At 25.2% G+C, this 57,671-nt stretch carries 47 protein-coding genes (1 of these 47 running past the window's edge); 2 read left to right on the forward strand and 45 right to left on the reverse strand.

Going from position 1 to position 57,671, the window contains the following annotated elements; genetic code table 11:
- Positions 1 to 3 precede the first annotated feature (3 nt).
- From HF862_RS01880 to polA, 45 genes are all read right to left on the reverse strand, one after another.
- Positions 4 to 480 (reverse strand): hypothetical protein, encoded by a 477-nt coding sequence (locus tag HF862_RS01880; protein ID WP_240934756.1) that lies wholly within the window; start codon positions 478 to 480, stop codon positions 4 to 6.
- A complete protein-coding gene (locus HF862_RS01885) occupies positions 480 to 3,644 on the reverse strand; it encodes a P-loop NTPase fold protein (RefSeq protein ID WP_170186239.1) in 3,165 nt (1,054 codons plus the stop codon). Before HF862_RS01885 ends, HF862_RS01880 begins: the two co-directional genes overlap by 1 nt.
- A 25-nt stretch (positions 3,645 to 3,669) precedes the next feature.
- Positions 3,670 to 4,143 (reverse strand): HEPN family nuclease, encoded by a 474-nt coding sequence (locus tag HF862_RS01890; RefSeq protein WP_170186240.1) that lies wholly within the window; start codon positions 4,141 to 4,143, stop codon positions 3,670 to 3,672.
- Between the two features lie 16 nt (positions 4,144 to 4,159).
- Positions 4,160 to 4,849: a DUF4391 domain-containing protein gene (locus HF862_RS01895; protein WP_170186241.1), complete on the reverse strand. Its 690-nt coding sequence runs from the start codon at positions 4,847 to 4,849 to the stop codon at positions 4,160 to 4,162.
- Positions 4,850 to 4,860: 11 nt separating this feature from the next.
- Positions 4,861 to 8,073: a helicase-related protein gene (locus HF862_RS01900; protein ID WP_170186242.1), complete on the reverse strand. Its 3,213-nt coding sequence runs from the start codon at positions 8,071 to 8,073 to the stop codon at positions 4,861 to 4,863.
- Between the two features lie 269 nt (positions 8,074 to 8,342).
- The gene (locus HF862_RS01905; protein ID WP_170186243.1) at positions 8,343 to 9,101 is read right to left on the reverse strand and encodes a transporter substrate-binding domain-containing protein; all 759 of its coding nucleotides are present in this window, start codon (positions 9,099 to 9,101) and stop codon (positions 8,343 to 8,345) included.
- A gap of 99 nt (positions 9,102 to 9,200) precedes the next feature.
- A complete protein-coding gene (locus HF862_RS01910; protein ID WP_170186244.1) occupies positions 9,201 to 10,007 on the reverse strand; it encodes a Cof-type HAD-IIB family hydrolase in 807 nt (268 codons plus the stop codon).
- A gap of 57 nt (positions 10,008 to 10,064) precedes the next feature.
- Positions 10,065 to 10,733 (reverse strand): deoxyribose-phosphate aldolase, encoded by a 669-nt coding sequence (deoC, locus tag HF862_RS01915; RefSeq protein ID WP_170186245.1) that lies wholly within the window; start codon positions 10,731 to 10,733, stop codon positions 10,065 to 10,067.
- 19 nt (positions 10,734 to 10,752) lie between these two features.
- Positions 10,753 to 11,397 (reverse strand): fructose-6-phosphate aldolase, encoded by a 645-nt coding sequence (fsa, locus tag HF862_RS01920; RefSeq protein ID WP_170186246.1) that lies wholly within the window; start codon positions 11,395 to 11,397, stop codon positions 10,753 to 10,755.
- Positions 11,398 to 11,416: 19 nt separating this feature from the next.
- The gene (locus tag HF862_RS01925; protein WP_170186247.1) at positions 11,417 to 12,358 is read right to left on the reverse strand and encodes a transketolase family protein; all 942 of its coding nucleotides are present in this window, start codon (positions 12,356 to 12,358) and stop codon (positions 11,417 to 11,419) included.
- A 14-nt stretch (positions 12,359 to 12,372) separates the two neighbouring features.
- Entirely contained in the window at positions 12,373 to 13,194 is an 822-nt protein-coding gene (locus tag HF862_RS01930) for a transketolase (RefSeq protein ID WP_170186248.1), read from the reverse strand.
- A gap of 65 nt (positions 13,195 to 13,259) precedes the next feature.
- The gene (locus HF862_RS01935; RefSeq protein WP_170186249.1) at positions 13,260 to 14,594 is read right to left on the reverse strand and encodes a PTS ascorbate transporter subunit IIC; all 1,335 of its coding nucleotides are present in this window, start codon (positions 14,592 to 14,594) and stop codon (positions 13,260 to 13,262) included.
- Positions 14,595 to 14,643: 49 nt separating this feature from the next.
- Positions 14,644 to 14,919 (reverse strand): PTS sugar transporter subunit IIB, encoded by a 276-nt coding sequence (locus HF862_RS01940; protein ID WP_170186250.1) that lies wholly within the window; start codon positions 14,917 to 14,919, stop codon positions 14,644 to 14,646.
- A gap of 46 nt (positions 14,920 to 14,965) precedes the next feature.
- Positions 14,966 to 15,397, reverse strand: coding sequence for a PTS sugar transporter subunit IIA (locus HF862_RS01945; protein ID WP_170186251.1), 432 nt, complete (start codon positions 15,395 to 15,397; stop codon positions 14,966 to 14,968).
- Positions 15,398 to 15,557: 160 nt separating this feature from the next.
- Positions 15,558 to 17,612: a transcription antiterminator gene (locus tag HF862_RS01950; protein ID WP_170186252.1), complete on the reverse strand. Its 2,055-nt coding sequence runs from the start codon at positions 17,610 to 17,612 to the stop codon at positions 15,558 to 15,560.
- A 94-nt stretch (positions 17,613 to 17,706) separates the two neighbouring features.
- Complete coding sequence (locus HF862_RS01955; RefSeq protein ID WP_170186253.1) at positions 17,707 to 18,270, reverse strand: metallophosphoesterase; 564 nt, start codon at positions 18,268 to 18,270, stop codon at positions 17,707 to 17,709.
- A gap of 149 nt (positions 18,271 to 18,419) precedes the next feature.
- On the reverse strand, positions 18,420 to 19,199 hold the full coding sequence (locus HF862_RS01960; protein WP_170186254.1) for an HAD family hydrolase: 780 nt from the start codon (positions 19,197 to 19,199) through the stop codon (positions 18,420 to 18,422).
- A 29-nt stretch (positions 19,200 to 19,228) separates the two neighbouring features.
- On the reverse strand, positions 19,229 to 20,587 hold the full coding sequence (locus HF862_RS01965) for an MATE family efflux transporter (RefSeq protein ID WP_170186255.1): 1,359 nt from the start codon (positions 20,585 to 20,587) through the stop codon (positions 19,229 to 19,231).
- Between the two features lie 153 nt (positions 20,588 to 20,740).
- Positions 20,741 to 21,115: a hypothetical protein gene (locus tag HF862_RS01970; RefSeq protein WP_170186256.1), complete on the reverse strand. Its 375-nt coding sequence runs from the start codon at positions 21,113 to 21,115 to the stop codon at positions 20,741 to 20,743.
- Positions 21,116 to 21,207: 92 nt separating this feature from the next.
- Complete coding sequence (locus HF862_RS01975; RefSeq protein WP_170186257.1) at positions 21,208 to 22,539, reverse strand: HAMP domain-containing sensor histidine kinase; 1,332 nt, start codon at positions 22,537 to 22,539, stop codon at positions 21,208 to 21,210.
- Positions 22,540 to 23,217, reverse strand: coding sequence for a response regulator transcription factor (locus HF862_RS01980; RefSeq protein WP_170186258.1), 678 nt, complete (start codon positions 23,215 to 23,217; stop codon positions 22,540 to 22,542).
- A 137-nt stretch (positions 23,218 to 23,354) separates the two neighbouring features.
- Positions 23,355 to 24,344 (reverse strand): class II fructose-bisphosphate aldolase, encoded by a 990-nt coding sequence (locus HF862_RS01985; protein ID WP_170186259.1) that lies wholly within the window; start codon positions 24,342 to 24,344, stop codon positions 23,355 to 23,357.
- A gap of 64 nt (positions 24,345 to 24,408) precedes the next feature.
- Entirely contained in the window at positions 24,409 to 24,705 is a 297-nt protein-coding gene (locus HF862_RS01990) for a hypothetical protein (RefSeq protein ID WP_170186260.1), read from the reverse strand.
- Between the two features lie 166 nt (positions 24,706 to 24,871).
- Entirely contained in the window at positions 24,872 to 26,140 is a 1,269-nt protein-coding gene (gene serS, locus HF862_RS01995; RefSeq protein ID WP_170186261.1) for a serine--tRNA ligase, read from the reverse strand.
- A 39-nt stretch (positions 26,141 to 26,179) separates the two neighbouring features.
- Positions 26,180 to 26,770 (reverse strand): TIGR03936 family radical SAM-associated protein, encoded by a 591-nt coding sequence (locus HF862_RS02000; protein WP_170186262.1) that lies wholly within the window; start codon positions 26,768 to 26,770, stop codon positions 26,180 to 26,182.
- 244 nt (positions 26,771 to 27,014) lie between these two features.
- Complete coding sequence (gene lpxD / locus HF862_RS02005; protein ID WP_170186263.1) at positions 27,015 to 28,028, reverse strand: UDP-3-O-(3-hydroxymyristoyl)glucosamine N-acyltransferase; 1,014 nt, start codon at positions 28,026 to 28,028, stop codon at positions 27,015 to 27,017.
- Between the two features lie 19 nt (positions 28,029 to 28,047).
- Complete coding sequence (locus HF862_RS02010) at positions 28,048 to 28,524, reverse strand: OmpH family outer membrane protein (RefSeq protein ID WP_170186264.1); 477 nt, start codon at positions 28,522 to 28,524, stop codon at positions 28,048 to 28,050.
- Between the two features lie 40 nt (positions 28,525 to 28,564).
- Positions 28,565 to 30,649 carry an outer membrane protein assembly factor gene (locus tag HF862_RS02015; protein ID WP_170186265.1) on the reverse strand — a complete coding sequence of 695 codons (2,085 nt, stop codon included), beginning with the start codon at positions 30,647 to 30,649 and terminating at the stop codon, positions 28,565 to 28,567.
- A 15-nt stretch (positions 30,650 to 30,664) separates the two neighbouring features.
- Positions 30,665 to 35,056, reverse strand: a complete 4,392-nt coding sequence (locus tag HF862_RS02020; protein ID WP_170186266.1) for a hypothetical protein — start codon at positions 35,054 to 35,056, stop codon at positions 30,665 to 30,667.
- Positions 35,057 to 35,079: 23 nt separating this feature from the next.
- Positions 35,080 to 35,781: a 16S rRNA (guanine(527)-N(7))-methyltransferase RsmG gene (rsmG, locus tag HF862_RS02025; RefSeq protein ID WP_170186267.1), complete on the reverse strand. Its 702-nt coding sequence runs from the start codon at positions 35,779 to 35,781 to the stop codon at positions 35,080 to 35,082.
- The gene (mnmG, locus tag HF862_RS02030) at positions 35,781 to 37,670 is read right to left on the reverse strand and encodes a tRNA uridine-5-carboxymethylaminomethyl(34) synthesis enzyme MnmG (protein WP_170186268.1); all 1,890 of its coding nucleotides are present in this window, start codon (positions 37,668 to 37,670) and stop codon (positions 35,781 to 35,783) included. Before mnmG ends, rsmG begins: the two co-directional genes overlap by 1 nt.
- A gap of 24 nt (positions 37,671 to 37,694) precedes the next feature.
- A complete protein-coding gene (locus tag HF862_RS02035) occupies positions 37,695 to 38,372 on the reverse strand; it encodes a TrkA family potassium uptake protein (RefSeq protein WP_170186269.1) in 678 nt (225 codons plus the stop codon).
- Between the two features lie 20 nt (positions 38,373 to 38,392).
- Positions 38,393 to 39,733: a TrkH family potassium uptake protein gene (locus HF862_RS02040; RefSeq protein ID WP_170186270.1), complete on the reverse strand. Its 1,341-nt coding sequence runs from the start codon at positions 39,731 to 39,733 to the stop codon at positions 38,393 to 38,395.
- An 89-nt stretch (positions 39,734 to 39,822) separates the two neighbouring features.
- Entirely contained in the window at positions 39,823 to 40,080 is a 258-nt protein-coding gene (gene rpsO, locus HF862_RS02045) for a 30S ribosomal protein S15 (RefSeq protein WP_170186271.1), read from the reverse strand.
- Positions 40,081 to 40,192: 112 nt separating this feature from the next.
- Positions 40,193 to 42,364 (reverse strand): ATP-dependent zinc metalloprotease FtsH, encoded by a 2,172-nt coding sequence (gene ftsH / locus HF862_RS02050; RefSeq protein WP_170186464.1) that lies wholly within the window; start codon positions 42,362 to 42,364, stop codon positions 40,193 to 40,195.
- Between the two features lie 130 nt (positions 42,365 to 42,494).
- A complete protein-coding gene (gene tilS / locus HF862_RS02055) occupies positions 42,495 to 43,853 on the reverse strand; it encodes a tRNA lysidine(34) synthetase TilS (protein ID WP_170186272.1) in 1,359 nt (452 codons plus the stop codon).
- A 9-nt stretch (positions 43,854 to 43,862) separates the two neighbouring features.
- Positions 43,863 to 45,518, reverse strand: a complete 1,656-nt coding sequence (locus HF862_RS02060; protein WP_206038980.1) for a B12-binding domain-containing radical SAM protein — start codon at positions 45,516 to 45,518, stop codon at positions 43,863 to 43,865.
- Positions 45,518 to 46,492: an endolytic transglycosylase MltG gene (gene mltG / locus HF862_RS02065; RefSeq protein ID WP_370456841.1), complete on the reverse strand. Its 975-nt coding sequence runs from the start codon at positions 46,490 to 46,492 to the stop codon at positions 45,518 to 45,520. The genes HF862_RS02060 and mltG overlap by 1 nt, the downstream gene beginning before the upstream one ends.
- Positions 46,493 to 46,630: 138 nt before the next feature.
- Positions 46,631 to 48,385, reverse strand: a complete 1,755-nt coding sequence (locus HF862_RS02070) for a DEAD/DEAH box helicase (protein WP_170186274.1) — start codon at positions 48,383 to 48,385, stop codon at positions 46,631 to 46,633.
- A 108-nt stretch (positions 48,386 to 48,493) separates the two neighbouring features.
- Entirely contained in the window at positions 48,494 to 50,068 is a 1,575-nt protein-coding gene (locus HF862_RS02075) for a TaqI-like C-terminal specificity domain-containing protein (RefSeq protein ID WP_170186275.1), read from the reverse strand.
- Positions 50,068 to 51,528 (reverse strand): murein biosynthesis integral membrane protein MurJ, encoded by a 1,461-nt coding sequence (murJ, locus tag HF862_RS02080; protein WP_170186276.1) that lies wholly within the window; start codon positions 51,526 to 51,528, stop codon positions 50,068 to 50,070. The genes HF862_RS02075 and murJ overlap by 1 nt, the downstream gene beginning before the upstream one ends.
- Before the next feature lie 15 nt (positions 51,529 to 51,543).
- Positions 51,544 to 52,290: a ScpA family protein gene (locus HF862_RS02085; RefSeq protein ID WP_240934758.1), complete on the reverse strand. Its 747-nt coding sequence runs from the start codon at positions 52,288 to 52,290 to the stop codon at positions 51,544 to 51,546.
- Positions 52,250 to 53,182, reverse strand: a complete 933-nt coding sequence (locus tag HF862_RS02090) for a bifunctional riboflavin kinase/FAD synthetase (protein WP_170186277.1) — start codon at positions 53,180 to 53,182, stop codon at positions 52,250 to 52,252. The genes HF862_RS02085 and HF862_RS02090 overlap by 41 nt, the downstream gene beginning before the upstream one ends.
- Entirely contained in the window at positions 53,166 to 54,089 is a 924-nt protein-coding gene (whiA, locus tag HF862_RS02095; RefSeq protein ID WP_170186278.1) for a DNA-binding protein WhiA, read from the reverse strand. The genes HF862_RS02090 and whiA overlap by 17 nt, the downstream gene beginning before the upstream one ends.
- Before the next feature lie 21 nt (positions 54,090 to 54,110).
- Complete coding sequence (gene polA, locus HF862_RS02100; RefSeq protein WP_170186279.1) at positions 54,111 to 56,816, reverse strand: DNA polymerase I; 2,706 nt, start codon at positions 56,814 to 56,816, stop codon at positions 54,111 to 54,113.
- A gap of 188 nt (positions 56,817 to 57,004) precedes the next feature.
- Between polA and HF862_RS02105 the strand changes: the two genes are divergently transcribed.
- Together HF862_RS02105 and guaA are read left to right on the forward strand one after the other, a co-directional pair.
- Positions 57,005 to 57,406, forward strand: coding sequence for a single-stranded DNA-binding protein (locus tag HF862_RS02105; protein WP_170186280.1), 402 nt, complete (start codon positions 57,005 to 57,007; stop codon positions 57,404 to 57,406).
- A gap of 62 nt (positions 57,407 to 57,468) precedes the next feature.
- Positions 57,469 to 57,671, forward strand: the 5' portion of a protein-coding gene (gene guaA, locus HF862_RS02110) for a glutamine-hydrolyzing GMP synthase (protein ID WP_170186281.1). 1,336 nt of this gene lie beyond the right edge of the window; only the first 203 of its 1,539 coding nucleotides appear in the window; the start codon lies at positions 57,469 to 57,471; the stop codon falls past the right edge of the window.

Genomic DNA, 57,671 nt, shown 5'->3' on the forward strand with positions numbered 1-57,671 from the left:
TATTTAATTTTTCCCCCCCCCCCCCCCCGTACTATTTTTAGACTTTTGTCCTGTTATTGTCAAATAATTATCTAAACTATCTTTAAAATTATCTTTATAAATAAAATCTTTTCCTGTATTATAAGGAGGGTCTATATAAATCATTTTTATCTTTCCATAATATGATTTTTGTAGAAGTTTTAACACCTCTAGGTTATCTCCCTCTATATAAAGATTTTCTGTACTTTCCCACTCTTTTGATTCTTCTTTTGATGGTCTTAATGTTCCAGTACTTGTTTCTTGAGCTATTTTTCTTGCTTGTGTCTTTCCTTTCCAAGTGAAAGAATATCTTTCTTTATCTTCTTCTATTTTCTCTCCTAATAATTGTTTTAAAACCTCAAAATCAATTTTATTTTCTGTAAATATTTCTGGAAAGATTTGTTTTAGTTTTTCTACATTATCTTGGACTATATTCATGCTTGTTCCTTGTAATTTTTCCATTAGTTATCTCCTTCTTCTTTTAATTCAGCTATAAAATTTTGTATTTCTATATTTTGATTATAAGTAGCTTTTATTTTTTCTATAAGTTCTCCATTTGAATTTTTTAATAACTTTAAACCTTTTCTAAACTCACTACATTCTAATATAAATTTTTTAACCTCTTCTGTATTTATATATGGTAGTATTAATAATTTTATTAATTTATTGTAATCATCTTTTCTACTCTGCTTTTTAAAATTCTCTTCATCAAAATAGAAAAATTCTGTTTTTTCAAAAATTTTATAGAAAAATTTAAAAATATCTAAATCGATATTATTTTTTTCTAAAATTTTATCTTTTATATCATTATTAATTGTACTTTCTAAATGTACAATAGGTATTTTTTCTAATAATTTATTTAAAATATTTTTATAATTTTCACTTAAATTAGTTGGATTATCAATAATATGTATTAATATTTTTTTTACTTCCTCTATTACTGAAAAATCTATCTTTAAATTTGGATTATCTATAATTATTTTATAAATATTCGACAAATCATAATTTTTACTTTGATATTCTTGAAATAAAAATTTCATTTTATTTTCTTGATTAAAATATTTAACAAATAATTCTTGTAAGTATTTTACTAATTTTAAATCAAAGCTTTGAGAATCCGATACTAAATTTTTTAATGATGAATTGTTATTTATATCTGTATAGTCTATATCTAAATTTGGATTATAAAATTTATCTAGTACTTCAAAAAAATCTTTCTTTAAATCATTAGGAATAAGAACTTTAATTTTATAATATTCTTTTATTGCATTCTCTATGTCTAAATACATTATATTTTTTTCTTTAAGAAGTATCTCTATAATTCTATTAGAAAAGTTTCTATTACCATGTTTTTTTAATTCCAAAATTAGCTTATCAATTTCAATATAATTAATAAGAATCTTTTCTATTTCTTTAATATCATTATATGGTATAGAATCTAAAATATAACTAAAATTAGAAATATAAGAAGCTTGATTTATATTATAACTTACATAAGTTAAAATTAAACTTATTATGTAATATTTTTCTTTTCCAAAACTATTATAATTAGAGGATAATTTTGAAAGTTGATTACTTAATACATCTCTATTAAAATTTATTCCTAAATTTAATCCTTTTTCTTGATTTTTAATTACTAATTCTGTAAATACTTTATATTCATTTAAAGTAACCTTATTTTCCCTATCTTCTTGTATTCTTAGAGCTAAATTTTTTTTCAATTCTAAAAAATTATATTCAGATAATAAAATTTCTAAATTTATCATATCGTTTGTATTAAAAGAATTTAAATAGCTAAATAAATACTCTTCCATATTGTTTGTATTAAAAGAAATACCATAGTATAGGTAACTATTTTTAAATTCTTCTAACATTTGAAAAAATATTTTAGATTCATATTCTCTCACTTTTATATATTCACTAAAAACATAATTTTTCTCTTTCATATAATTTTCAAGTTCTTTCAATTCATTACATAATGATTTTATATTTTGAGTTTCATCTCCACTATAAAAATCAATAGAAAGTAATTTTTTTAAAATTTTTTCTTCTTTATGATTACATTTTTCTAATAAAATTTTATGATAATCTTGAAAACTAAAAATTTTCTCTTCATTTTCAAAACAATTAAAAAGAGAATTTGAAATAAAACGATTAATATTTTGGTTTTTGATAGCAATTAAAGCTTTTCTATATATTCCTTGAAGTTCTCCTTCTCCATATAAATCAGTAATTACTTTCTGTAAAACTTCATTAAATCCATTTACTTTACTTTGTTCATCTATTTTAGAAAAATCCCCATTTTCTAAATTTTTTATCATTTCTCTTTCTAATAATACTTGAACAGCGTTTTTTTCATCTATTCCAAAATATAGAGCTAGGATTTTTTTATCAGTATCATCTCCTAGTATCCTTCTATATTTAGAAAATTCTTCTCCATAAAAATAATTTGGAAAGTCCGACTGTATTTTTTCTTTAATTAAAACAAAAAAAGAAATATATTTTAATTCGATATTTGTATGAATAGAGTTGAGAACTTTTAATTCATTTATAAAATTTTTTATTCCTCTTGGAGTAATTTTTTCAATATTCTTATTGTACAAAGTTCTAATGATATTTTTCTCTTCTTCATTAATGCTCGGAAAGATTATTTCTAAATTTTCATTAAAATAATTTTTCCAATCAACTAATACAGGAGGAGTAACATTATATACTACTGGAAAAGTTTTTTCTATAATTCCTTCATTAACTTCATTATTATTCCCTTTAAAAGCAGTTAAGATATGTTTTTTAGAAAAAGGAATTATAACAAATATATTATTATAATCATCTTCAGAAAAAAAGGTATGAATAGATGACCACACTTCCTTTACCTTATTTTCTTGTAACCTATCTATATTATCATAAATAACAATAAGTTTTTTCTTATTTTTCCTTAAGGTATCATCTATACCTGTCATCCATTCTTTAAATTGTCTAACTGTTGGTTCTTTTGTAGAGGTAATAGTTTCATAATCAGTATTTAAAGTTTTTCCTTTATATAGATATATTAAATCTTCAAGTTTAATGTTTTTTTTGTCTATCAATTTTTGTTTGAGAAAATAGATAACTATTGAAATTAATCCTATCCAAAAAAAGATATTATTACAAAAAATCTCATAAATTAATTTATTCTTAAATCCAACTATTTGAGAAATATCATATAATTTTATTGTAGCATTTAAGTATAATACAACTGAAATAAAAATGATAATATTACTAAATTTTGGAATTTCTTTTTGCTCAGTTTTTGTTTTTGTTGACAAAAGAGAATCTAATTTTTCTTTCCAATCTTTATGATTAAAATTATTTTTCATTATTTCGGTTAAATTTTCTAAAAAACTTCTTCTTTGTAAGTCTTCTTGATGTCCCCAAGCATCATAAGTATAAAAAATATATTCTTCTTTACTTAATTTATTTTCTAGAAGTTTTACTATATTTGATTTTCCACTCCCCCATTCTCCTTCAAGACCAATTAGTTTTATTTCATCTTTTTTTATAGTTTCAGCAATAACATTAACTATTTTGGTGTGTGCTTGTGATTGAAAAGAATCTATCCCTTCTGGTTTATCTGATAAAAAATTCATTATATAATTTTTCCCTCCCTATTTTTTAATAAATTATTCTCTTGTCTTTAAATAACTTTTCTAATTCTTCTATAAATAAAAATAAAGATTTTGAAGAATTAAATTCTATCTCTGCCTTCCCAGATTTATTTTTAAATTTAATTTTTCCTATTTCATTTAAAGGTGTGGATTCAAATTTAATATTATCTCTACCATAGTTTTCTCCTTCTCTCATATCTCCAAAATGAGCTAAAGAGTTTCTAAATATTGTTAGAAGATGTCTTAATTTTACATTTCTTAATTCGACTTCTTCTCCATTTTTCTTATAGTTTACTCCTTCTATATTTTTACCAAATTTAAAAGCTAAACTTGAATAAAAATTAGATTGAGCTACTATTATAATCCCATATAAACAGTTTATTAAAAAAGTAACATCGTAATCAAATTCTTTATATCTTTCTGCTAATTTAAAAGTTCTCTTAAAAAATTCTTGTTCTACTTTAGTTATTGGATATTCCATATCTTTCTCCTACTATTTAATTTTTATTTAAAATTCTATCTCTTTCTTTTATTTTTTCCAATAATTTTCCTTGTATTTCTGCCACTCTATTTATTTGAGTTTCTTTTTTTCTTTCTTTTTTTAATTCTTCTATTTCTTTATTTAGTTTTTCTATTTTATCTATATCTTCAGATTTTATATTTTTATTACTATCTAAATTTTCATTCAAATTCAGCAATCTTATTTTCTCTATAATATTTTCATAAAATAATTTTAAATTAGTAGAATCTAATTTTTTATAATCAAACTCTTTTAAATGTTCATCTTCCTCATTTATCCATCTACTATTATAGATTTCATCTAAAATAACTTTATTATTTGTTATTCTTTTTCTTACTCCTGATATTAAAAATTCATTTTCAAATTTTAAAACAACTAAAGTTCCTTTAGGTATAAGTTCATGTAAAAGTTTAGAAATTATATTCTCTTTTCCCTTATTTCTTAAAATAATTTCTATAAAATTTATCTCTTTATATTTTTCTTCTCCATTTACATATTCAGCTATATTAGTATTTTTATTTGTTAATAAATAAGAAAGTATTATTTTTTCTACATTTTCTATAAAAATTCTTTTTAATTTTTCATCAGCTTCAGATTCATTATAAATTAACTCTTTAGATATATTTTTTTCAAATTTACATTCATTTAGAAGATTAAAAAATTTCATTTTCCCACCTCTTATTTTATCACTAAAAATGATATCAATTCAAAATCATCCATATTTTGTACTGATTTACTTAAGATAGTTTCATCAAAACTAAATAAACTTTCTATTCCTTTTTCTTCTTCTTTCCCTACAATATTTTCAACAGTTTTTTCTAAGAAATTAGTAAATTTTTTCATATCTTTTGCATTTTTAGTCTCTTTATTAAATTCATTTATTAAATCAGGATATAGTCTTTTCTCCCCGCTACATACTTTCTTATAAATATCTAATATTTTTTTACTTTGAATAAAATTCAACAATACTTCTCCATTATCTTTTACATAAACTAGGAAATACGGATTTAAAGTATTATATTCACTTGGTTTTATATCTTTATTTATTTGTTTTAAGCAAAAGATAACTCCCTTTTCAGCTTCTTCAAAATTACTTTTTGCAATAGCATACATTCCTGTTGGAGCTTTCTCTAGTACTTCTTTATGTTCTTTCATGTAGTTTACTAAATCCATTTTAAAATCATTAAAAGTTAAATCTGTAATTGAAATTCCTCCACTAATATCTTCTAAATCAACTACTTGGTCTTGTAATTGTTTTAATTGTTTTTTTCTATATTCTAAATCATTCATTTCTCCATTATCTACAATTACATTTTCTTCTCCAGTAGCAGACATATCAAGCATTACCATTCTTCCACTTACTCTTGTTTCTAAGTGAATATATTCATCTAATTCCATATTAGGCCAAAAATTTACAAGTTGTATTACATCATTTTTAGAACCTATTCTATCTATTCTTCCAAATCTTTGAATTATTCTAACTGGATTCCAATGAATATCATAGTTTATTAGATAATCGCAATCTTGTAAGTTCTGTCCTTCTGATATACAATCAGTTGCTATTAATAAATCTATTTCTTCTTTTCCCTCTTCTTCTCTTCCTTTAGATTTTGGTGAAAAGTTTACAAGTATTTTATTAAATTCTCCTTTTATACCTTTCAAATTAGTTTTAGGATTATCACTTCCAGTAACTAATGCTGTATAAATTCCTAATTCTTTCAAAACGTATTCTGAAATATTTTCATATAAATATTTTGCTGTATCTGAAAAAGCAGTAAAAACTATTACTTTTTTATTATTTTCATTAATTGGATTTTCAATTTTATCTTTTATTAATTTTTTTAATTCTCTTAATTTTTCATCTCTATCTACATTTATCTTGAAAGCCTCTTTTAAAATTTTTTCAAGGATAGCCCTATCTCCTTCTAATTCGGCTCTCCATTTTATTTGGTCTATATCTTTTAATAAAACTTTTACATTTTTACTTCCAATTAAAATACTATCTAATCTATTATCATCTATATCAATATCATCTATATCAAAATTTTCTACTATATCTTCACAATTATCTAATTTTTTCAAAGCCAAATCTATATTTTTCAAAATTCTTGAAATTGTTATACCAAAAGAATATATTGAGCTTTCCATTCTTTTTAAAATATTTATTCTCATTAAATTAACTAAACTTGTTTCTCTGTCTATTTGCTTAAATATAGATTTTCCTGTATTAGTATCATATTTTTTACTATACTCATTTACTTTACTTGGCAAAATATATTTCATTGGAGAATAAATAGCCAAATTTAGCATTCTTATCATTTTATTTATTTGTGATAGTTCCATAAATTCTTTTTTACTATCTATATCAGCTTTTATATTTATAGGTTTTAGTCTTTCTGGAAATTTTCCTATATTTGTAATATCATAATATTTTTGAATATGTTTTCTACTTCTTGCAATGGTTACCATATCCAAAAGCTTAAAATAATCTGTTTCTAACATTTCTAAAAGATTTTCTAAATTTTTATTTTCATCTGAAAGTTCATTCCATTTATTAAAAGACATTTGAGCTTTTCTCAAAGTTTGTTCTATACTTCTTATTCCAGATTGAGATAAAGCAAAATCATTTCCTTCTGTAGCAAAAGCAATCTGATTTTTTAAATCATTCATTCTATTATTTACTGGAGTAGCTGATAACATCAAAACTTTTGTTTTTACACCTTTTTTTATCACTTGATTCATAAGTCTTGAATATCTAGTTTCTTTATCTTCTTTTTTATTGTTATTATTTCTAAAATTATGAGATTCATCTATTACAATCAAATCATAATTTTCCCAATAAATTTGTTCTAAATTAATTTCTCCACTATATCCTGAATATCTTGATAAATCTGTATGATTTAATACATCATAATTTAATCTATCTTTTTCTAAAATATTATCTCTTCTATTTCCTTTATACATTAACCAGTTTTCTCTTAATTTTTTAGGACATAATACCAAAACTCTATTATTTCTTGATTCATAATATTTTATAACTGCCAAAGCTTCAAAAGTTTTTCCAAGTCCTACAGAATCTGCTAATATACATCCATTATATTTTTCTAATTTATCAATAGCACCTAATACACCATCTCTTTGGAAATTATATAATTTATTCCAAACTATACTTTCTTTAAATCCTGTTTTTGTTTTTATTATGTCTTTTTCTGATAAATCATTTAGATAATTTTTGAAAATATTATAAATGGTTACAAAATACATAAATTCAGGAGTGTTCTCTTTATATACCACTTCCAAACTTTGTAAAAGATATTCCTTTACATCTTTAGCTTTATCTTTATCATTCCAAAACATATTAAATTGATTTAACATCTGTTCTGTATATAAAGTATTTTTTATATATGAATTCATTTCTATTTTAGTTGAAGGGACTAATCCTAATCCTCCAGAAGTAAAATCTGAACTTCCTATAATACAAGAACTTTCTTCATTTTTATTTTCCATTAAATACATTTTTTGTGGTAATGGATATTCTTCATCATAAGCCCTTACTTCTACTTTCTTTCTTACCCACTCAGCACATTCTTTAGCTATCTCTGATTGTTTAAGTTCATTTTTTAGTTTCATTTCATATCTATCACCAGCTAAACCTCTTTCATAACTTCCACTTAATTTAAATTCTCTATTTATATCTTTTTTATTTTTTACAAAAGTTGGTTCTGAAAATAAAAGTCTTAAACTATCTATTTTATTTAATTCTTTTCTTAATTCTTCATAAGCATAGATAGTAAAATATGCTGAAATAATTGAAAGTCTAGTTCCTGATTTTATATTTTCTCTTAATTTATCTACTACTTTTCCTTGAGTTTTATTATCTAATATTTCCATCTTTCCCACCTATTTATAATTCTTTCATTTTTCTCTTATCTCTCTTATTTTACCACATTTCTTTTGTAAATATAAGTAAAAACTCTTTTCTCTTGTTTTTCTTTACAACTTTTATTACTTATAACTTACAATTTTTTATTTTTTTCTATCTTTATCAGTTATAACTTATAAAAAAGTATTTTTTGACATTTTTATCAGTTACAACTTATAAAATTTTTTCCACAAAAAAAGAGTTATTATAAAATTTACAATAACTCTTTAAAAATTTCTTATCTTAAATATTCTTTTTGAAGTCTTTCAATTTCTCCTCTTACTTCTAATTCTTCTAAAACAAAATTAATTGTATTTAATAAGTGTACTTGGTCTTTAGCCACTAAATATCCCATTTGACTTTTTGTAAATGGTTTATCTACACTAGCACCCTCTAATTTTTTATTATTTTTTTCATAAGTGATAGCTTCAGGAGTTTCAGTTACCATTACATCAACTTCTCCTTTTTCTACAGCTACAGGCACATCCAAATTATTTTTATAACGAATAATAGTTGCATTAGTTAAATAACTATCAGCAAACTTTTCATTAGTTCCGCCAATATTTACTCCAACTTTTACACTTGGTTTATTAACTTTTTCAATACTATCATATTTTTTTTCTTGTCCTTTTCTAACAAGGAAACATTTTCCAAACACTAAATACCCTTTTGTCATTTCTCCTTCAACTTGTCTTGCTACAGTTCTTGTTATTCCACCCATTCCTATGTCATATTTTCCTTTTTTCAAATCTTCTAACATAGTTTTCCAAGTTGTTGGAACAAACTCTACCTCTACACCTAATTCTTTTCCAATTAATTTTGCCACTTCTATATCATAACCACTATATTCCCCATCTTTTAAATAGGTAAATGGCTTATAATCTCCTGTTGTTCCCACTCTTAAAACTTTATCTTTCATAATAGTTTTTACATTATCCTTTCCATACCCTAAAGTACAACAAAGTAACATCATTATCATTGCTAAAATCTTTTTCATATAATCTCCTCCCCCTCAAATTTTATATGAAATAATTATAGCAATAGTTAATTAATTTTTGTAGAGAACAATTTTTTTAATTATCTGTTCGGAAATTTTTTACTTTAAAAACATCTCTTCTAAATATTTAGCCTCACCATCTTCATTATTTGTTCCTATTACTTCACAATCAGGTAATAATTCTTTTAATTTTTTATCTCCATTCCCCATTATGATTCCTTTACCAACAAAAGAAAGCATTTCATTGTCATTAAAAGCATCACCAAAAGCCAATATTTCATCAGCTTTGATATTTTCATGCTTCATTATTTCTAAAATTCCCTCTTTTTTATTTGTTGATATATCCATTATCTCCAAACAACTTGGGTGTGATGTAGTAATATTTACTTTTCCCTTAAACCACTCATCTTCTAACATCTCTTTTTCTAATTTTTCAATTTTTTTATAGTCATCACAATAGAAAAATACTTTCTCTATCTTTTTATTTTTAAATTCCTTTAAATCTGATTCTATTGGAGAAAATTTTGATTCTACATGATATTCACCAAAAGCCTCTATCATTTTTTGAGTGTACCATTTATCTTTATAGTAAATATTTCTTGAAATCTCATCATCTATTTTTAATTCTATTAATCTTTTTGTTATCTCACTATTCATATTTGTATTTCCAATTTCATTTCCATTTTTATCATGAATAAGAGAACCATTTCCAGAAATTAAATAAGACCCTACTCCCACTTGTTTAAAGAAAAATTCTGCATCCTTAAAATGTCTCCCTGTGGCTATAGAAAATTTTACTCCTGTCTCTGTTACTTTTCTTATAATATCTATTGTATGTTTAGATATTTTATGCTCTGAATTTAAAAGAGTTCCATCCAAGTCCGATACTATCATTTTGTATTTCATTTGTCCCTCCTTATTTTAGAAAAAGGTGACTTTAAAAGCCACCTTTTTTATTGCTTATTAATACATATTTTTTGACTCTTCACCTTTTATAATCTTAACAATTCTACTTGTTCCTAATCTATTAGCTCCAAGCTCCATGAATTTCTTAGCATCATCAAGAGATGAGATTCCACCAGCAGCCTTTATTTTTACATCTTTTCCTACATATTTTTTCATAAGTGCCACATCTTCAAAAGTAGCTCCCTTTGTAGAAAATCCTGTAGATGTTTTTATATATTCAGCTCCTGCTTCAGTTACTATTTCACACATTTTTATTTTTTCCTCTTCTGTTAAAAGACAAGTTTCAATAATAACTTTTAAAATTTTTCCATTACAAGCTTCATGAATAGCTTTAATTTCATTTAAAACTTTTTCATATCTTTTATTTTTTACATCTCCAATATTGATAACCATATCAATTTCAGAAGCTCCATTTTCTATTGCATCCTTTGTTTCAAATACTTTTACAGCTGTTGTAGAATATCCATTTGGAAAACCAATTACTGTACAAATAGGTAATTTGTCTCCTACATATTCTTTAGCTTCTTTTACATAAGAAGCTGGAATACAAGCTGAAGCAACTTCATATTTTATTCCATCATCTAATATTTGTTTTATCTCTTCCCAAGTAGCTGTTTGAGTCAAAAGTGTATGGTCTACTATTTCTAAAATTTCTTTATTATCCATTTTCTCCCTCACTTACTTTTTATTTTTTTGTAGCTTCCCAATCTTTTAAGAATTTTTCAATTCCAGCATCTGTTAATGGGTGTTTTATCATACCTTGAATTACTTTGAAAGGTAAAGTTCCTATATGAGCTCCAGCTTGAGCAATTTCTTCTACATGATAAGGATTTCTTATACTTGCTCCTATAATTTCAGTAGTAATTCCATGTTTATCAAAAGTTTCTCTTATTTTTTTAATAAGTTCTACTCCACTTACACCTGTATCTTCTAATCTTCCAATAAATGGACTTACAAATGAAGCTCCAGCTCTAGCTGCTAATAAAGCTTGATTTAATGTAAAGATTAAAGTCAAATTTGTTTTTATTCCTAATTCTTTAAATCTCTTACAAGCTTTTAACCCTTCAAAAGTTGTAGGTAATTTTATTACTACATTTTTATGTATTTTTGCTAATTCAATTCCCTCTTCTACCATTTTATCAGCTTCTAAGGATAATACTTCAGCACTAATTGGTCCATCTACTATATTAGTAATTTCTGTAATTATTTTTTTAAAATCTCCATTTTCTTTTGCTACAAGTGATGGATTAGTAGTAACTCCAGCTAAAATCCCATAACTTTCAGCTTCTCTTATTTCATCAATATTTGCTGTATCTATAAATATTTTCATTATACACACCTCTATATCTCTATAATAATTCTTTTGCTTTTTTTACGATTTCCTCAGCTGTTAATTTATATTCTTCTCTTAAATAATCTAAAGTTCCAACTTGTCCAAATCTATCTTCTACACCTACTCTTCTCATTGGAACAGGATTATTTTCTACTAATACTTCAGCCACAGCACTTCCTAATCCACCTATGATATTGTGGTTTTCAGCTGTAACAAATCCTTTTGTTTGTTTTGAATATTTTATAATTAAATCTTTGTCTATTGGCTTTATTGTAAACATATCAATTACAGTAGCTTCAATTCCCTCTTCTAATAACATGTCAGCTGCTTTTAAAGCCTCTACTACCATTATTCCACAAGCTACTATTGTAACATCTTTTCCTTCTCTTAAAACTTTTCCTTTTCCAATTTCAAAAGTTTCATCATCATTATATATTTTGTATGAACCTTTTCTTACAGCACTTAAATAATGAATTCCATAAATATCTTTTATTTGTCTTAAGATATTTTTCATCATAGTAGTATCTGTTATAGACATAACTGTTGCTGTTGGTATTGTTCTCATTAAAGCAATATCTTCAAAAGAAGTATGAGTACCACCATTATGTTGTGTATATATTCCAGGGTCAGAACCTAATATTTTTATATTTGTTTTTGCATAAGCTCCTGATAAGAAAACTTGGTCAAACATTCTTCTTGTAGCAAATGGACTGAATGTATGAATAAAAGGAATATCTCCTACTAAAGAAAGTCCACTAGCCACTCCAACCATATTAGCTTCCATTATTCCACAGTTTATATAGTTTTCTTTATTAGATTTTGCTATTGAATTTGTTGAAATTGCTTCTGCTAAATCTGATTCAAGAACAAATACTCTTTTATCTTCATTTATCATTTCAACTAATGTTGTACTATATGCTTTTCTTAATTCTACGTTCTCTAATTCATATTTTGCCATTTTTTAATTTCCTCCTATTCAGCAGCCTCTAATTTTTCTATTTCTACTTTTAAAATTTCTTTCATTTCATCATTAAATCTAATGTGATGATTTGCTTTTAATTCTTCAAAATATTTAACTCCTTGACCTTTTACTGTATCAAGTACAATACATTTTGGAGCTCCTTCTACTTTTTCATTTACAGCTTTATCGATAGCCTCTACATCTGCTCCATTTACTTTTACAGTATGATATCCAAAACTTTCCATCTTTTTAACATAATCAAATGGATTACAAATTTCTTCTGTTGTTCCATCTAATTGTTTTTTATTATCATCTATAAATAATGTAAAGTTATCTAATTTGTTGTGAGCAGCAAATTGAATAGCCTCCCAACATTGTCCTTCATTTAATTCTCCATCTCCAACTATACAATAAACTTTTCTTTCACTATTTTTTCTTTTTAATCCAATAGCTACTCCTGTAGCCACAGAAATTCCTTGCCCTAAAGAACCTGTTGTCATGTCTATTCCAGGAGTAAGATTTCTATCTGGATGACTTGGTAATATAGTTCCATTGTTATTTAGTGTATTTAATACTTCTAAATCAAAATATCCTTTTAAAGCTAATGTTGAATATAGAGCTGGTCCAGCATGTCCTTTTGATAATACTAAGAAATCTCTATCTTCCATCTTAGGATTTTTTGGGTCTATCTTCATATTTGTATAAAGAACAGATAAAGTTTCTACTATTGACATAGCTCCACCTAAATGTCCAAATCCTCTATGTAACAACATTTTCAATGTTTCTTTTCTTATTTTATTACTAAATTTTTTCATTTCTACATATCTTTCCATATTTTTAGTATGCCCTCCTTAATTATTAAAGGCTATTTTTCAATAGCCTTTAATCAAAATTTTTATTAATTTTCTTTTTTATCTCTTGGGAAAACAAATGCTAAAGCTATAAATACAGCAAATACCACAAGAATTATATATTTATTAAAGTTTCCAGCTAGTACTCCTAAAAGTGCTCCAACAACTCCAAAGTCAGCATCAGAGAATGTTGTATTAGCAAATCCTAACTCTCCTAATATTGGAAGTAATACTACAGGAACAAATGTTATAAATACTCCATGGATAAATGAACCAATAACAGCTCCTCTTTTTCCTCCAGTAGCATTTCCAAATACTCCAGCTGTTGCTCCACAGAAGAAGTGAGGAATAACTCCTGGTATGATTAATACCCAGTTTAAAGCTCCTAAAATAAATAATCCAACAATTCCTCCTAAGAAACTACATAAGAATCCAATTAATACAGCGTTAGGTGCATAAGGGAATACAACTGGACAGTCAATAGCTGGTTTAGCATTTGGAACTATTTTTTGAGAAATTCCTGTAAATGCTGGAACTATTTCAGCAAGAATTAATCTTACACCTTGTAATACTACGAATACTCCAGCAGCGAATGTTATAGCTTGAAGTACAGAATAGATTATAAAGTTTTGTCCATTACTTAAAGTTGTTTCTACATATTCTCTACCAGCAGCAAAAGCTGTGATTAAATATAATATTAACATTGTTAAAGAAATTGAAATTGAACTATCTCTTAAGAATGTTAAGTTTTTAGGAAGATTCATTTCTTCTGTAGATTTTGAACCTTTTCCTACTAATTGACCAATTTTAGCTGATAGAACATATCCGACAGTTCCAAAGTGTCCAAAAGCTACATCATCAGAACCAGTTATTTTTCTCATTGTTGGTTGAGCTAGAGCTGGGAAGAAAGCCATAGCAAATCCTAAAACAACAGAACCAACAAATACTAACATTGCTCCTTCAAATCCTGCTACTGCTAATATAACTCCTATCATACAAGCCATATAGAATGTATGGTGCCCTGTTAAGAATATATATTTTAATTTTGTAATTCTAGCTATTATAATATTAGCTAACATACCAAAAGTCATAATTAAAGCTGTAGCTGTTCCAAATTTTTGCATTGCTAAAGCAACGATTGCTTCGTTGTTAGGAACAATTCCTTGAACTTTAAATCCAACTTCAAACATTTGACCAAATGGAGTAAGTCCTCCTACAAGGATTCCAGCTCCTCCTGTAAGAACTATAAATCCTAATATTGTTTTAATAGTTCCTTTTACTGTATCAGAAAAGTTTTTCTTTTGACATAATAATCCAACCAATGAAATTAATCCTACAAGTATAGCTGGTACACTTAGGATATCAACTAATAATTTTAACATAATCCCTTCCTCCTCTACTTTTTATAATTTATCTCTTGTAATTATAAAATTATAATATTCCTTTTTCTTGGAAAGCTTTTACCATAGCTTCTTTTATTTCAGCTACATTTATTATATTTGCTAAAACTATTTTATTAGAAACATTAGCACTTCCAGCTATATCTCTTGACATAATGAAGAAATCAGCTTCTCCTTCAATAACTGAAGCTAAATCTGTATGATTTACTTCTGCTGTAATTCCTAACTCTTTTAAAACTTTTTTCACATTCATTTCTAGCATAAAGCTACTTCCTAATCCTGTTCCACATACTGCTGTTATTTTCATAAATAATTCCTCCTTAAATTTTATATTGTTTTTTATATTTATATTTTTATAAATTATTTATTATTTCTTCCAATGTTTTTGATTCTATAAGCTTTTCTATTTTCTCATCATCCCCAAGAACATCTGTTAATTTTTCTATAATCTCAATATGAGAATCACTGTTTTTAGCTGCTAAAATAAACATTAAGTAAACTTTATCTGTATCCTCTGTAAATTTTACTCCTTCATTTATTTTTAAAAGTGCTAAAGAACTTTCCAAAACATTTTCATCAGGTCTAGCATGAGGCATAGCCACACCAGGTATTAATATTACATATGGCCCTAAAGTTTTTATATTTTGGATTATTCCTTCTACATATCCATATTTTATTTTTCCCTTTTCTATTAGAGGATTAGCTCCTACCTCTATGGCTTTTTCCCAGGAATCAATATTATCTACAACTTGGATATTTCCATCTAATATTTTTTTTATTCCCATTTAATTTCCTCCTCATTTTATTTTATATTATAATTCTACCTTAGTTTTTTTTGTTTGACAACTATCTTTTTTGTTCAAAATAAACTTTACATTTTTTGACAATCATATTTTTTTGTATAAAAAAAGTGGTAACTTATTTTAATTACCACTTTTTAAACTATTATTTTTGAAAATTAATATATTTTAATGCTTGTTTTATAGTTTTTACTTTTAACATATTTTCTATAAAATTATAATTTGAAATTAATTCTATTAAATCTGTTAAAGCATTTAAATGCTCTTTATCATCTTTTGAAGAAAAAGATAACAATATTTGTACCTTTCTATCTCCTGGAAAAATTACTGGTTTTTTCAAAACCACAAGCCCCATTCCTGTTTTTAATACACTTTCATCTTTTTGAGCATGAGGAATAGCTATATTTTCTCCTATAACTATATATGAACCAAACCTTTTAACATTTTCTACCATAGAATCTATATACTTTTCTGTTGTAATTTTGTTATCTACCAAAATTTGTCCAGAAATTTTTACAGCCTCTTCCCAATTCTCAGCTTCTTGATTTAATAAAATATTTTTTTCTTTTAAGAAATCTGAAATTTTATACTCATTTCCCTCTGTATCATTTATAAGTCTTTGTTCAAAATATATATTTAAACCTTTTATTAACTCTTCTCTATCTCTAATCTCACAATTTTCTTCTATTATACTCATCAATTCAGAAAGCATATATCTTTTTCTTTGCTTTGATAATGAATATTTATCTATATTATTTATATCTTCTTGAGTCAAGATAGATTTTACTTTTACAACAGGGATATTGATATCATTTTCTATCTCTACTGTGCTTATTATTAAATCTACATTTTCTTTTTTTATAGTTTTTTCTAAAAGATGTCTTGGTATTGTATCTACAATTTTTATTGTATATATCTCTTTAAGTTGTTGAACAAGTAGGCTCGAAGTTCCATATCCATAACCACATACAACTAAAACTTTTTTCAAATTTTTACTTTTATATCTGTTTCTATCAATAGCAGATTTAAAATAGATAGCTAAAAAAGCAATTTCATCATTTGAAAATTCTAAGTTTGTATATTCCTCTATCTCTTTTACAGCATTTTTAGTATTATAAAATATAGTTGGATAACTATTTAAAACTTCTAAATATATTGAGTTTTCTAATTTAATTTTATTTTTTAATCTATAGATTGTAGGTTTTATATGATTTAATATTCCTTCAAGTAACAATTTATCTTTAGATATGTCCACATCTATTTTTTTATTAAAATTATCTATAAATTTTTTTACCAAAATATCAATCTCTATCCAATTTCTATAATATGATTTATTAAAATTATAAGTATGACTTCCTAAAAAATAATCTGTTATTTGTAAAATTTCATTTTCTTCCAAAATAATATCATAAGAAGATTCTAAAATACTTTTTGCTTTTAAAATAGTATCATACTCATCAGTTTCTTTTAAAAATTGTTTATTGGGAATTTTTGTTAATAATTTTCCCTGTTTTATTCTTATTATAGCTATAATTAGATAAATAGCTATTATATTATAAGCCTCATCTGAAATTATTTTATCTAATATTTTTTGAATATAATTAATGAAATTTTTTATAATATTTATATCTATACATTTTATATATTCTTCTACTATTGTTTCTTTTTTATTTTTAAATTCTGGATTAGAATAGAAAATAAAATTAGAATATTTACATAAAAATTTTAATTGTTGCTTTCTTATATCAATCTCTTCACCAGATAAAATTAAACCCTCTTGTTGAGAAATTTTTAATTTTAAATTATTTTTTGACAATTCCTCTTTAATATCCCTTATATCATTTCTGATTGTAGTTCTACTTACATCTAAAATTTCACTAGCTTTTGTCAGATTTATTTTTTCATCAAATACACAAATAAAAGATAAATATTCTCTTCTTTCAGCTGTATCTAAATTACTTTCTTCTACTATTATTTGATTTTCAAGAAAAATTTTGTATTCTTCAAAATATATATTTCCACCAAACTCTCTTTTTAAAGGTTTCATCTTTATACTTTTTAAATAATCATCTATTTTTTCAAGTTCGTACCTTATACTTCTTTCAGAAATTTCTAATTCAGTAGAAAGTTTTTTTATAGTTCCTTTTCCTTGATTGTTGCACAAGTTTCTAAGGATATTATTTCCCTTTGACCCTAACACCTTTCAACCTCCTTTTTAGTATTTCTTACATTTTTAATAATTTTTTATGAAAAAATTTTGTAATTTCAATTTTACAATTTTTTTCATAAATCTTTTATCTATTCTTTCTAAACTTTTCTAAATCTTTTTTTGATTCAATTACTACTAATTCTTTTACTTTTTCCCACTCTATAGGTGTATAATCAAGTCTTTCTGTGCTCACACAAATACTTCTTGTACTTACATCTCTATAAGTAGGGTTATTATGTACATGTCCAAAAACATTTACCCAAACTGTTCTTTCATTTACAAACATTGGATGATGACTAATTATCCAAAACTCATCTTTAACTATTGGATATTTATATATATCAATATTTTCAGAAAAACTTTTCATTATTTTTATTAATTCTTCTGTATCATGATTTCCCATTACAAGTTCTAAATTTTTAAAATTAAGTTTTGATAATATATCAAAAACATACTCTTTTTTATTTTCTTTAGGAAGAGCTAAAAAATCTCCTGCTACAATAACATCATCATCTTTTGATACTACACTATTCCATCTCTCTATCATAAAGTTATCCATTTCTTCTATTGAATCAAATGGTCTTCCTATTGCTCTTATTATAGATGCATCTCCAAAATGTGTATCAGCTATTACAAAAGTTTTTCCCATATTTTCTCCTTAAATAATTTTAATTAAGTGGATTATTTTTTAAATTGTACTTGATATCTATTATATCATAAAATTTATTTTTTTAAAATTTTGTTATAAAAATATAAAAGGACTACTGTATAAATTTTACAATAATCCCTAAATACTTCCTATAAATTAAAATATTTCTCTAAATATTTAGCCACTCCCTCTTCACTATTAGGTAAGGCCACATTTTTTATCTCTTTTTTCAATATTTCCTGTGCATTTTCCATTACTACAGGATAACCAACTTTTCTGAGCATATCCAAATCATTTTCCCCATCTCCAAAAGCCATAGTCTCTTCAATAGGAATATTTAAAATCTCTGTTATTATCTTTATTCCATTTCCTTTACTACAATTTTTTGGAACTATATCTATACATTTTGGGTCTGAAATAGTTATCTCTACATCTTTTTCATATTTTTCTCTTAATATTTTGTTAATAGAAATTATTGTCTCTTCATCTTCTGTTATGATTATTTTATTAAGAGGAGGTGTATCCTCTATTTTTTCTAAAACATTTCTTTTAAAAGTTTTTCTTCTATTTGTATAATCTTCTGGGTCATCTTTATGATGATAAAAATTTTCATTATAAAAAGAACTAAAAAATAATCCATTTTCTCTTATTGTTTTTAATATTTTAATTGATAATTCTTTTGGGATTACTTGCTCATATATACAGTTTCCCTCTTTATCAAAAATAGTTGCTCCATTATTACAAATTAAATACACATCTCTTTGTAATTTATTTAATAAAAAATCTACCCCTTGTTTTCCTCTTCCTGAAGCTACAGCAAATTCTATATTTTTATCAATTAATTTTTGTATTGTTTCTACTGTGTAATCTCCAACTTCATTTAATTTATAAAAAAGTGTTCCATCTAAGTCTGATACGACTAATTTCATTTTTCCTCCCAAAGTTTTTATTATACTCTCTATTTTTCTTGATTTTTCATAAGCTCTCTCACATGTTTTATCTCCTTACTTACTACTATAGCTGCTGTTATGGCTGCTATTGTGTCAGAGATTGGAAAACTTCTAAGAACTCCCATTACTCCCCATTTAAGAGGTAATATATAAGTTAATGGGATTGTAAGAATTAAAAGTCTTAAAGTTATAAGTTTTGTTGTGACCATTCCTTTTCCTACTGCTTGAAAATAATTTGCACAAGAAAGATAAATGGCTGTACTCATCATCATTCCCAAATGAATAGGTATAGCTTTTGCTGTATATTCAATAAGTTCAGAATCATTTTTTACAAAAAATCCAGCTATTTCTCTAGCATGATATCTTATAAGAAAAACTAAAAATATTGCTAAAAATATAGACATTCCTAAAGAATAAGTAAAAGTTTTTAAAACTCTTTTATAATTTTTTGCTCCCCAATTATATGAAAGTATTGGTTGTCTTCCTTGATTTAATCCCAAATAACTTGTATTTAAAAAGTTTCTAACTATTGTCATTATACCCATACCAGCAATAGCCAAATCTCCACCATATTTTATAAGTCTTGTATTTAGAGCATAAGCATAAACTCCATTTAAAGATTGATTAAAAAATCCTGAAACTCCAACAGACATTATCTCTTTAATAGTTTTTATATCTCCTTTTATATGTTTAAGTTCCAATCTTAAAAGTTTTCCTCTTAAAAAATATATTATTAAAAATATTCCTGGAATTACATTGGAAATTGTTGTGGCCAAAGCTGCCCCTTTCATTCCATATGATAATTTTACAACCCACAAATAATCTAATCCCATATTACTTATAGCTGAAATAAAATTTGTCATCATTGAAAGAATTGGACGTCCATCAGTCCTTAAAAAAGCACTGAAAGCTAAAATAAGAATTTGAAAAGTCATTGAAGGAAAAAAATATTTACAATAATCCATTGTATATTCAATAGTATTTTCTGTTGCTCCTAAAAATAAAACTATTTCTTTCATAAATATGGTTCCAAAGCTTGTAAAAAATAATCCTATTACCAAAAGACAGAAAAAGGATACTCCTAAAATTTTTCTAGCATTATCTATCTCTTGTTTCCCAAGATAAATTCCAGACAAAGCTCCTCCTCCTATGGCAAATAATGTCCCACAGGCATTTAATAACATTATTAAAGGAAATATAGTAGCTATGGCTCCTATTCCATTTCTTCCTACAGCTTGTCCTATATAATATCTATCTGTTACATTATATATAATGGTGATAAGACTAGCAAAGGTAGCTGGTACTGAAAATTTTATAAGAAGTTTTATTATATTCCCTTCTCTAAATTCTAACTCCTGTTTAGTCATATTTTCCTCCCTATTCTTTTCCCATTACTATTATTATAACATACTAAAAAATATCCCACAATAAAAAGAATAAGATAAATAAAATTTTCATCTTTATAAAAATATGAAAAGAGAGGATATCCTCTCTCTGATATCCCCTCTTTTTTAGATATTTTAATAAACTTTAGAATGTAATAATACATCTTTATCTTCTAAATCTTTTTCAAGAATTAAATTTACTTCCACTTTATTATTGATATCTAACATCTCTCTTATATCATCAGCTATATTTTGAGCTATTTTTTCATAAGATTTTTTATCAAATTTTTCCCATCCACCATCACCTGTGAAAGTTTCCATCTCCATTTTTACATATATTTTCTTTCCAAAATTTCCCACTTCAAAATCTTCTATCTCAAGTTTATTATTTTTCTTATCAACTAACTCTTGATATTTTAATTCTAATTTATCTTCTACATAATCATACATATCGTCAGCAAAACTCACCATTGTTAAACTTAAAAATATTCCTAATAATAATTTTTTCATAATCTATTACCTCCATAATTTTTATTTATTTTTCTTTTGTAACATAATTATAATATAGAAATATTAAAGAAAGATTAAAAAATTTTATTTTTTTAAATTTTTTTAAAAAATAATTTAAATGTGCTTCCAACTCCCTTTATGCTTTCTACTTCTACATATCCTCTATGCTTTTCTACTATCCATTTCACCATTGGAAGTCCAAGTCCCATACTTCCCTTATTATTTCTTGATTCATCTTCTTGATAAAATCTATTCCAAATTTTTTCTATATTCTCTTTTTTTATTCCTATTCCATTATCTTCAAACTCTATTTTAAAATATTCTTGATTTTCTAATAATTTTATTTTTATATATCCATTTTCTTTTCCATAATTTATTCCATTTTGAATTATATTTTGTATTGCTCTTATAAATAAAATTTTATCAATATTTTGAAAATTATTTTTTAAATTATTTTCGATTTTTAAAGAAATATTTTTTTCTTTTGCTTCTAATTCATTATCCTTTTTTAATTCTTCTAGTATTTTTAAAATATCTATTTTTTCCAAATTTAATTTTAAATTTTCTCTATCCATTCTTGTAAAAAGTAATAATTGATTTATAAGTCCAGACATCTTTTTCACCTGTCTATTTATAACTTCCATAGATTCCCTTGCTTCTTCTAAACTTTCACCATGCTCTAATATATATTCACTTTCAGCTAATATTACAGATATTGGTGTTCTTAATTCATGAGAAGCATCTGAAGTAAACTGTTTTTCTTTTAAAAAACTTTTCTCCAATTTTTCTAACATATCATCTATTGTATTAGCCAATTTTGAAATCTCATCTTTTCCATCTGATAATCCAATTCTAAGAGAAAGTTCATTATTTTCTGAAATATTTTGAGCAGTTTCTTGAATTTTCTTAACAGGATAAAAGGCTTTTTTAGTAATAAAATATCCTATATATGTAGAAATAATAACTAAAAATGGTAAGAAAATAAAAGCTCCTATTAAAATTTTTTGAGTTAGATTATTTATCTCTATGTCTGAAATTACCCCTCTTACCCAATAAGTTTCATCTGTTGATAATTTTATTTCCCTATCATAATAATAAAATTTATTCTCTAATTTTTCTACTGTTCCATTTTTTAAGGGAATATTTATGGGAAAATCATGGGGGATACTTCCATTTATATATTTTCCATCTTTATTATAGATTATTACAAAAACTCCATCATCAAAAAAATCAAAATTTTCTTTTTCTTCTATATCCTCTACAACTTCTTCTACTACTTCCATAAGTTGATTTTTTTGATTACTCAATAAAGTCATATCTGTAAATTCTACCAAAATTCCCAATATTATACTTACTATTCCTACCATAAAAAAAGTATACCACAAAGTTATTTTGGTTTTTATACTTAAATTTATTTTTTTCATCTATAACTCCTTATCCTTTATTACATACCCTACCCCTCTTACTGTATGTATAAGTTTTGTTTCAAAATCTTTATCTATCTTTACTCTCAAATATCTAATATAGACATCTATCATATTTGAAGCCCCTTGATAATCATAATTCCAAATATGTTCTTCTAATTTTTCTCTACTTAAAACAATCCCTACATTTTGCATCATATATTCCAATATAGAAAATTCTTTTGAAGATAATTCTATCTCTTTATCTCCTCTTTTTACTATGTGAGTATTAATATTTAATACTAAATCAGCTACCTTTAATTCATTGATTATATTTCCATGTTTTCTTCTAATAAGAACTCTTATTCTTGCCATAAGTTCTTCAAAATAAAAAGGTTTTACAAGATAATCATCAGCTCCTAAATCTAATCCAATAACTTTATCTTCTATTGTATCTTTAGCTGTCAAAAAAAGTACAGGAGTATTGTTTTTATTTTCTCTCATCTCTTTTAATACTTCATATCCATTTTTCTTTGGCATCATTATATCCATAATAATAATATCATAGTTAGTTCCATTTATATAATCAAAAGCTTCCTCTCCATCATAACAACAGTCTACACTATATCCCTCTACTTTTAATTTTTTACATATTATTCTATTCAAATCTTTTTCATCTTCAACTACTAATATTCTCATATTCCCTCCTATTAGAACTCCCTATTATATTTTACTACACAAAAATTAAAAAAACATTAAATTTTTGTAAATAAAAAATAATATAATAAAAAAGCAAGAGAATAATCTCTTGCTTTTAATTTCTTTTAGTATAAGAACTATTTAACTTCTACAGTTGCTTTTTTATATTTTCCTTCAGAACCAAATACATCAACTATTTTAGTTTTGTAGTAAGCTTTCATTTCAGCTTTAGCAGGTCCTAAGTATTTTCTTAAGTCAAATTCTCCTGGTTTAGTGAATAAAGCTTTTCTTAATCCACCTGTGAAAGCTAATCTTCCATCAGTATCAACATTTATTTTTGCTACAGCTGATTGAGTAGCTTTTCTTAATTCAGAATCAGGAATTCCTATAGCATCTTTTATAGTTCCTCCATATTCTTTTATCATTTCAACATATTGTCCTGGAACTGCAGAAGAACCATGTAATACGATTGGGAATCCAGGAATTCTTCTTTCGATTTCAGCTAATATGTCAAGTCTTAATTTAGGGTCATCTCCTGGTTTGAATTTGTGAGCTCCATGAGAAGTTCCAATAGCGATTGCTAATGAATCAACTCCTGAACCTTTTACAAATGCTTCAACTTCATCAGGATTTGTATAGATATGTTCTTCAGCATGAACATCATCTTCTATTCCAGCAAGTACTCCTAATTCTGCTTCTACTGTTACATCAAATTGATGAGCATATTCAACAACTTTTTTAGCTTCAGCTACGTTTTCATCAAATGGTAAGTGAGAACCATCTATCATAACTGATGAGAATCCAGAGTCGATACATTTTTTAGCAGTTTCAAAGTTTGGACCATGGTCTAAGTGTAAAGCTACAGGAATATCTGAACCAGATAATCTTACATAATCAACAGCAGCCTTTGCTAACATTGGAACCATGTATGTTCCCATATATTCCATAGCTCCTTTTGAACATTGTAATATTACAGGTGAACCCATTTCAGCACAAGCTTCAATAATAGCCATCATTTGTTCCATGTTATTGAAGTTGAAAGCTGGTACTGCATATTTACCTTCATTAGCTTTTCTAAACATTTCTCTTGTGTTTGAAAGCCCTAAATCTTTATAATTGTAAGACATTTACCATTCCTCCTTAATTTTTGTTTATGTCTAATTTTATCAAATGTAGACTATAAAATCAATATTAATTCTTTTCTATTTTTATAGATGTCAAAATATGCCTTAAAAATGATTTAATTTTTAACCTTTTTTTAAATAGTATGAAAACCTCTGGTACTAATTGAATCACTTTTTCAATTACATCTTTATATCTTCCAAACTTACTAAAAATAATATTATCTCCTTTAATAAGCCAAGATATCATTATAAAATTTATAATTCTTAAAAAATTTAAAGAAAAATTTTCAATAGCCTCTTTGGTTAAATATATTCCACCAATTTTCCAAATTATTTCTCCTTCTTGTTGGGAAAAAACATACATAAAAAAAGTTAAAATATAAATATAAATCAATATTTTTAATTTTTTTATTTTTGATATTAGATTTTTGTTACAACTAATGTTTAATACCAGTATAATTCCAAATAATCCTCCTATTATTTTTAAATTATTTAATAAGAGATTTAAAATTAATAATATTATTGAAACACTATTTAACAACTGTTAATCCTCTCATATAAGGAACTAAAGCTTCTGGTATTAAGAATGAACCATCTTCTTGTTGATAGTTTTCCATAATAGCTACTAAAGTTCTTCCTACTGCAAGTCCTGAACCATTTAAAGTGTGAACAAATTCACTTTTGTTACTTCCATTTGGTCTATATTTTAATCCCATTCTTCTAGCTTGGAAATCCTCACAGTTTGAACAAGAAGAAATTTCTCTATATTTATTTTGAGATGGTAACCATACTTCTAAATCATAAGTTTTAGCTGAACCAAATCCTATATCTCCTGTACAAAGAGAAATTACTCTATATGGTAATCCTAATCTTTGTAATATTTCTTCAGCATTTACTACCATTTTTTCTAATTCATCATATGAAGTTTCTGGAGTAGCTAGTTTTACCATTTCTACTTTGTTAAATTGGTGAACTCTTATTAATCCTTTTACATCTTTTCCATAAGAACCAGCTTCTCTTCTGAAACATGGTGAATATGCTGTATAATATTTTGGTAATTCTTTTTCTTCTAATATTTCTTTTCTATGAATATTTGTCATAGTTATTTCTGAAGTAGAAATTAAGAACATATCATCATCTGTTCTATACATATCTTCTTCAAATTTTGGTAATTGTCCTGTACCTTCACAAATTTCTCTATTTACTATAAATGGAGTGATATTTTCTGTATATCCTTGTTCATCAACATGCATATCTAACATGAAGTTTACTAAAGCTCTTTCTAATCTTGCTGCAGCTCCTCTATATAATACAAATCTAGAACCAGAAAGTTTTGCTCCTCTTTCAAAGTCTAATATTCCTAATTTTTCTCCAATTTCCCAATGAGGTTTTGGTTCAAAATCAAAAACTCTAGGAGTTCCCCATCTTCTGATTTCAACATTTTCATCTTCATCTTTTCCTATTGGAGTAGTTTCATGACACATATTAGGAATTGTCATTTGAATATATTTTATTTTTTCATCAACAATAGCTAATTTTTCATCTAATTCTTTTATTTTAGCTGAAACTTCTCCCATCTCTTTTATAAGTTCAGAAGCATCTTGTTTAGCTTTTTTTAACTTTGCAATTTCTTGAGATTCAACATTTCTTTTATTTTTTAAAGCTTCTACTTCTGATAATATTTGTCTTCTCTCTTCATCTAATTTTGCAAACTCATCTAATGTTAAATCACTATTTCTATTTTTTAACATTTTTTCAATAAGTTCTTTGTTTTCACGCATAAATTTTAAATCTAGCATGTTGTCCCCCTTTATACTTTAAATAAATTTATTTGTTTTTTATTTTTCTACACAAAATCTTTTTATAGATATATCTTTAACATCTATATCACATATATTAAACAAAGAATTTGGTGACATATTTTCAATTATTAAATTTATCATATCTTCTTGTTTTTCAAAAAATTTTATTCTTGGTTTAATATCCTTTGTTTCTACTTTTCCTTTTTTTTCTTTTATAAGTAAAATTTCATTTTGAGATAAAAGATTATATAATTTTTCTAAAGAAGTTCTATCTCCTCTTATTTCATATCTCATTTCTTTATAGTCATCAGCTATAGAAGCAGCTTTATTATCTATATCTACAACTTTTACAAATTCAAATCCTAAAACACTTTTACTATTAAGTCTTTTTAATAACTCTTCATTTGTCATATCTTCACGAAGTTCAATATCCATTGGTTCATTAAAAGCTTCTGTTCCCAAAGATATTGGATTTCCTAAAGAGATTTTTGGTCTAGGATGGAATCCTTGTGAATATTTTATAGGTACACCACTTCTTCTTAAAAGTCTATCCATTACTCTTAAAAGGTCAAGATGAGAAATATATTTCATATCATCATACTTGTTAAAAAATAATCTTTTTTTCATTAGTCCTCTCTTAATTTATATCTTTATTACTTGATACCTTATATTGTATCATAAAATTAAAATTTATTAAATATTTTAAAGGTAATTTTTTGAAATTTAAAAATATTTTTGCAAAATAATAAAAAATTTTACAAAGTTTAAAGTTTATTATATATAAATTTATTTATTTTTCATATTTTTTAAATAATTTTTTAGAAAAATAAAGAGGAGTGTATAATTTTTTACACTCCTCTTTTTTCTAAGATTATTTATTTAATTTTTCTAACTCTTTTTCTAAAGTTTTTATTCTTTTCATTAATTCAGGTAATTTTTTTATAGTAGCTTTTACTTTTAAATCATCTTTAAGTGGCATCAATGGATATCCACCTAAAATTTGATTTTCTTCTGTAATATTTCCTGTAATTCCACCTTTAGCAGCAACAGTTATATTATTGGCTATTTTTATATGTCCTCCAACACCAACTTGTCCACCAAAAGTAACATTATCTCCAACCTCTGTACTTCCAGCTATTCCTACTTGTGAAGCAGCTAAAAAGTTTTTACCAATTATTACATTATGAGCCACTTGAATCAAGTTATCTAATTTAGAATATTGTTTTATTATAGTATCTCCAATAGCTCCTCTATCAACTGTTGTATTTGCTCCTATTTCAACATCATCTTCTATTATTACTTTTCCAATTTGCTCTATCTTAGTATTATTTCCATTTACTTTTACAAACCCATATCCATCTCCACCTATAACTACTCCAGGTTGTAAAATTACTCTATCTCCAATCTCACAAAACTCTCTTATAGTTACATTTGGATATATGATACAATCTTTTCCAAGTTTTACTCCCTCACAAATTGTTACATTTGGATAAATTTTACAGTTATCTCCTACAACAACATCATGTCCTATATAGACATGAGGAGCAATTTCTACATTGTTTCCTATTTTAGCTGAATCTTCTATAGGTTTTTCCATTTTTTTAGTTTTTCTTTTAAAATAATTTAATAAAAGAGGCATTAATTTTCTTGGGTCATCTTTAGCTAATAAATAAGTTTTTCCTATCTCTGGTAAATCTATATTAGGTACAATTATTACTTTAGCTTTTGTTTCTCCTAATTTATGTAAAAATTTTTCATCTGATGCAAATGTAAGCTCATCTTCCTTTGCTTGAAAAAAAGGGGCAAGTCCCTTTACTAAAAGATTTTTGTCCCCTTTAATTTCACAACCAAGGAGATTAGCAACATCTATAATTTTATATTCCATTGCTTACCTCCTTTATTTTTTATTTAGTTTTTTCCATTTCAGCTAAAACTTTATCTGTTAAATCAACACCACCAAATTTTACAGCTCCAGCTTCTAAAACATAGTCAGCTTTTTCAGCTTTAGCTATTTTATTGATAGCATTATTCATAGTTTTTTCAATTTCAGCCATTCTTGTACTTCTCTCTTTATTTAATTTAATTTGAGAATCTTTAACAAATTTTTCTAGTAATTTAATCTTATCTTCAAAAGCTTTTTTATCTTTATCAGTAGCTTTAGCTCCTTTAGCTTTTAATTCTAATTCCATTTTTTGAAGTTCAACTTGTTTTTGTTTTAATGTATTATCTAAAGAAGCTGTTTGTTTTTTTAAGTTTTCCTCCATTGTTTTAGTTTTAGAATATTTATAAAATAATTCTTGACTGTTTACTACTCCTATTTTTAATGCTAACGCTTGTGTTGACATTGCCACAGCTAATGCCACTAATGCTATTTTTTTCACTATGTTACCTCCATATTTCTTTGGTTCTTTTATTTAATTACTAGAATGCTTGTCCCATATTAAAGTAGAATTGCATTCCAGATTCTTTACTGTCTGATATTGGCCATCCAAAGTCAAATCTTAATGGTCCCATTGGTGTATTTATTCTTAATCCTACCCCTGCTGATATAGCTATTTTATCTGGGAATTGCTTATCATAATCTGTTAAATTACTATTTCCTATATAACCTTGGTCTATTCCATCATAATCCCAAGCTCTACCTATATCAACAAATATTACTCCACCTAATACATCATTAAATCTAGTTCTATTTTCTATATTAAGTACAGCTTTTTGTTTTCCTTTAAATTCTCCACCATCAAATCCTCTTAAAGTTGAACTTCCTCCAACCCAGAATCTTTGTGATTCTTTTGTTCCATCAGATTGAATTCCTAAAACTAATCTATAAGCAAATGTGTTATCTTTAAAGAATCCTCTATGATATTTTCTAGCTTCTATTGTAGCTACAGAGAAATAATCAGCTTCTACACCACCAGCATAACCAAATTCTACACCAAATTTATAAAATTCTCCTTTTGTAGGGTCAAAATAACTATTTCTTGTATCATAAGAAATAGATGGTGTTAAACTATATAACCAATATTTATCATCATAATATAATTTTCTTTCTGTTTCATTTAATTCAGAAAAACTCTTAGGACTTGTTTGTACATATTCAACTTTTGCTCCTAAATTTAATCTTACATATTTTGATATTCCTTTTCCTACATTTATTTTGAATCCACTAGTATCTATTTGGTTGAAAGCACGGCTATCATCATTTTCATATTCATTTCTATATAAACTCCATCCCCAAGAAATTCTATCAGTATCTTTTATCCATGGGTCTGAGAAGTTAATAGAGAAACTTGAATAATCTTCATCAGATTTTTCATATGCAAAAGATAAATTTTGTCCTTTACCTTTCCAGTTAGTTTCCTCCAATGAAAGCATTCCTAAAAGACCTAACTCAGAACCATAAGAAATAGCTCCTTGTAATCTAGCAGTTCTATCTTCTTCAATCAATAATGTTACATCTTGTCCATCAAAATCACCTATAATATCTCTTGTTTCATATTTAACATTTTTTATATATCCAAGTCTCATTAGGTTTTTAACAGTTTCATTATAATCATTAATATTAAAGATTTCATCCTCTTTTAATTCAACTTCTCTTGCTATTACATAATCTCTAGTTTTTAATAAGTTATCAGTAGCCTTTCTTCTTTCTCCTCTTTGTTTAGTTACCATTTTTTTGAAATTAATATTTCTTGTGATACCTTCACTTAAAAATATTTCTAATTCATAAGAACTATTTAAACTCATATCAACTATTTTTGCAAGTACATAACCATCATCATTATATTTTTTTAGTATAAAATCTCTATCTTCTCTAAGATTATTATAGTTTAATACTTGATTAGCTTTTGTCTTTAATCCCAATAAAAGCTCATCTGTAGTATATAAAGTATTTCCTATAATATTTACACCTGTAATAACTGGATTTTCTGTAACATAAAAATCTACTGTTACTCCGTTTCCCTCTTTACTAATATCTGGAACTACTTGTCTAAATAATCCTGATTCAACTAAATTTTTGTAACCATCTGTTACTTTTTTCTTAGAATAATATCCACCAACTTTTATTGGAATCTTAGATAAAATTTCTTTTTCTTTAACATTTATGTTTCCATAAATATTAATTCCTCTCACTATTACACTTTTATCTACAATATCCCTTTCAGATACTGGAATTATTCCTTGTTTTATAAGTAGTTCTTTAGCATCTGCTTTTTCTCTTACATTTACAACTACTCTTATTCCATTATCATAATACTCTGGATATAGAGCTACATCATCAATAAAATCAAATTGTTTTATTTTTCTGTAATCTCCAATCATATTTTCTGTTGAAAAATTGTCCCCAACCTTTTGAGTCATTACATTTAATATTGTAGCTTCTGGAACTTCTCTAGTATTTTCAACTATAATTTTTTGAATTTTATAGTTTGTTACTTGGGTTTCTTCTCCATAAGCAAACATCATTAAAATGAAACTCAGTAAAATCATTAACTGTTTCTTCATAAATAACCCCCGTTATTAAAAATCAAACTTTTTCTCAAAGTTCATTTCTATATAGTAATTTTTATCACTATCTAGTATTTCTAAATCATTTCTTATTTTCTGTGCACCAACTCCCCAAGATAAATTTCTATTTATTTTATAATATACACCTAAATCATATTCTGCTATTCCATATTCTCTTGGATTTCTATCTAATTCAGATGTAGTATCAACAAAGTTAAATTTAGCTCTCCAATATATCTTATCTTTGTATATTGGACTTTCAGCTTCAACATAGGCTCCAAAACTTACTCCTAATTCATCATCTCTTATTTTTTTCTTATCCTGTGTAATTATACTTGAAGAAACTCTTAAATCTGAAAAGCCAAATAAAGTTCTTACAACATCAACTATTGGACTTACAACAATATCAGAAATTTGTCCTCCAACTAATTCTGCTATAAGAATAGCTGTTGTTTCATCCATTTCTCTTTGGTTTAAATTTCTATCAGGTGATAAAATACTATTTAAATCACTAATAGCTACATCATCACCACTTTTTACATATAATTCCATATTTCTAGCTGGACCTATTAAAGAAATTTCATAAATTTTTGAATTAATAGTTGTTTTTGTTATAAAAACAATTTCTGGATTCAAATTTGTTAAAGTTTGATTTGGATTATTGAATAATGCTGCTGCACTATCAACATAAAATTTTCTGTTATTAAATATAAACTCTCCTTCTTTGATGTTAGTTTCACCTAAAAAGTTTAAATTTTCTAAACTTCCTTTTAACACACCAGAACCATTTATTTCTCCTTTTATATTTTTTACATAACCAGAAATATCTTTTATATCTATATTAACACCATTTTCAATATTTATTTTTATATTAGTTTTTATTTCTGAAGGTGTTATATCTAATCCTCCTCTTGGAGAAAAGACTGCAGTATTTTTTACTATTGGATTGTATTTCATAGATTTTCTTTTTAAATATTCTTTGATTGTAGATAGGATTCCAAAATCTTTATCTGTTATATTTGTAATTTTTCCACTATTAATATTAATAGTTCCAAATAAATTATCTCTTATAAGTTTAAGTCTTGTGCTAAAATTTATTTTTATAAAATCTTTATATAAATAATTTATATTTTTCCCTTCTAAAGTTAAATTATATTTTATTTTTTCAAAATTGTCTCCTATTAAATATTCTAAAGTATCCTCAAATATTATATCTCCAAATACTTTAAGTTTTCCCTCATTGATATTTCCATCAAAACTATCTATTACTACTTTACGACTATCTATTCCTAATTTACCATTTATATTATCTATAAAAAGATTAAAATTAGGTATATCAGCTTTAAATTTATTAAATTTTAAATCTCCTTTTGGAATATTATCTAAAAATTCTAAATTTAAGTTTATTTTTCCTGACAAATTTTCTATATTATATTTTTGTGCAATTTCTTTTAAAGAATCTACTTCTTCTATTTTAGCTTCTATTTTTCCATTAGTTAATTTATCTTTAATATTATAGTCACCTAAAATATTTACTTTATTTTTATCAGTAAATAAACTAATTTTTTCTATATTCACAAATTCTTTATCTCCAGAAATTTTAAAAGTTTCATTTGCTATAAATTTATCTTTAAAATAAATTTTTCCTTTATCAGAAACTATTTCATAAGTTAAATTTTCAAAAGTTCCTTTTAAATTTCCTTTTGTCGTCATTTTAACGTTCAAATCTTTAAATATTTTTAAATCTTCAGTATTAATATTTTGTTCTGGAAGTTCAAAATTTATTTCTTTATTTTGAATATCAATTTTTCCTTTTATATTAACAATCTTTCTTCCATCTTCTAATAAAAAACTTATATTTTTAAAATCAGCATAGTTATTATCATATTTTCCATTTAAAGAGATTTTTGGTAAATAATCTGCTCCTAATTTTAAACCTTCTACTTCTCCATAAAAATTACCTTTTATGTCTCCATTTTCTAAAGTTCCCTCTGTTTTTCCAAGTAATTTTAATTTTGTTCCAGGAATGACATTTATAATTTCATTTTCATTAATTATTAAATCATAACTTCCCTTTTTATTTTTTATAGAATATAGAAAGTCCAATGTATTTTTTCCAATAAAAAATTCTTTTGAAAATATCTCTCTATTTGAATATTTTATATTTCCATGAACATCTATAGTAGAGTTTCCCAATAAGAAATGTGCATCCTTTACTAAAATTTCTCCTTTTAGTTTGTCTAATTCAGGAGTTATATTTCCTGAAAATTGTCCATAAGCATCTGTTATTTCATAATTAAAATCCCCTAATTTTACTACATTCTGATTTATTCCATTAAAATAAACATTTCCATTTACAGATAAATCATCTAAAAATAAAGTTCCATTTACTCCTAAATATCTATTATTAATATTTTTTATTTGGATTTCTTTATCAAAATATCTAACTCCTACTTTTAATCCATTAAAAGTAACACTTTCAGTTATTATTTTTCCTATTTCTCCATCAAAAGATATGTCTAAATATTTATCTTTATTTTTATTATTAATATTAGCTATTCCATATATTCTTCTAACTCTTATATTATTTTTATTATCTACAACAAGAGCTTTTTCAATAAATATCTGTCCTTCTAGAAAATCATTTTTATTTTCAATTTTCCCCTTAAAACTACCTGCTAAAACTCCTGTTTCATCAACTAACCTTATATTATTTAAATCAAATTCTGTAACATAATTAAAAGTATCTAAATTTATTTTTACATCTATTTTTCCATCTGTTTTTTTATTATCTCTTGTTATATCTGAAATAACATTTAATTGATTTTTATCTTTATCTAATTCTAAATTTGATTTTATAATATATCCATTAAAGTAAGCAGAAATTCCACCTCTACTTTCTTCCAGATTTTTTTTCTTTAAATCATATTTTAAATAAAAATCATTTTCTTCTTTTAAAACAATCTCTTTTTTATCAAAATCGTAATCTCCACTTAAATTTAAAACTTTTGATTTTATATCAAAAAGAAAATTATTTTTAGCTATTTCAAAATTAAAATCTAAATCAAAATTTGCTAAAAGATGTCTTTTATCTCCTAGAACTTTTAACTTACTTTCACCTTTTCCATCTTTAAATTTTAAATTCCCCACTACTTTTCTAGAAGTAAATTTATCATTTATTGAGAGAGAAGTTTTCAAATTCTCTAAATAAAAAGTATCATCTACATAAGTAAATCTTCCACCTACATCTTCAAAATATAAAATATCTAGGTTATCACCATTTTTACTTTCAAAATCTATATCAGCTCTAAATTTATCTTTATAAGATAATATTATATCTGCTTTATCTAATTTTAAATTTTCAAATCCTAAATTTAAGCTTTTTAGATATTTATATTTTTCAGCATCTTTATATAGTACATCTTTTAAGAAAAATCCTACCTTAACTCCTTTTTCTTCACTATAATCTAAAAAAAATTTTCCAGGATAATTTCCTACTAAATAATCACCATTTATAACAATTTGTTCTCCTAAAAATTTCACATCCATTTGAACATTTGTTACAGGCATATCTAAATCTTCATACTTAACTCCACCATTTTTTAAATTAGCTTCTCCCAAAAATCCTTCATCTGAAATTTTTAATTTAAGGTTTGCTATACCATACACATCTTTTATAGCTCCATGACTATCATAAGCATATTGAAATAATTTATCATTGAAATCTATATTTTTTAAATCTAAATAGAATCCATATTTTCCTGTTGAACTATCATACTTTATAAATAATTTTTCATTATTATTTTCTTTTCCTACACCAGTAAATTCTAAATCAGTCCTATAACCATTATAAAATTCAACATATCCATTTACATTATTTGCTGTTTTTATTATCTTTTCTGTATAACTTTCATCTGTGTAAACTAAATTTCCATTATAGACATTTATTTTTTTTAATATAGGTTTACTTAAATTTTCACTTTTTTCAATTTTGTCCTCTGATTTTTTTTGAGGTGCATTTGCTTTATTTTTTCCACCTGTAAATATATCTACTATATTATAACTATTTCTATCTCTTACAAAGTTTATATCAGGATTATAAATATCTATACTTGTTATTTTCCAATTATCATAAACTAATGAAAGCTGAGGAATATCAGCAATCAATTCTTTATTTTCCCCATAAAGTTTTGAATTCTTTAATTCTATTCTTCCTCTTTCTTTATTACTCCCTTCTTGAAAAGTAAGTTTTTCTATTTTTAATCCCCCTTTTGTAAATAGAGAAAATCCTATTCCAACTAAGGTTTCTATTTTATAGATAGCCATGTAGCTTATCCAAAAAACTAAAAAAAGAGGTATACCTATAAAAAATATTTTTTTGTTTTTTATTAAAAAATTTTTCATATTTATCTCCTCTTCTTAAATTTTTATAATGGTTTTTTTGCAGGTATTCCATTTGCTCTTGGGTATTTTTTATTGGTCTTATTTAATTTTACTATATCAATAATTACCCTTTTATCTTTACTGTGTGGAAGCTCATCTGTATATATTTTTTCTATTTTAGAATTTAAAATTTTTAAAGCATTTTCACCATCTTTTTCTTCATTTGTTCCTTCCATTTTTTGAGGTAAAAATCTACCTTTTACCTTTAAAAAAGGAATAACATATTCAAGAATTATATTTAATTTTGAAACCCCTCTACATAATCCTATATCATATGTTTCACGATTTTTTTCATTTATAAATTCCTCTGCTCTAATATTTATTGCTTCTACATTACTTAGTCCTAATTTTTCTATAACTTGTTTTAAAAAATTTATTTTTTTTCCAACAGAATCAATTAAAGTAAATTTTATTTCTGGATTACATATTGCTAAGACCATTCCAGGAAATCCTGCTCCTGTTCCTATATCTATAACTTTTCCTTCAGTTATTCCCATATATTTCATCACTAAAAGAGAATCTAAAAAATGTTTTTCTATTATCCCCTCTTCATCCCTTATAGCTGTTAAATTAGTATGAGAATTATATTCTATAAGTAGTTTTAAATATTCCATAAGATTATTTATTTTTTCTTCTGAAATATCAAGTCCTATTTTTTCTATGCCATCTTTTAAAAATTCTTTCATTAATTTTTTCCTCTCATTTTTAAATAAATAAGTAAAACTTGAATATCTGCAGGTGATACTCCTGATATTCTAGAAGCTTGTCCTATGTTCATTGGTCTTACAGCTTTTAATTTTTCTTTAGCTTCTCTTGGAATATTTTCTAAAGAATCATAATCTATATTTTCTGGTATTTTTTTATCTTCTAAAGTTTTATGCTTCTCTATAGCTTTCATAGACCTCTCAATATATCCAGAATATTTTACTTGTATCTCTATTTGATATTCTATATCCTCTATATAATCTTCTAAAGAAAAATCTTCTATCAATTCAGAAACATATTTTATATCTTTATAAGTTACTTCTGGTCTTCTTAAAAATTCAAATAAAGAAATTCCATTACTTACAGGTTTTTCATTATACTTTTCTAAAACCTCATTTACTCTAGAATTTGAACTTCCTACATATTGCTTTTGTAGTTTTTCAATCACTTCTTTTACAACTTTTTCTTTAAATAAAACTTTTTCATATTCCTCTTTTGAAATAAGTCCTACTTCATAACCTATTTTAGACAATCTTAAATCAGCATTATCTTCTCTTAAAATTAATCTATATTCACTTCTTGCTGTAAACATTCTATAAGGTTCATTAGTTCCTTTAGAAACTATATCATCTATTAAAGTTCCTATATAAGAGTCAGCTCTATCTAATATTATAGGTTCTTTTCCTTGAAGCTTTCTAGCAGCATTAATTCCAGCCATAATTCCTTGAGCAGCAGCTTCTTCGTATCCAGAAGTTCCATTTATTTGTCCTGCTGTATAAAGATTTTTTATATTTTTATTTTCTAATGAATATGTTAATTCTTCAGTAGCTACATAGTCATATTCAATAGCATAGGCATATCTCATTATCTTAGCATTTTCTAGCCCTTCTATTGAATGTAAAATTTCATACTGTACATCAGCTGGTAATGAATTTGAAAGCCCAGCTACATATATTTCATTAGTATCATATCCTTCTTTTTCTAAAAATATATGATGTTGTTTTTTATCTGGATATTTAAAAATTTTATCTTCTATTGATGGACAATAACGAGGTCCTGTTCCTACTATTGTCCCATTATATAATGGTGACCTATCTTTATTTGCTCTTATAATTTCATGAACTTTTTCATTTGTATGAAGTAAATGACATGGAATTTGTTTTCTTTTTGCTAATTCTTCATATGAAGATGAATTTGAAAATCTAAGTGGAGAAGTATCTCCTGGTTGTTCTTCCATTTTAGAGAAATCTATTGTTCTTTCATCTATTCTAGCAGGAGTTCCTGTTTTAAATCTTCCTAATTTTATACCTATTTTTTCTAAAGATAAAGGTAAATCTTCTGAAGAAAGTTCCCCTAATCTTCCACCTTGAAACTTACTTTCTCCTATATGTATAAGTCCTCTCATAAAAGTACCTGTTGCTATAATGATAGCTTTTCCTCTATATTCTACACCTTCTCTAGTCTTTACTCCAATAGCTTTTCCATCTTCTATTATTATGTCTGTGACCATTCCTTGAATTACATCAAGATTTTTTGTGTTTTCTAATGTTTTTTTCATTTGAACAGAATATTGAGCCTTATCAGCTTGAGCTCTTAAAGACCTTACAGCTGGTCCTTTTTTAGTGTTCAATACCCTTATTTGTATAAAAGTTTTATCTATATTTTTGGCAATTTCTCCACCTAAAGCGTCAATTTCTCTTACTAAATGAGATTTTGCTGGTCCTCCTAAAGAGGGATTACATGACATATAACCAATTTTATCCAAACTTATTGTAAATATAGCTGTTTTCATTCCCATTCTAGCTGTTGCTAATGCAGCTTCACAACCAGCATGACCTGCTCCAACTACTATTACATCAAATTCCATCATTTAATTTCCTCCTAATAGAAATTATTAATCTTCTTTGTATTCTTTTTTTAATATATTACTGATTTTATTTGCAGATTTTGTATCTGTAACCACTATTAATGTATCATCTTTTTCTATGATTGTTGTTGCTGTTGGATTTGGAATAAATTTTCCTGAAATTTTCTTTATTCCTATTACATTTATATTATAATTTTTTCTAATATCCAATTCAATGAAATTTTTTCCTAAAAATTCTAATGGTGCCTTAACCTCTACCAATAAAAAATCTTGTGAGAATCTAAGATGTTCTATCATATTAGGCTCCATAGCTACTAAAGCTGTTCTTTTCCCCATATATTCTTCAGGATAAATAACTTGGTCAGCACCTATTTTTTCCAATAATTTTCTATGTTTTCCATTAATAGCTTTCACTATTATCTTTTTTACTCCTATTTCTTTCATATTAAGTGTTATCATTATACTTGGTTCTATAAATCCAACACAAATAAACACAACATCAAAACTTTGTACATCTAATTTTTTTAATTGAACTTCGTCTGTAGCATCTAGTACCAAGGCATTTTCTAAATAATCATTATTTATAGCTTCTTGAACTATTGTTTCATTTATATCTATTCCTACTACTTCCTCTCCTGACTCATACAAAGTTCTAGCAACATTTATTCCAAAACTTCCTAATCCTATTACTAAGTATTGTTTCATTTTTTTCTCCTTTTTGACTACTATCCGACTATAATATTTTCTTTTGGATAAATAATTTTTTCAATTTTTTTAGTTCCACCAAAAGCAAGTGCAAAAGTCATTGGTCCTAATCTTCCTAAAAACATTGTACATATTATTAAAATTTTTGAAATTACTCCTAAATTAGGTGTTATCCCTACACTTAATCCAACTGTTCCAAAAGCTGAAACTACTTCAAAAATTATATCTTCAGGTTTAAAATTTTCAATTGTTAACATTATCATTATTATTATAATAACATACATAAGAGAGATAATCAATATGGCTATAGCTCTATTCATAACTTCCCAGTCTATTCTTCTATTAAAAATAACTGTATGTTCTCTTTTCTTTATTATAGAATATACATAAAATATTAAAACCCCTATTGTTGTAGTTTTTATCCCTCCACCAGTAGAACCTGGAGATGCACCTATAAACATCAAAATACAAAATAAAAAAATTGAAGAACTTTGAAGATTTCCCATTGGAACTGTATTAAATCCCGCTGTTCTTGTAGTAACACTTTGGAAAAATGAAGCTATTATTTGATGTCCTAAATCTAAATTTCCAATCGTTCCTAGATTATTTCTTTCAAATACATAAAACAAAATCATTCCTAAAAAAGTTAGGAAACAAGATACTAATATTGCTACTTTAGCTGTTAAATGTAATTTTTTATTTTTATATCTAATACATTTTATTAAGGAATCAATTACTCCAAATCCTAATCCACCAATTATAATTAAATATGCTATTGTTAAATTTATTATAATAGAATCTGAATATTTCTCTAATCCTGTTGTAAATAAACTAAATCCAGCATTACAAAAAGCAGATATACTATGAAATATCCCAAAATATATTGCCTCTTTCAAAGGCATCTCTTCTAAAAACTTAATAGTTAAAAAGAAAGCTCCTACTCCTTCAATTATAATAACTGTAATTATAATTTTTCTTAAAAATTTTAATATTCCACCTATATTTTCTATATTTCTTTCTTCTTTTAACAATTCTTTTTCTTCATATGTAATTTTCTTTTTTATTAACAAAAAAATGAATGAAGAAAAGGTCATTATACCTAATCCACCTAATTGAATAAAAATAAGTAAAAATAATTGTCCTGGTATACTAAGGACCTTACTTATATCTATCACAGATAATCCAGTTACACAAACTGCCGAAGTTATAGTAAATAAAGCTGTTAAAAAATCTAACCCTTCTCCTGAAGTAGTAGAAATTGGTAACATTAATAAAAAAGTTCCCACTATTATAGTTACCATAAATCCCAATATTAATTTTCTAGAAAGGGATAATCTTTTAAAAAAATTTACTTTCTTCATTTTTCCCCCATTTTTTGAAAATTTTATAAACTTTAATTTTAGCATATTATTAAAAAAACTATCTCAAGAAGAGATAGTTTTTATTTTGATTATTTTCTAATTTCTAATTTAGCAATTAGAGCTCTGTATCCTTCTATATCTCTAGAAGCTAAGTAATTTAATAATCTTTTTCTGTGTCCTACTTTTTTAAGTAATCCTAATCTTGAATGGAAATCTTTATTATGAACTTTTAAGTGTTCAGTTAAGTGTTTAATTTCCTCTGTTAATATTGCGATTTGTACTTCTGTAGAACCAGTATCTTTTTCATTTTTACCAAATTCTTTAATTAATTCTGCTTTAGTTTTCATTTAGCCATCCTCCTATTAATATTATCTATCCCACGAAATAGGTGGCTATTCCTATATCCTAGGATAAATTCCTATTGATTATATCATAACTTATATGATTTGTAAAGTATTTTTAATTATTTTGATGATTTTTTTCTTCACTAAGATTTTTTATTTCTTCTATTGTTAAATTTTCATCAATTAATTCATCTACAGAGATTCCTTCGTCCTCTTTATTTAAAGGTTCTAATTTTTCCCCTCTCATAAGAGCTTCAAATTCTTCTCTCATTATTGTTTCTCTTTCACAAAGAGCCATTGCTAAAGCATCTAATTTATCTCTATTATCAATTAATGCTTGAACAGTTTCTCTATAAGTTTCTTTCACAAGTTTTATAATTTCTTCGTCAACTTCTTTTCCTGTTACATCACTATAGTATTTTTGTTGGAAAACATCTCCTTCATTTGTTCCATCTAATAAAATTGGTCCAAATTTTTCATTCATACCATATTTTGTTACAATTCCATGAGCTATGCTTGTAGCTACTTTTATATCTTGACTAGCTCCTGTTGTTAATTCATTAGAAACCAATTCATCAGCTGCTCTACCACCATAACACATTTTCATTTTATTAATAAACCATTCTTTTGAATAATAATGTCTATCTTCTTCTGGTAAAGCCATTGTATATCCACCAGCTGCCCCTCTTGGTATAATTGTTACCTTATGAACAGGATCAGTATCATTTAGATATAAATAGTTTATTACAGCATGTCCAGCTTCATGATAAGCTGTCTTTATCTTTTCATGCTCTGGAACTACTTTTGATTTTTTCTCTGGTCCCATTTCTATTTTTTCAGAAGCTTCTTCTAAATCTGCCATTGTTATCTCTTGTCTTCCATCTCTTGCTGCTAATATAGCTGCTTCATTTAATAAGTTTGCTAAATCAGCTCCAACAAGACCAACTGTTTTCTTAGCTATTGTATCAAAATTAACATCTTTAGCAAATTTCTTTCCTCTAGCATGTACTTCTAATATTTCTTTTCTTCCTTTTATATCTGGAGAATCTACAAAAACTTGTCTATCAAATCTTCCTGGTCTTCTTAAAGCTCTATCTAATACATCTGGTCTATTTGTTGCTGCTAAAACTATAATAGTCTCTTCAGTACCAAATCCATCCATCTCAACAAGTAATTGATTAAGAGTTTGTTCTCTCTCATCATTTCCTCCACCTTGTCCTGAACCTCTTTTTCTTCCCACAGCATCTATCTCATCTATAAATACTATACAAGGAGCTGATTTTCTTGCTTTAGAGAATAAGTCTCTTACTCTTGAAGCTCCAACTCCAACAAACATTTCTACAAATTCAGAACCTGACATACTGAAAAATGGAACTTTAGCTTCTCCAGCTACTGCTTTAGCTAATAAAGTTTTTCCTGTACCAGGACTTCCCAATAATAATACTCCTTTTGGTATTTTAGCTCCTACTTTTCTAAATTTTTCTGGTTCTCTTAAAAATTGAACAACCTCTTTTAATTCTTGTTTTGCTTCATCTATTCCAGCAACATCTTTAAATGTTACATTTGAAATTTCTTCTCTATTTTCTTTGGCTTTAGATTTCCCCATATTAAATATTTGAGGTCCTCCACTACCTTTATTCATTCTTCCTAGCATAAATACCCATACTCCTATCAATAAAAGCATTGGGAACCAAGAAGCTAGTAAACTTAATAATAATGGCATTTCATGTGGAGGTAATGATTCTACTTTTATTTTGTTATCTTCTAAGATTTTTACCAACTCTCTGTCATGACCTAATCTATCTGTGATTAATCTTGTTTTATATCCTTGAAGATTTTCTTCACTACCATAATATCCATAAATATATCCTTCTCTCTCTTCAACAAAATCTATTTTTTTATCTTTTACATTTGAAACAAACTCTGTATAAGACACTGTTGTTGTAGGAATAGTTTTTTCACTTTTCATTATACTTGGTAATGACATTAATAATGTTACTACAAATATTAACATTATTAGCCCTTTAAAATTAAACTTACCTTTTTTTACATTTTTCATTCCAGAAGAAAGTCTTGATTTTAATTCCTCTCTTCTTTCTTCTATGGTTTCTTCTATTTTAGTTTTTTCTTTTTTCTCTTCTTTTAATGTTTCTTCTGATTTTTCTTCTTCTTGTTTTTCTTCTTTTGATGAATCACTTTTCTCATTTTTTTCTTCTTTTTCTTCTTTAAAAGATGGTTTTATCTCTTCTAATTCCTCATTTTCATACTCTTTTCTTTCATTTAACATCTTAGGAATTATATTATCTAACTCTTCATCTTCTTTTATTTCTTTCTCTATCTCTTTTTCATTTTGGCTAGTCTCTTTTATTTCTTCTGTAGATTTTGTTTCTTCTACTTCAGAAACTTTTTTTAAGTCCTTATCCTCCACTATATTTCCTCCTCAATTTTAGTACTATTTTTTCTCTTTCTTTTAAAGTAAAAAAATAATTTTTGCTTTTTCTTATTCCTGCTATCCAAACTATTTCTTCAAGTCCATTTATTTTTTTATGAACTATTATAGGAATATTTTCTCTTTCTTCTCTTGGAATTTTTAAATTAACAAATATATCCTTTACTTTTTTGTAATTTTCCATTCCTTTTAATAAAATGGAATCTCCTGATTTTCTACTTCTTATTATAAGAATATCATCCTTTTTTAGATTTGTTACAAATTCTTCTTCTCCCCCTTTAAAGTCTTCATTTTGTATCGTAGCTTCAAGTATATAGTCCCCATACTCTACTTTTCCAGGTATTTTCAATACCGTTTCTTTGACTTTTTTTTCATCTTTTTTGTTTAAAGTTATATATATTTTATCATACTCTTTGATTAGAGTATAGTATTTATCTAATTTTATTTTTTTTGTACCACCTACATTTAAAATAGATATTATCCCTTCTATTTTATTACGAGAACTTTTTAAATTATTTATATTTAAATAATAGTTCATAATTTTTTTTACAATATATACATTTTCTTTTAATAAGTCTTTCACATTAATTTGATTATCTTTTATATAATTATCATAATTTATATCTAGCAGCTCATTAACTTCTCTTATCTCTTTTATAAAATTAAAAATTTTCTCTTTAAATTTAGGATTATATTTATTTTCTATAAAAGGAATTAAATCTAGTCTTATACTATTTCTTGTATAATTATTTTCTAAGTTTGTTGAATCTATTTTATATTCTATCATATTTGTATCTAAATATTCAACTATCTCACTTTTATATACTTCATTTATAGGTCTTATGAATTTCTCTCTTACATCTATTATTCCTTCTAATCCTTCAAAAGAAGCTCCTCTTATAAGTCTAAATAAAAAAGTTTCTACTTGGTCATCTAAATTATGAGCTAATGCTACTTTATTTCCATTTATTTTACTTAAAACTTCATCAAAAAATGAATATCTTATCTCTCTTCCTGCTTCTTCTAAAGTTATCTTCTTTTCTATAGAAAGAGCTTCCATACTTTTTTGTCTAACAAAAACAGGGATATTATATTTTTCTCCTAAAGATTTTACAAATCTTTCATCTCTAAGAGCTTCTTCTCCTCTATAAAGGTGATTTATATGAGCTAATGCTAAAGTAAGATTATATTCTTTTCTTATTTTTAAAAGAACTTCCAATAAAAATATAGAATCTGGACCTCCTGAACATCCCATAACTATTCTATCATTTTTTTCTATCATTTTACTTTCTTTTATTCTTTCTATTACTTTATCAATTATGCTCATATTTAACCTCTATTTTATAATTCTATATTTTGTTCCATCTTTTGTATATTCAAAGAATACATATACATCTTCTTTTTTATCTGTTTCCATATTAATAGAAAATTTTTCTAACTCTGTTGACTTATGTGCCTCTCTAGAAGATTTAAACTCCATCTTTTCTATAATATTTTTATATAATTCCTTATCTTTCTCTTCTTTTATCCACTCAGGATAATAACCTGGTTTTCCCAAGAATAAATAATCGAATTTTAAATATTCTAAAAATTCATCTAGTTTTGGAAATCCAATTTTTTTATAATATTCTACAAAATTATTAAAAATAGCTATTTCTCTATGAGCTATTTCTAAATACCCCTTATTTTTATAAAACTCTCCTATACTTTCAAAAAAATCAAAAGGACTTTCAAAGAAATTTTTTACCACAAAATCTAAAGATTTTAAAAACTTCTGAGAGTTATAATAAAAATCTAAAACTTCCTCTATATCTTTTAACTTACATAATTCTTCATAAGAAATAAAATCATTAGATATTACTTCATAAGGTGGAAAGTCCAAATACTTATAATTATATTTATGTCCATTAGCTTTCATTTCTGTTCCTTCTAACATTTTTAGAAAACCTAACTGTATCATCTCACATTTTGTATTATAAACATAATCAAAAGATTTTTTAAAAGTTTCATAATTTTCATAAGGAAGACCTGCTATTAAATCTAAATGTAAATGTATATTTTTATTTATCGCTGTTACATTATGAAATAATTTTTCTAAATCATTTTTTCTATTAATTATTCTCATTGTATCTTCGTTTATTGTCTGAACTCCAATTTCAAATTGAAATAATTTTCTAGGTACTTTTTTCAAAAAAGCCAATACTTCATCATCAAAAATATTAGCATTTATTTCAAAATGGAAAGTTATATTTTCTCTATAATTTTCTAATAAAAATTTCCAAATTTCTAAATATCTCTTTTTATCAAGATTAAAAGTTCTATCTACAAATTTTACAAGTCTTGTTCCTATATCAATAAATTTTTTTAAATCTTTTTTTGTCCTATCCAAAGAAAAATATCTTACAGTTTTATCTATAGAAGACATACAATATGAGCAATTAAAAGGACAACCTCTTGATGATTCATAATATACTATTTTATGTACATCTTCTAATTCTGAATCTTCATAAGGAAAAGGTATAATATCTAAGTTTTCTATTAATGGCTCATATCCATTAAATATAATTTTATTATTATTTCTATAATAAATTCCTTTTACTTCTTCTATATTTTTTGTTAGAAGATTTAATAGAATATTCTCTCCTTCTCCTACTAAAATTCCATCTATCTCTTTATTTTTTTCTAAAATTTCAGTTGGATTATAACTTACTTCTGGACCACCTAAATAGATTTTTTCCTTTGTTAAAACTTTTCTAATCTCTTTAACAATCTTAAAAACCATTTCAACATTCCAAATATATACTGAAAAAAATATATTTTCTGGTTTTTCTTCTATTATATCTCTTATAATTTTTTGTATATTATTATTTATACTACTTTCATATATTTTTATTTTTTCATTTGAATTTTGTTCAACATATTTTTTTAAGTATCTTATAGCTAAATTTGTATGCACATATTTACTATTAATCCCAACTAAAATATTTTTCATTATTTTTTATCTCCATTCATAAGATTTTCTCTTTGAAATTGTAAATGTTCCTCATAAGTTTCTGTAAAATGATGAGCTCCTCCTCCAGAAGCTACAAAGAAATAATAAGGAGTATTTGCTGGATTAAAAGCAGCATCAATAGATAATTTATCAGGATTTCCTATTGGTCCTGGTGGAAGTCCTTTATATTTATATGTATTATATGGAGAATCTACCTCTAAATCTTTATAATACATTTTTCTTTTTGTATAATTATATAGATAATTTACTGTTGCATCTGAAGCTAAAGCCATATCTATTTTTAATCTATTATGAAATACAGAAGAAATTATAGGTTTCTCCTCTTTTTTTACTGCTTCTCTCTCTATTATTGAGGCTAGTATAAGTTTATTATAAAAATCCTCTTTATTTGGATATTTTTCTGGTGGAAACTTCTCTAAAAATTCATTTAAGAATGCCTTTATAATTGTTTTTTCATTTGAATTTTCTGGAATAAAATAAGTATCTGGATAGAAATATCCTTCAAAATTTCCATTTGGAGTTGGATATGGAAAATCTACATTTTTTAATTCTGTTATAAATTTCTCTCTATCTATTCTCTTATCTTTTTCTAATTTATCTATTACTTCATTCACAGTTAATCCTTCTTGAATAGTTACAGAAAACATTTTATCTCTTCCTTCTTCTAGTAAATTAACTAATCCTATAACAGAATAATTTCCTTTTAATTGATAATATCCTGCTTTTATCTTTTTACCACCACTTTTAATTTTTAAATATCCTCTAAAATAATCTTTTTTCTCTGGATAAAGTTTTGTTAATATAGGTAATATTCTATCACCAGATTTTATCTCTACTATTTCATCATAATATTTTTTCTCTGTTAATTGATAAAATAAAAAACTTAAAACTATCAAAATTACACATATAAAGCTTGGAACTATAATTAATGGAAATTTAAAAAACTTTTTTATAGATTCATTTTCTTTCAATTTATTAAAATTTTCTTTTATCTTATTTAAAATTTCTTTCATACATTCTCCTAAAAATAAAATTATAAAAAACACTCCCTCAAATAATTTTCTTATTAAATAAGGGAGTAACATCTGTTATTATTTTTTTGTACTACCTTCTGCTTTTTTCTTTCTAGTTTTTTTAGGTTTTTCACTAGAAGCAGAATCTTTGGAAGAGTTTTTCTTACTTATTATTTTCTTCTCTTCTACTTCTGATTTTGGCTTTCTTCCTCTTTTTTTAGGTGTTGCTTCTTCAGATTTTTCTTCTTCAGTAGTTTTTACTTTTGCTTTTTCTACTAAAGGCTTTCTTCCTTTTTTCTGTTTCTTAAATATATCTAAAATATATTCAGCTTCAGCAAAAGGAACATTCATAAATGAGAAGTTTTCATAAACTTCTACATTTTTTATTTTATCTCTATCAATCTTCGATTCTTTTGCAATTAAATCAACTATTTTCTTAGGAGTAATCTTATCTACTCTTCCTAAGGCTATAAACAATCTCGTTTTTCCTGTTTTATCAACAGTTGCTTCTTCAATTTCATTATAATTTGAACTATCTAAAACATCCTCATAGTTTATCTTTAAAAGAGAAGCTATTATTTCTTCTGGAGTTCCCTCTTTTAATAAATCTTTAGCCATTTCTACAAAATTATCTATATTTCCTTCTTGAATTTCAGTTTTTACACTTTCTTTTATTCTATATTTTCTTGAAATTATGACATCTTTTATTCCAGGAATTTTTTCTTTTCTAATATCTGTTTTAGTTATTCTTTTTATTTGAAGTAATCTTTTATATTCAGATGGAGTTATAAAAGTTATAGCAGTTCCTTCTTTTCCAGCTCTTCCTGTTCTTCCTATTCTATGAACATAACTTTCTGCTTCTTGTGGAACTGAGTAGTTTACAACATGAGTTAAATCATTAACATCTATTCCTCTAGCTGCAACATCTGTAGCCACTAATATAGTAAGTTTTTTATCTTTAAATCTTTTTAAAGTAGTTTCTCTATAGTTTTGAGTTATATCTCCATGTAATTCTCCAGCATCATAACCTCTATCATTTAATTTTCCAGCTAGTTCATTTACATCATTTTTAGTTCTACAGAAAACTATTCCATAAAAATCAGGTTCTAAGTCTATAATTCTACATAGAGCTTCAAATTTATCTTTTTGTTTAACTTCAAAATAAATTTGGTCTGTTAAATTTGTTGTAAGCTCCTTTGTCTCAACTTTTAAAACTTCATAACCTGGTCTCATGTGATTTTCAGCTATTTTTAAAATCTCTTTTGGCATTGTAGCTGAGAAAAATAACATTCTTTTGTTTGCTTTTGTATAACTTAATATTTTTTCAATATCCTCTATAAATCCCATATTAAGCATCTCATCAGCTTCGTCAAGAATAAAATAATCTATTTCATCTAATTTTAAAAGTTTTCTATCTATTAAATCTAAAACTCTTCCTGGAGTTCCAACAACTATATCTACACCTTTTTTTACCTGTCTAATTTGTAATTCTATAGATTGACCTCCATAAACAGGTACCACTTTTAAACTTCTTCCAAAAGCAAAAGAATTTGTTTCTTCTGCCACTTGTATAGCTAATTCTCTTGTTGGAGCTAATATTATAGCTCTTATCTTTCCTGTACTTTTTTCTATTTTTTCAAGTATTGGTAAAGCAAAAGCTGCTGTTTTTCCTGTTCCTGTTTGAGCTTGCCCTATTACATCTTTTTCTCCTTTTAATAGAACAGGTATTGTTAACGATTGAATTGGACTTGGTTCTTCAAATCCTTTTTTTGATAGAGCTTTTAAAGTTTTATCACTTAAACCAAGCTCTTTAAATTTTTCTAACTTACTCATTTATCACTTCCTCATTTATTTCAAAAAATTATAAACATTTTCATTTGTAACCTAATAATTATATCATACTTTACTTTTTATTACTACAATTTATTTTTTATTCTTTTCTTAAATTCCATAACTATCAAAAAAATATTTTTCTATTTTTTCCTGAATCTCTTCAGAATAATTTCTTATTTGTTGTTTTACTAAATCTTCTATAAATTTTATTTCTTGAATATTATCAGGATAATATATAGGAACTTCTTTTAGTGGAGTTGTATAAAACTCCAAATTATAACCTTTAGATTTTCCATTTATTCTATACCATTTATAAAATATTTTAGAATTTAGATATCCTAACAAATAAAAAATATTTATATTTTTATCAATCACAGAAAGGTAATAAATGTCAGCACTCCCATAAAAGTCTTCATTACTATAAGCAAAAATATTTGTTTTACATCTTTGTCTTACAACTATTTTTTCTCCTTTAAATATTTTTTCTTCTCTACCCCATTGAAGTTCCCACCAATTTATCTTTCCACTTTTAACTTCTCTTCTTTCTTTTAATCTTTTTTGATAAATACTCAAATAATCTAAAAAGTTATTATCAACTTCTGTATCTGTATTTACATAAAATATCCAAAATTTATTTTCTTTTTTATGAGAATATTTATTTATATCTTTATTTTTATACAAAGGTTTTAAAATATCTTTGTATTCATCAGAATACATCTCTGTTATAAAGGCTCCATCATACCCAGAAATTATCCCTTGATTAATATTAACCAAATCTTTTAATCTATAATTTGATTTTTCTAAGATATTTTTTATTATTTTTTTATTTTTAGGATTTAATAAAATTATATTTCCTTTTTCATCATATAACTCTTCATTAAAAATCTCAAATTTTTCTTGGATTAAATCTGTATTATCTTTATTATTTTCTAATTCCTCTTCATCAAGATTAGAATTTTTTATAAAACATTTGGCTTTTTTTAAATTTTTTCTCCAAACAAATATAACATTATGTTGTCCATTTACATCTTTAAATACAGAAGTGTTAAAATTATTTAAATATCTATAGTTTCCCTCTTCTTTTAATTTATTTCTAAGTATAGTTCCACTATCAGCTTTTAACCAATAATTTGTAACTATATATGAAATTATTCCATTTTCTTCTAATATATCAATACCTTTTTCAATGAAAAAATATAAATAATCCATTTTACTTTGATAATATTTTTTTCCAAAATTTGTTTTTTTTATTTGAGAAAATAATTCTTTATTATTTTTTTCTCCTATATAAGGAGGATTTCCTAATACTAAATTATATTTCTCATTTATCTCTGTAGTAAGACTATCTCCTAAATAAGTTTTTATTTCCCCAGATAAATTATATTTTTTCAAAATTTTTAAAATATTTTCTTTATATTCTTGTAAAGCTATTTCATCTAAATCGTATGCAGTTATCCAACTTTCTTTATATACATATGTTCCAAAAATTTTTTTCGAAAGTCTTATTAATTTTTCAAGAGCAACACAAAGAAGATTTCCAGTTCCACAAGAAAGGTCAGCAATTTTTAAATTATTTATCTTTTCTTTTGAATATTCTCTTTGAAAATATTCTCTAAATCCCTCTCTTGTTATTTCATTTGCATATTTATATGGAGTATAAATTTTATAATTAACTATTCCCATTAAAATACCTCTAATCTTTTTTTATAAATTGGATAAGCCCATAATATTAAATATACAATAGAAAATACAACTAATTTTAAAATTATATTATTTATATAAAAACTACTTATAATTCCTATCATTGAAGCTACAATAGTTTTTATTCCAAATATCCAAAGTCTATTTAAATTAAAATTAATATATTTCTTTCTAAAAGTATATAAAAGTAAAGTAAAATTAACTATAGCAGCTATTGAAGTAGCTAAAGCTAATCCTTTATAAGCCATCGGTTTAATTAACATCATATTTAAAACTATATTTATAATTATTGCCATTATTGAAAATTTAACAGGGTCTTTACTATTTTTCATTCCATAAAAAGCTCTAGTAAGTACATGGATTGCATTATAAAAATAAAGTCCTACTGAATAGAAAAATAAAGCTTCACCTGTTATCACTATGGCTCTTTCATTAAAGTTTCCATATCCAAATAAGAATTTTACTATCTCTTTAGAATAAAAACAAAATACAGCCATACATGGAACTATTAAAAATAATAAAATATTTAATCCTTTTAATAGATTATCTTCCACACCTTTAAAATCTTTATCAACTATTTTTTTAGATAAAGTAGGATAAACAACTGTTGATACAGATATCCCAAAAACACCTATTGGTAAAGTATAAAGTCTTGTAGCATTTTCAAGGGCTGATATTCCCCCAGCTTCCAAATACGAAGCAAAAAATTGGTCTACTATAGTATTAAATTGTCTTGCTACTATTCCAACTAACATTGGAAGCATCATGTAAAATAATCTTTTTAAATACTTATCTTTCCAATAAATTTTTAAACTATACCCTTTTGTTTTTCTTAAAAATTGTGGTATCTGTACTAATAGTTGTAATATTCCTCCTACTAAAACTCCATAAGCCATAGCTTTTATTCCATAAGTTTTTCCAAAATACATAGCTGAGCCTAATATTGCTATATTAAAAAATATAGCTGTAGAAGCTGGTACTACAAAAATTTTAAAATTATTAAGTATGGCTCCTAACATTCCAGCTATTGCTATTAAAATAAAATATGGTGACATTATCTCTAAAAGCTCTGCTGCTATATGTCTAGTTTCTGGAGAAAAACCATTAACTATTAAAGCTATTATCTCCTCAGAAAATACTATCATCAAAAGAGAAATTATAACAGAAAAAATAAAAATTATATTTAAAATTGAAAATATAAATTTTCTTCCCTCTTCCTCTCCCTCTTCTTTTATTTTTTCATTATATAAAGGAATAAAAGAAGTTCCTAAAGCTCCTTCTCCTAATAGTTGTCTAAAAAAGTTACTTATTTTAAAAGCACTAAAAAAAGCATCAGTTGCTGCTGTAGCTCCAAAATAATAAGCCACAACCATACTTCTTGCTAATCCTAATACTCTACTTATTAATGTGACCACCATCACCAATATTCCACTCTTAAACATTGTACCTCCAAAAAATTAGTCTATCCTTTTTATATATATTTCCTCATTTATTCTTAATATATCAATACTTCCCTCTTTATAAGTATCTAATATTGCCAAAAAAATATATACAAGATGCATTTTATTTTCAGCTCTTTGAAATATTTCCCCCAATGTTTTTATTCCATCATAAACAAAAATTTTTAATTTTTCTATTTCATCTTCTAAAATATAGGTTCTTTCATATTTTATTTGCATTATTTCTGTATTTTGTTTTGATAAATATTTTTTATAACTTTCATAAACATCATCTAAAGTCAAAGTATCTAAATTATATTCTTTAGAATCTACCTTTGTAATTTTTCTTCCCTCTTTTTTAGAATAGCTAATATTAAATTCATTTTCTAATTTAGCTACATCTTTTGTTACTTCTTTAAAAATCTTATATTCCTCTAGTCTTCTTTTTAATTCTTTTTCAGATTCTTTTTCTTTTTCAAAACTTAATATAGAATAAGCTTTTATTTCTAAAAGTTCAGTTGCTATTAGTACAAATTCAACTTTTATATCTAAATTATCTCTTTTACTTTCCTCTAATATAGATAAATACTCATCTATAATTTGAGTTATCCTAATTTCAGAAATTTTCATTTTTTTCTTCTCAATTAGATATAGTAAAAGTTCAAGAGGGCCTTCAAAATTATCAAGCTTTAAAACTATGTCCTTATTTGATTCTATTTCTTTTTTATTTTCTATTTGAAAATTTTCTCCAGTTTTCAACATCATTTTTTATTCCTTGTCTCAATTCTTCCATAGAGTTAAATTTTTTTTCTTCTCTTAAATGTTTTTCTAAACTAACATCTATTTTTTTCCCATATATTTCTCTATCAAAATCCAATATATGAACTTCTACACTTAATTCACCAGGTTTTAAAGTTGGATTTCTTCCAATATTTATAACTGCATTATATTTTTTTTCCTCTCCTTCTATTAAAACAGTTCCTCCAAATATTCCAAAAGGTGGATATACTTTATTTACTATTTTTAAATTTGCTGTTGGAAAACCTAGAACTCTTCCTAATTTTTTTCCATGTTCCACAACTCCAGAAATGAAAAATGGTCTTCCTAGATATATATTTGCTTCTTCTATTTTTCCATCTAATATTAATTTTCTAATTAATGTAGAACTCAAAACTTTTCCTTTATAATCTATAGCTGGAATTTCATTTAATTTAATTCCCTTTGTAGGTAAAATTTCTCTTAAATACTCTACATTTCCACTCCCTCTTTCTGCAAAAGTATAATTAAATCCTACAAATATCTCCTTGGCTCCTAAATATTCTATTAAAAATTTATTTATAAATTCTTCTTTTGTTGTTTTAGCATATTCTTTATCAAAAGTTTGGAGAACAACATAATCTACACCCATTTCTTCTAATAATTTCAATTTTTCATCTATAGTATTTATTATTTTAGGAACTCTTTCTGGAGCTACAATTTCTAATGGATGATTTAAAAAAGTGTAAACTACAGATATTCCATTATTCTTTCTAGCTTTCTCTATTGCTCCATTTATCAGAACTCTATGTCCCCTATGAATTCCATCGAAAGTTCCTAAAGCAACATAGCTGTTTTTTAACCTTTCATTAGTATTTTGTATATCAATTATGATTTTCATCAAAATCTCTCCCCTTGTTTTCCTCTAATAATTCATTATATATCTCTTCTATCCTTCTAAATCTATTTCTTATTCCTGACTTTGATATTCCTATCATATCTGCAAGCTCCTGTAAAGAACTTTCAGGATTTTGTAATCTTAAAAAAGCTACTTCTTCCAAAACAGATGAAAGTTTATTTATTCCCATAACTTTTCCTATATAATTTATCATTTTTATCTGTTTAAGTCCTGTATTTAAGGCTTTAGTTTCATTAGCTACTTCCCAATTCATCTCTCTTATAGTTTTATTTTTTAAATCTTTCATCATAGTTATCTCTTCATATTTATAAAATTCTTTTATAGACCCAATCATAACTAATACATCCATTATATCTTCACAGTTTCTTAAATAAACTAAATTTTTATTTCTTTTTTTAGTTTTTGAAACTTTTTTTCCAAGATTTAATAATATTCTATATAGCTCTTCTGCCATCTCTTCATCATCTATAAAAAAGTCCATAGCATACTCTTTTTCTGGAGGTTTAACATAACCAGTTGACAAAAATAATCCTCTTACAAAACCAGCTACTCTTTCTTCATCTTCTTCTATTTTTTCTCCTCTAAATCCTTCTAACATTTTTATAAAATCACTATATCCATTTTGTTTTTCAATAGTGATTATATAAACTCTATGTTCGCCAAAATTCATACTTATAGAATATTTTACACTTAATTTTAATTGTGTTACTTCTTTTAAAAGTCCATATACTCTATTTGCTAACTCTATACTTTCTAACTTAAATTCTATTTTATTAGGATGAATAGCATTTTTTACATCTAATATTCCTCGTAATTCTGCTATTTTTTCTTTGGTTGTGTATATTGATTTCTTTATTATTTCTGTTTTTACTTGAGAAGTATAAGACATTTCACTCTCCTTTCCTCAAAACTATTTAGCTTCAGCCCAATTTTTACCTTCAGCACTATTTACCTCTAAGTGTACTTTTTTAAAATCTACACTATTTTTCATAATATTTTCTATTATCTCTCTATAATAATCTACTTTTTCCTCTTTTATTTCAAAAATAAGTTCATCATGTACTTGAAGTAACATTTTTATATCATCTTTATTTTTTATTTCATTATAAATTTTTATCATAGCTTTCTTTATAATTTCAGCTGCTGTTCCTTGAATAACTGTATTAACAGCCATTCTCTCCCCTTGATTTTTTATATTTTTATTTTTTGAATTAATTCCATCTATAATTCTTCTTCTTTTAAAATATGTTTCTACATATCCTTTTTTTTCAGCCTCTGCTATGATATCCTTTTCAAACTCTTTAACTTTAGGATACTCACTAAAATATTTTTCTATATATTCCTTTGCTTCACCTTGAGTTATTTTTAATTCTGAAGCAAGTCCAAATGGAGTTTTTCCATAAATAACACTAAAGTTTATAGTTTTAGCTATTATTCTTTCTTCTCTACTTACTTCTTCATCTTCTTTTAAATCAAAAATTTTCCTAGCTGTTAAACTATGTAAGTCTGCATTTCTTCCATAGGCTTCTATCAAATTTTCATCACCAGACATTTCTCCTAAAACTCTTAATTCTATTTGAGAATAGTCTATTCCTAAAAGCTTATTTCCTTCTTTTGCTATAAATCCCTCTCTTATTTTCATTCCCTCATCTGTTTTTACAGGAATATTTTGTAAATTTGGGTCAGAAGAAGATAATCTTCCTGTAGCTGTCCCTGTTTGATTAAAAGTAGTATGTATTTTATTATTTTCATCTCTTACTTTTAATAGAGCATCTACATATGTTGATTTTAGTTTTGTGAATTTTCTATATTCTAATATATATTCTGCTATTTTTTCTCCTCTATCTTTCAATGTTTCTAAAACTTCTACATCTGTTGAATAACCACTTTTAGTTTTTTTAACAGGAGTGATATTTAACTTAAAAAATAAAATTTCTGATAATTGTTTAGGAGAATTTATATTAAATTTTTCACTAGCTTCTTCATATATTTTATTTTCTAATTTTTCAATTAATTCTGTAAGCTCTATACTATAATCTTGAAAATATTTAGGGTCAATAGTTATTCCTTCTTGCTCCATAGAAGCTAAAACTTCTATTAAAGGAATTTCTGTATCTTTAAGATTTTTCATTAAACCTTTTTCTTCTAAATCTTCTTTCATATCAGGATAAACTTCTTGAATAAGAGCTGACATTTTACATAAATATTTTCCATATTCTTCTATATTTGTATTTGCTCTTTCTTCTTTTCCAAATATCTCAGTATAATTTTTTATATCTATTCCTTCATTTGAAGCTACCATCTCTAACCCTTCTTTAGTCTGAGCAGTTTGTAAATGGTATCCCAACATCATATCAAATTCCATATTTTTTGTAGAAATTTTTCCTATATTTTTTATTACATTCTTAAATCCATAAGTTACAAATTTTTTATCCATATTAAAAATTTCTTGAATTTTTTCTTTTGAATAATTTTGAAATTTTTCTCCTAATTTTAAATTATGAGCAAAAGGTAAGTAATAATCTTTCTTAGAAGTTGAAAAAGAAATCCCTACATTTTCTGTATAAAAGAAAATTTCTTTTTCTGTTTTTAAATTTTCTTTTAATTTTTCAAATTTTTCATCATTATCTACTATAAAAATTTCTTCATCTTTTTTTATTTCTTCTTTCTCTGATATATTTTCAAAGAGTCCTAATTGAGAATTTTTATTTTCCTCTTTTATTTTTTCTACTGCTTCCTCTAAATTCATTCTTTTAATAAGAGTTTTAAATCCTAAAGCTTTGAAAAGCTCTAAAGTTTTTTTACTGTTTATATTATAAGATATTTGTGAAATTTCTATGTCAAGTGGAATATTTTTATCAATAGTAGCTAATTTTCTACTTAAAAAAGCCATTTCTTTATCTTCTTCTATATTTTTTATAAGTCCAGGTCCTATTCCTGGAATTTCTCTTAAAGAAGAAATATTTTCATATATCCCCTCTAAATTTTGATATTTTTCAAGCATTGGAATAGCCTTTTTTTCTCCTACTTTTCTAACTCCTGGAATTCCATCACTTTTATCTCCTATAAGTCCAAATAAATCTGGTATCACTTCTGGAGTTACTCCTAAAAACTCTACTACATCTTCATTAGTTTTTAAAATTTTAAATCCTCCATCATCACCTTTTCCCATAAGAGCAATATTTATATTTTCATCAACTAATTGAGCTAAATCTTTATCACCAGTAATTATATATATTTCATAATTTTCTTTTGAAAATCTCTTAGCAATAGTTCCCATAACATCATCAGCTTCATAACCATCTATTTTTAATCTTTTAATTCCAAAACAATCTAATACTTCTTCTATTCTAGGAATTTGAACAAGTAAATCTTCTGGAATTGCCTCTCTATTTTTTTTATAATCTTCAAATATCTCACTTCTTTTTAATGTAACTCTTTTCACATCTTGTGCTGCACATATATAGTCAGGAGAAAATTCTTTTATAATACTTAGTAATGTATTAGTAAAACCATAAACAGCTCCTGTTGGTTCATCTTTTGTTTTAAAATTCATATTTGCATAAAAAGCTCTATACATAATTGCACTAGTATCTAATAAAACTATTTTTTTCATTTTTCCTCCCAAATATTTCTACAAATTTCCGCATAATATTATATCATATCTTCCATTTTTTTTCATAAAATCTTATATATATTTTATATTTTTCTTTAATGACTTTTTTATTTTCTTGTCAAGGCTGTATTTTTTTGGTATAATTAAAAATATATTATTTAATAAAGATAAGATGGAGGTTTTTTATTATGAACATAGTAATTTTAACTGGAAGATTAACTAGAGACCCCGAATTAAAATATGGACAAAGTGGAAAAGCTTATTCTAGATTTTCCTTAGCTGTTGACAGACCTTTTTCTAAAGGAGAAGCTGATTTTATTAACTGTGTGGCTTTTGGAAAAACAGCAGAGCTTGTTGGAGAATATTTAAGAAAAGGTAGAAAAGTAGGAATTAATGGTTCTCTTCAAATGAATAGATATGAAGTTAATGGAGAAAAAAGAACTTCATATGATGTTTTAGTTAATAGTTTAGAGTTTTTAGAAGCAAAGGGAACTTCAACTGGTGCTGACGACAATTATTCTTCACATGAGACTGTATCAGAACCAACTCCGTCATTTAGTCAAATGGATGATGACGAATTTCCATTCTAAAAATAATTTAATTTTTAGTTATTAAAATTTTTTACATATATTTTTAATTTTATGGAGGAAAAATGAAAAAAAACAGTATTGTTATTCTTGATTTTGGTTCTCAATACAACCAATTAATTGCAAGAAGAATTAGAGAGATGGGAGTTTATGCTGAGATTGTTCCTTATTATGAACCTCTTGAAAAAATAAAAGAAAGAGAACCTAAAGGAATTATTCTTTCTGGTGGACCTGCCTCTGTTTATTTAGAAGATGCATATATGATAGA

This window comes from Fusobacterium sp. FSA-380-WT-3A (assembly GCF_012843705.1).
Lineage (GTDB): Bacteria > Fusobacteriota > Fusobacteriia > Fusobacteriales > Fusobacteriaceae > Fusobacterium_B.

Bases quoted from the DNA above. Each gene is read 5' to 3' on its own strand.
- HF862_RS01880 (WP_240934756.1), bottom strand. From the start codon at position 480: ATGGAAAAATTACAAGGAACAAGCATGAATATAGTCCAAGATAATGTA.
- HF862_RS01885 (WP_170186239.1), bottom strand. From the start codon at position 3,644: ATGAATTTTTTATCAGATAAACCAGAAGGGATAGATTCTTTTCAATCA.
- HF862_RS01890 (WP_170186240.1), bottom strand. From the start codon at position 4,143: ATGGAATATCCAATAACTAAAGTAGAACAAGAATTTTTTAAGAGAACT.
- HF862_RS01895 (WP_170186241.1), bottom strand. From the start codon at position 4,849: ATGAAATTTTTTAATCTTCTAAATGAATGTAAATTTGAAAAAAATATA.
- HF862_RS01900 (WP_170186242.1), bottom strand. From the start codon at position 8,073: ATGGAAATATTAGATAATAAAACTCAAGGAAAAGTAGTAGATAAATTA.
- HF862_RS01905 (WP_170186243.1), bottom strand. From the start codon at position 9,101: ATGAAAAAGATTTTAGCAATGATAATGATGTTACTTTGTTGTACTTTA.
- HF862_RS01910 (WP_170186244.1), bottom strand. From the start codon at position 10,007: ATGAAATACAAAATGATAGTATCGGACTTGGATGGAACTCTTTTAAAT.
- deoC (WP_170186245.1), bottom strand. From the start codon at position 10,733: ATGGATAATAAAGAAATTTTAGAAATAGTAGACCATACACTTTTGACT.
- fsa (WP_170186246.1), bottom strand. From the start codon at position 11,397: ATGAAAATATTTATAGATACAGCAAATATTGATGAAATAAGAGAAGCT.
- HF862_RS01925 (WP_170186247.1), bottom strand. From the start codon at position 12,358: ATGGCAAAATATGAATTAGAGAACGTAGAATTAAGAAAAGCATATAGT.
- HF862_RS01930 (WP_170186248.1), bottom strand. From the start codon at position 13,194: ATGGAAAGATATGTAGAAATGAAAAAATTTAGTAATAAAATAAGAAAA.
- HF862_RS01935 (WP_170186249.1), bottom strand. From the start codon at position 14,594: ATGTTAAAATTATTAGTTGATATCCTAAGTGTACCAGCTATACTTGTA.
- HF862_RS01940 (WP_170186250.1), bottom strand. From the start codon at position 14,919: ATGAAAATAACAGCAGTATGTGGAACAGGATTAGGAAGTAGCTTTATG.
- HF862_RS01945 (WP_170186251.1), bottom strand. From the start codon at position 15,397: ATGGGAATAAAAAAAATATTAGATGGAAATATCCAAGTTGTAGATAAT.
- HF862_RS01955 (WP_170186253.1), bottom strand. From the start codon at position 18,270: ATGGGAAAAACTTTTGTAATAGCTGATACACATTTTGGAGATGCATCT.
- HF862_RS01960 (WP_170186254.1), bottom strand. From the start codon at position 19,199: ATGAAATTAGTCGTATCAGACTTAGATGGAACACTTTTTTATAAATTA.
- HF862_RS01965 (WP_170186255.1), bottom strand. From the start codon at position 20,587: ATGACTAAACAGGAGTTAGAATTTAGAGAAGGGAATATAATAAAACTT.
- HF862_RS01970 (WP_170186256.1), bottom strand. From the start codon at position 21,115: ATGAAAAAATTATTATTAGGAATATTTTTAAGTTTAACAATGGTGAGT.
- HF862_RS01975 (WP_170186257.1), bottom strand. From the start codon at position 22,539: ATGAAAAAAATAAATTTAAGTATAAAAACCAAAATAACTTTGTGGTAT.
- HF862_RS01980 (WP_170186258.1), bottom strand. From the start codon at position 23,217: ATGAGAATATTAGTAGTTGAAGATGAAAAAGATTTGAATAGAATAATA.
- HF862_RS01985 (WP_170186259.1), bottom strand. From the start codon at position 24,344: ATGTCTTACAATTATAAAGATTTAGGGCTTTCAAACACAAGAGAAATG.
- HF862_RS01990 (WP_170186260.1), bottom strand. From the start codon at position 24,705: ATGTATGTTTTTTCCCAACAAGAAGGAGAAATAATTTGGAAAATTGGT.
- serS (WP_170186261.1), bottom strand. From the start codon at position 26,140: ATGCTAGATTTAAAATTTATGCGTGAAAACAAAGAACTTATTGAAAAA.
- HF862_RS02000 (WP_170186262.1), bottom strand. From the start codon at position 26,770: ATGAAAAAAAGATTATTTTTTAACAAGTATGATGATATGAAATATATT.
- lpxD (WP_170186263.1), bottom strand. From the start codon at position 28,028: ATGGAATATAAAATTATAGATGTTGCTAATCTCCTTGGTTGTGAAATT.
- HF862_RS02015 (WP_170186265.1), bottom strand. From the start codon at position 30,649: ATGAAGAAACAGTTAATGATTTTACTGAGTTTCATTTTAATGATGTTT.
- HF862_RS02020 (WP_170186266.1), bottom strand. From the start codon at position 35,056: ATGAAAAATTTTTTAATAAAAAACAAAAAAATATTTTTTATAGGTATA.
- rsmG (WP_170186267.1), bottom strand. From the start codon at position 35,781: ATGAAAGAATTTTTAAAAGATGGCATAGAAAAAATAGGACTTGATATT.
- mnmG (WP_170186268.1), bottom strand. From the start codon at position 37,670: ATGATGGAATTTGATGTAATAGTAGTTGGAGCAGGTCATGCTGGTTGT.
- HF862_RS02035 (WP_170186269.1), bottom strand. From the start codon at position 38,372: ATGAAACAATACTTAGTAATAGGATTAGGAAGTTTTGGAATAAATGTT.
- HF862_RS02040 (WP_170186270.1), bottom strand. From the start codon at position 39,733: ATGAAGAAAGTAAATTTTTTTAAAAGATTATCCCTTTCTAGAAAATTA.
- rpsO (WP_170186271.1), bottom strand. From the start codon at position 40,080: ATGAAAACTAAAGCAGAATTAATTAAAGAATTTGGTAAAAATGAAAAA.
- ftsH (WP_170186464.1), bottom strand. From the start codon at position 42,364: ATGTTAAATGAAAGAAAAGAGTATGAAAATGAGGAATTAGAAGAGATA.
- tilS (WP_170186272.1), bottom strand. From the start codon at position 43,853: ATGAGCATAATTGATAAAGTAATAGAAAGAATAAAAGAAAGTAAAATG.
- HF862_RS02060 (WP_206038980.1), bottom strand. From the start codon at position 45,518: ATGAAAAATATTTTAGTTGGGATTAATAGTAAATATGTGCATACAAAT.
- HF862_RS02070 (WP_170186274.1), bottom strand. From the start codon at position 48,385: ATGAGTAAGTTAGAAAAATTTAAAGAGCTTGGTTTAAGTGATAAAACT.
- HF862_RS02075 (WP_170186275.1), bottom strand. From the start codon at position 50,068: ATGGGAATAGTTAATTATAAAATTTATACTCCATATAAATATGCAAAT.
- murJ (WP_170186276.1), bottom strand. From the start codon at position 51,528: ATGTTTAAGAGTGGAATATTGGTGATGGTGGTCACATTAATAAGTAGA.
- HF862_RS02085 (WP_240934758.1), bottom strand. From the start codon at position 52,290: ATGATGTTGAAAACTGGAGAAAATTTTCAAATAGAAAATAAAAAAGAA.
- HF862_RS02090 (WP_170186277.1), bottom strand. From the start codon at position 53,182: ATGAAAATCATAATTGATATACAAAATACTAATGAAAGGTTAAAAAAC.
- whiA (WP_170186278.1), bottom strand. From the start codon at position 54,089: ATGTCTTATACTTCTCAAGTAAAAACAGAAATAATAAAGAAATCAATA.
- polA (WP_170186279.1), bottom strand. From the start codon at position 56,816: ATGAAAAAAATAGTTTTATTAGATACTAGTGCAATTATGTATAGAGCT.
- HF862_RS02105 (WP_170186280.1), top strand. From the start codon at position 57,005: ATGAACATAGTAATTTTAACTGGAAGATTAACTAGAGACCCCGAATTA.